Raw genomic sequence first — 44,666 nt, 5'->3', positions numbered from 1 at the left:
TGAGCCAGGATCAAACTCTCTTTAAAATAAATGGAATTTGAATACTTATCCAACACCGTGAATAAGTCTCCTTAGCGTCAAAATTGACTTTGCTAGCTTTCTTGCTTGTTTTTTTGGAAATCGCTCTCGATTTCCTGTCCTGCGAATTGATTGGTGAAACATACTGTCTCATCGCTTTTCCGTCTTCTTTTTGTTCAGTTTTCAAAGGTCATTTGCTGAAGTGACAGCTCTAATAGCATAACATTTTATCAAAGCCTGGTCAACAGTTTTTTTAAAACTATTTTAGCTCTCTTTAAGAAAGCTTTTTAATTATAGCTTATTTTTTAGTCAATTACAAGAAGTTTGTTTATGATTTTATTGCTTGTTCATTTTTTAATTCTTCAATGAACAAAAGCATAAAATCATGCCTCTTTTCTGCTAGCTTTCTGCCAGTCTCAGTTTGCATGAGCTTTTTCAAGTGAAGTAATTTATCATCAAAATGTTGCAGAGTAGTATCAGAATTTACTTTTAGATAGTCAAGCGGCTGTCTTTTTTGAGAAGCCCCATACGTAAATGCTCGGACAATTCCAATCGCTCCCATCGCATCAAGCCTATCAGCATCTTGGATAATTTTCTCTTCAATACTCCGAGCCAGTATCTTATTTTTTCCGTTTTTATAAGATACGACATCCACCGCCCGTAAAATTTTTTGAATGAAAGGCTCTTCAAGTTTTTCGTCTTCCATCCACTTTCTTAATTCACCCTTGGCTTGGTTCGTATCATGTGTCAATTTTTCATCTGGATAGTCATGAAAAAGAGCCGCTAGCTGAATAAAAAATAAGTCTCCACCTTCTGTAGCTTGAATTCTTGTTGCCGTTTCTACCACTCGCTTTAGATGTTCAAAATCATGACCCGTGTTTTCTGAGCTGAAAACTTCTTCCATCCACGCCTCTGCTTTTGCAATAATCGAATTCATATTTTCCTCCTATCGATCAAAACGCCCCTTCACTTTATCAGTCAAGGGGCACTCGTTATGATACTTTGTCATCAACCGCGTTGTTCGAAAAGCTGCACCATTTCGATGATTACTTTAGTAGCAAGTTCCATATTTTCAACGGATACGTATTCAAACTTCCCATGCATGTTTTCCCCACCAGCAAAGATATTTGGCGTTGGCAGTCCTTTAAAGGATAATTGAGAACCGTCTGTTCCACCTCGGATAGGTTCAACGAGTGGCTCAATATCCAATTTCTTCATTGCTTCATAAGCGATATCGACAATTTCTTTGACGGGTTCAATTTTTTCGCGCATATTGTAATACTGATCGTTTAGTTCTAAGACAATGTTTTCTTTGCCGTATTTTTCTTGCATTTTTGAAACGATATCTGCAACTTTAGCTTTACGCTCAGCAAATTTCAAGGAATCAAAATCGCGGATGATGTAATAGGATTTAGCTTGCTCAACGTCGCCATTTAACGAAATCAAGTGATAGAACCCTTCATAGCCTTCTGTATACTCTGGCGCTTCTCCTGCTGGTAGCGCATCATTAAATTCCATCGCAAGCTTAGTTGCATTAACCATTTTATTTTTAGCAGTTCCTGGATGGACGCTGTTTCCTTTAAAGGTAATCTTGGCTGCTGCTGCGTTAAAACTTTCATATTCCAACTGTCCGCGTGGTCCCCCGTCCATTGTATAAGCATAGTCTGCTCCAAATGCCGCAACATCAAAGCGTGCTGGACCGCGACCAATTTCTTCATCTGGTGTGAAAGCTACACGGATTTTGCCATGCTTAATTTCTGGATGGTCAATGAGATGGTGCATTGCAACCATGATTTCTGTGATGCCCGATTTATCATCCGCACCAAGAAGCGTTGTACCGTCTGTCGTAATTAAAGTTTGGCCTTTATACCCAGCTAATTCTGGAAATTGTTTAGGCGATAAAACTACATTAAGTGTTTCATTTAAAACAATGTCGCCACCATCATAATTTTCGCGGATTTGCGGACTCACGTTTTCCCCCGTAAAATCTGTTGCTGTATCAAGGTGAGCTAAAAATCCAATAACTGGGATTTTTTTGTCGGTATTTGCTGGAAGTGTCGCCATCACGTAACCATTCTCGTCTACTGTTACGTCACTCATACCAATTTCTTTCAATTCATTTACAAGAATTTTACCGAGTTCAAGCTGTCCTTCTGTTGTCGGGCAAGTGGTACTCTCTTCGTTTGATTGGGTATTCACTTTTACATATGTAGTAAAGCGTTTGATCAGTTCTTCTTTCATCACTTACACTTCCTTCAGTTTATTTTCCTCTTCTATTATATGCCGCTCATCTTAAAATTTCTAATATTATGTGCGATTCGTTGCGTATCCTCAAATTCTCAATTAAGGTATAATAGAAAAAGAACGAACTTACTGCAAAAAGGAGTGCTTCAAATGAAACTAATTTCTTGGAATGTAAACGGGCTTCGAGCCGCCGTTAAAAAGGGTTTTTTAGAGTATTTTCACGAGGTGGATGCAGATGTTTTTTGCTTACAAGAGACAAAGCTTCAAGAAGGTCAGATTGAGCTCGATACTCCTGGTTATTTCTCTTACTGGAACTATGCTCTCAAAAAAGGATATTCAGGAACGGCTATTTTCACAAAAAAAGAACCACTTCGGGTCCAGTATGGTTTGGGGATGGATGAGCATGACAATGAAGGCAGATTGATTACGCTTGAATACCCAGAATTTTACTTATTAACGGTCTATACGCCGAATTCTCAAAGCGAGCTGAAGCGGCTTCCTTATCGGATGACTTGGGAAGAAGCCTTTTTACGTTATATTAAAAGTCTGGATCATGAAAAACCTGTTATTTTCTGTGGTGATTTGAATGTTGCTCATGAAGAAATAGACCTGAAAAACCCAAAAACGAACCGGAAAAATGCTGGGTTTTCTGATGAAGAGCGCGCGAAGTTTTCAGATATTCTCGCCGCTGGATTTACGGACAGTTTCCGCTATTTTTACCCAGATAAAACAGACGCCTATTCTTGGTGGTCTTACCGAATGAATGCTAGGAGCAGGAACGTTGGGTGGCGGATTGATTACTTTGTTGTTTCTAATCGTTTAGAAGCTTCTCTTGTTGACGCCAAAATCCATTCAGATGTGCTTGGATCTGATCATTGCCCGGTCGAACTCGATATCAAACTCTAACAAAAAAGCTGACGCTTCAGGAAGCGTCAGCTTTTTGATTTCTTATTTCGCTAATTCTTTTTTAGCTGCATCTGCGACTTAAAGAGTTTCATAGAGTCTCATAGGGACGAAAAAAAGGCTTTATAAATATCAAGATTTCATTCGAATTCACTTGATCTCATAAAATTCCAAACGGATTGGAGTCAATTTTCGGTCAAAATAAGAAATGTGGGGTGCTGAAAAATGTTGATCTCTAAACACTAATAGTTAATTATACATAATTGATGGTCAACTAAATAAACCACAAATGAATTAGCGTTCGCTGATGACATCCATGACGAAGTACATCACATAAGCCTTGCCTGATTTTTGATCTACGTATACGTACACTTGTCCATTTACTCCTCTCATGATGTAGCGATTTTCTTGTTTATGAACATTTGCTACTTCCTCATTAAGACAAAAACAACTCAATCACCGATATAGATGATTGAGTTCTAAAATACTAATACAGTATGTTTATTCTTCAGTTAGTTCGTTGTTTAAACGATACTTTTTTGTTCTGTATGCTATTTTACTGAATTCTAAACTAGTTAACTTTGAAAACACTAGCTGTGAATCTATACTAATTTTAGATTTTTTATTGCTTTTGCATTGCTGGTAATTCATTTTTATTTAGCTTATTCAAGTAAGGAATTATCATAATAATACCAGCGACAAAGGCAATTCCCTCTGTAATAGTCATTGACCAGATCAAACCGTTTAATCTGTAGAAATGATGTAATAACAAAACGACAGGAATAAACAATGTTCCTTGGATAGTGGACATCACACCTGTTTGTGCACCTAAACCAGATGCTTGGAAGATTCCAGTGAATAAACCGGAAAAACCATTAAAGACAGAAGAAACCAATTGTGCAGCTAAAATGGTAAGACCGACTTGAATTACACGAGGATCATTGGTGAATAAGCTTAATACTGGCACACGGAATATATAAGCAACCAAAGCAAAGATAATTGAGATTCCTCCGATCCATAAAGAAACTTCCTTCAACGCTTCTTTTAATCGTTTTGTGTCATGAGCAGAGAAACTATAGGCGAATAATGGCATTGCCCCTAAAAATAGTCCCATTGTTAAAAATTCGGGCAATTGAGTGATTCGAACTGCGATACCAAAACTAGCAACCACATTGTCACCATATTCAGCAGAGAAATTATTCAATAATAAAGTTGTGACAATCATAAAAGCTGATTTGAACAGTTCTGAAACACCGATTTTATAAACTTCTAGTTGATCTTTAACTGAAATTTTAAAGTGTTTCAAAAACCCCTTCAAGGACTCACTCTTGTTTTCTAAGAACCAGACGTAATAAATAGTTGAAGCAATATTGGCAATCACAATCGAAATCCCTGCGCCGATCACATGCAAGTTAAACACCAAAATCAATAAAGCATCCAATACGATACTAACAGCAACACTGATAAACATGCCGTACATCGATTCTTTTGACGCACCTTCTGAACGAACTAATTGTTCCAAGGCAAAGTTTAAAATGAAGGCTGCGCCACCAGCAAACAGAATGGTTGAGTACTGTGTTGTATAAAGAATTGTTTGACTGTCTGCTGCTCCCAGTAAATGAACAAATGGATTCATAAAGATAATGGCAATGATTCCAATAATTATACCCAAAATGATACTTGCGTAGAAAGAATAACCAGCAACTTTTCGGCCTTTTTTTGTATCCCCACTACCTAATAGACGTGTAATAAATGTTCCGCCACCCACGCCAAACATATTTCCAACAGCCATTAAAATGAGCATGATTGGCATCGCTAAAGTGATCGCCGACATCATATTCGTATCATGGATTAGTCCAATAAAATAAGCATTGATCAAATTGTAGATTGTGGTTGCTGAGATACCAATCATCATCGGAATCGATAAATGAGCGATCGATTTTCGAATTGGACTTTCTTTTAAGTAGTAAATATTTGATTCATTAATTTCAAAATTTCCCATGACAATTCCTTCTTCTCTTAGATTTATAAATATTAGATATCTAACTATTTAGCTGCAAGCAGTTAGTTTCTGCTTGTTGATTAAAGACTACGATCGATTTTTCTTAACAACTTCGTTAATTGTTGAACTTCTGCTTCGCTTAATGCGTGTATTAGTTCTTTTTCTGCTGCATAAAAAGCTTCATTCGTTTCATCAACCAAAGCCTTACCCTTAGGTAGTACGTAAATATTCTTTTGCCGCTCATTGTTTTCCGGGATTCGGCGTTCAATATAACCTTTTTTCTCTAATCCCTGAAGCATACTAGTGATGCTCGCACCACGACGTTGAAATACTTCCGCTAAATCTTTTTGAATCAATCCTTTGTCTTCATTTTGTGCGATATAAGAAATCATTCGCCCCTGTTGAGGACTAATATCCATGTCTTTGGTACGGTGCTCCATTGATTCACGAGATTTGTTCATGATGGAACGCATCAAATTTGAAACAATCATTTTATCCAAAAAAATCCTCCCTTTGCTAAAAAATTAGATATCTAACTATTCGAAAAGAGTATACACACTCACAAAAGAAATGTCAAGAAAAAACATCGACTTATAATAATTAGAAATATAATAGTTAGATGTTAACTTTTTTATTGTAAAAGAATAAAATGGAGTAGGTTACATTACCAATATATGAACAACTAGGAGGCTTTAATAATGGAATTACTAACTATTTCAACACCAACTACTTGGATAAGTTCAGTTGATACGTTTCTTTGACAAAGGCTGCCAATCCTAAAGAGATACGGTCATATCACTTCTACCGAACAACTAGTTTTTAATCAAAATGAAGATAATTCCTTTTGCACTTAAAGACGTCACTCACTTGGCTTCAAGTTTTTTACCATCATCCCAACATGAAGAAAATTACGATTCATGGATTTCGACATACTCATGCCTTGTTACTTTTTGAGACAGGTGCGAATATGAAACAAGCGCAAGACTGCCCGCGACATACCAATATTAAGACAACAATGAATACCAATATCCATGTTACACAAAAAGGAAAAGATGAAACGGCCTCAATCTTTGAGAGATTTTATGGCAAAAGGTAAGCGTGTGGATCAAACAAAAGACCCGCTCGGATGAGCGGGTCTTAACGTTGTTAAATCAACGTTTACAGGCTTATTTCGCTAATTCTTTTTTAGCTGCATCTGCTAGAGATGTGAAAGCAGCTTCATCATTCACAGCTAATTCAGCAAGCATTTTACGGTTTACATCGATACCTGCTAATTTAAGTCCGTGCATCAATTTGCTGTAAGAAAGATCATTCAAACGAGCAGCTGCATTGATACGTGTAATCCAAAGTTTACGGAAATCACGTTTCTTTTGACGACGATCTCTGTAAGCATATTGGTAAGATTTCATTACCGCTTGGTTAGCGACTTTGAATAGTGTATGTTTCGAGCCATAATATCCCTTGGCTAATTTAATGACTTTTTTACGACGTTTGCGAGTTACTGTTCCGCCTTTTACGCGTGGCATAATTGTCTACCTCCTAGATTTTACAAAAATTAATTCGAAATTGCTTATTTCATTTTAGCGACCATTTGGCGAATACGTTTGAAATCGCCAGCTGATACCATTGCCGCTTTACGTAGTTTACGTTTTTGTTTTTTCGATTTGTTAGCAAACATATGGCTTACAAAAGCGTGTCTGCGTTTTAATTTTCCAGATCCTGTTCTCTTGAAACGTTTAGCGGAACCGCGGTGAGTTTTCATTTTTGGCATGAATATTTCCTCCTCAAAACTATTACTTTTCTTGAAGTGGTGCTAGGACTAAGAACATTGAACGTCCGTCCATTTTCGCTTTTTGCTCAACTGTGCTTAAGTCTTTGCACTCGTCAGCAAAACGGTCAAGCACCTTTTGACCGATTTCTTTGTGGGTGATTGCACGCCCTTTAAAGCGAATAGAACATTTCACTTTATCGCCTTTAGAAAGGAATTTGCGTGCATTACGTAGCTTCGTATTGAAATCATGTTCATCGATCGTCGGACTAAGACGAACTTCTTTCATCACGATGACTTTTTGGTTTTTACGGGCTTCTTTGTCTTTCTTTTGCTGTTCGAAACGATATTTCCCGTAGTCCATAATACGTGCCACTGGGGGTTTCGCGTTTGGAGCAACAAGCACAAGATCAAGGTTCGCTTTTTCAGCAATTCCAAGCGCCTCAACTTTCGTTTTAACGCCGAGCTGTTCGCCATTTTGATCAATCAATCTGAGTTCACGTGCACGAATCCCATCATTTACCATCATGTCTTTGCTAATTTTGAGCCACCTCCGTGTTTTATTGGTCGAACAAGTCAGAAAAGAGCAAGTCAGGTGTCCACCTTTACTGGCAGACAATAAAAAAACGGATTTGCTAAACGATCGCAAACCCGCACATTCAAAGTCACAACCAGTTCGGATGTGACGAATCATTGAACTTTTTGCCTGAAAACATTCGTTAACGAGGCGAGAAGCGGGTTGCTTCTTCTTTCTTGTTAATTAACCTTAATCACTATATCATGGTCTTCTTGCACTGTCAAGTTCGTAAAACAAGACTTCCCTTTTACTTCTCTATTTTCAGATACTCCTTTTCCTCTTTTATTTATCACACTTTTTTATTCTTCAGATTCAAAGTTCTTTTCAACTACCAGTAAATCTAAACTTACAAGCAATTGAACAAGAGGAAATTGTCTAGAAATTGCAACTTACACCAATTAGCAAATGGCTAATCCTACACAATTAGTCCGTTCTAGCAACCAATTTAGCTATATCCTTTGTAGCGATACACTTTAACGCTTCTACTTTCTGTTATGGGCAATACATCAAAATAAAAGATATGTTCTTCGCCATCTCGTGTTGTAAATTTTGGTATTTTAAATTGTGGACGTCCATTCACTTCCATCAAATGAAGTAATTTATTTTTGACTGCAAAAAGTGGAAGTGTTGTATCCACAAGCTCTACAAAGTCTTTTTCAAAATTATCTAAACCCTGACTTTGAAATTCAAACTGAGCCCCCTTTGGGTCCACCACCGTCATCACCTTCTTCATCCAATTCCTTCTCATCCATTATACGAACAAACGTTCTTTTTTGCAATAGTAACTATTCCACTCTAGGAATATGTGAACTTTTTTTGAACGGTTCTGTTTAGTCTTTCTCAAGTTTTGTAAAGAAATAGTACATCAGCTCTTCTTCCTACTCATTTATTTAAAAATAAACAAGGAAATATTTGCGCACTCCCTTTCTTGATTTTATATTTTTTAAGTGATTTATTTCTCACCTAATAACATTTCTTTCATTTTTTATAATCATTTACGTTTTATCTTTCTTGAGAATTTACCATTTTTATCTAAAATTTGATACGTTGTACCACGAAATATTCTTGTTAATTTACTAGTATAAAAATATAGTCATTCTTTGAACTTATTTCTACTATTGGGACAACAACATGAGAAAGGATGTAGCACCATGAACTTCAAGAAATGGCTGATTTTATTTATCAGCTTATTAGGAATTTGTTTTTTGTTTACAATTCCCACACTGTTTGCAGATGATAACACTGTAAAAGACCTCACTTTAACAACTAGTAAAGCCTCTTATTCTACAAGCGAAATAGTAAATCTTCGTATCCAAGATTTAAATCATCAAGATACTAAAATCATCATTCCCCTCCCAAAAGCCGTTACCTTTGAAGGAGGAGAAGATGGGGATGCTTCGATCACTAACGATAAAACTAATCAACAAATCGTTTTAGATTTTAAAAAAGGCTCTACCCATGACAACGTCGTTCGTCTTCGTTTCCGAGTTGCCGGGACCTATACACTTAAAGCTTATACCATTCGTGGTGACCAAACGGCAAATTCCAAACCGCTTATTATTCATGTAACAAACTCCTCTTCTGGTACTTCTGACCATCCAAGTGAGTCTGATCAAACAACTAACCAACAAGCTACACCTGATAGTCTTATGCCTCGAAGTGCAAGTGGACCAAACGAGGAAGAAGCGAATAAAATCAAACAGGCACTGGCAAATCCAGAGACATCTTTTGATTTTAAAATTGTCAGATCTTCAACAAATCACTCCATTTTCAAGCTTAATCAAATTGTACTGTCACAAAACTATAAAGGTTATAAAAGTATTAATATTACTTTACCATCAGGGCTATCGCTGTTAAGAAGCTCCGTTAAATTACCAAGTGGCGCTATATATACACAGGCTGGAAATTCGATTTCCATAACAAACACGACAGGTATGCAAGCAGATGTCATCACGACTTTTCTTGCTGGCCTTGAATTTCAATACAAAGCAAATGGCGTAACAGGAGGCAATCTAAAAATCGCCGTGGAACAAGAATCCATTTCAAACTGGATAGACGATCAAGGGATTCCGCATTATTATGTGTTTGTTCCAAACGCGATACCTTGGCAAGATGCCTACAACGAAGCTAAAAAATTGCATTATCGTGGACTTACTGGTTACCTTGCGACTATTAACTCGCTAAGTGAGCACGACTTTATTTTTAATTCTATTGCGAAAGAACCTGGACTACTCGGCGGAACAAGGCTTGTTCATATGAACGGAAGAAAGATATTAGATGAAGCAAGCATTCCGAGCACTCATTTCTCAAAAGATGTCACAATGTTAAATCCTGCTCAAAAGGATTGGAAAGATATAAATCAATGGTACTGGGCAACAGGACCTGAAGCTGGCACGATTTTTTATAACACCAAAACATATGATCCAGTTAAAGGGCCCGTCAAAGGAAGTTACAGCAACTTCACTACCGGAGAACCAAATAATGGGCATGGTGTAGAAAATATTCTTCAATTTGCTCAAAACGGGACAAAATTTTGGAATGATTTGCCCGATTCACTTGGATATTGGGCTTCTAATCATGGCTACTATGTAGAATTTAGCCAGTATGGGAATCAAAAAGAAGTCGACAACTCAAAGTCAGATCATGTAGAACCCCTTCCAGCTAATGTAAAAGTTCAGTATGTTGATGATAAAGGAAAATTACTAAACTTTACCAACGGAAGCGCAAATCCGAAACTTATCACTAGAGATGTGAATGTAGTTTATGATGCTACTACTCCTGCTTTTAAATTGATGAATATACAAGCAAAGACAGGACCATTTTATTTGAACACAGCAAGCTTACCTAAAAATGGGAAAGGAACCATCACAAATCAAGAACAAACTGTCACCTATAAATATTTGCCTGATTTATCAAATATTGTAGCAAAAGATTCTACAATTTATGTCGGCGAAACCTGGAATCCAAAAGATAATTTTATATCAGCCAAGGATCGAACAGGTAAAAATATGAGCTATAACCAATCGATGGTAAAAGGAACTGTCAACACAGCTAAAGCTGGAACCTATAAGGTCACCTACCAAAACGGACCGGCTTCAAAGTCGATTACAGTAACCGTATTAACAGGGACTCTAAAATTTGTTAATGTTCCAGAAATTATGGGATTCACGAATCAAAAAATTTCTAATAAGATGACAGAAAGTAATCGAACCGAAGTGGGATGGAAATTGCAAGTTGAAGATACCCGTCCCAATAAAACAAAATGGCGGGTAACCGCTCAGCTCGTTTCTCCTTTCACTAACACATCTGGTGATAAACTGCCAAATAGTTTAGTCTTTCGGAGACCTGGACAAGCTGATCAGTTGATAGGTGCCACCAAGCAAGTGGATGTTTATGATGGAACGAGTTCACAAAATCAGCGAAATTATGAAGTTGGCTGGGGGAAACAGTCTGGACCGTTACTTCAGATCTCTCCTGGCGCGGCTAAAACCGATTCTTATACGGGGAAGATTCAATGGGTACTTGTTAATGCCCCCCTCTAAATAGGGGGCATTATTAACAAGTTTTTGGAATAGCTTACACAGAAGGGGAAGATTTTTTAGAAGAGCGAACCACTTTGAGTAGAATAACAAATTCAATGATGCTAGCTATAAAAAGTACAATGAATGCATTTCGAGAACCCGTTGCGGTTGATATTTGAATCGCCCCACCTGCCTGACTTTGGGCAATGATTGCTGACACGACAGATGTGCCTGCTGCACCTGCAAATTGCTGCAGGGTATTTAGAATGGCATTTCCATCTGCTTGCTCGCTAAGTTTCAAGTTTTTTAAACCATTTGTCATGATATTGCCGAATGTGAGTCCAACTCCTGCCATGAATCCAAGGTAAATGCTACCAATTGCGAGGTTAGTTAATTCTAAGCTAAACAAGCTAAACAAAATGAGCGTAGATAGGGTAAGTACTGAACCGAGTAAAATAGGCTTCGCTGCGCCCAAGCTGTCCAAAATCCGACCGCCAAATGGAGCGAAAATAGCGCCCAAGATTGCTCCAGGCAAAACTACCATTCCTGCAATAATTGCACTGTTTCCATTTACTAACTGGATATAGTTAGGCAAAATAAAGGAAAGGCCAAGGGAAATCATCTGTAAAATAAAAAAAGCGATGACATGCCCACTGAAAGTTGTATTTTTTAAGACGCGTAAGTCAATAATGGGATTTTCTAATCGGTTAGATCGCAAGATCAAGCTAATGCAGCCGATGAGCCCGACAACGAATGCACCAAGTACGGTTAAACTAAAAAAGTTTTGACTGCCCATATTACTGAATCCTAAAATAAAGCCAGTAAACATTAGACCAATAAAAGCAAAACTAAGGATATCTAGCTTGAAACGTTGAAGTTCACTTTTTTGCTCAATCGTTAATATGCCAATTATAAGGGAAAGAAGTAAAACTGGTAATAAAAAAATAAAAATATAACGCCAGTTTAAACTTGTCACAATAATTCCTCCAAATGTTGGCCCTACTGCTGGAGCTACTGCTGTGATAAGAGTCCCTACACCCATCATTACGCCGATTTTTGAGCGAGGAACTTGTTCCAAAATAATATTGAACATGAGCGGCAACGCAATCCCTGTTCCAATGCCTTGTATGACTCTCCCAGCTAGTAACAAAGAAAAGCTCGGAGCAATAATATCTAAAACTACGCCAAGTAAAAATAAAAGATTGGCTAATAAAAATAAGTTTTTGGTTTTAAATGACTTTTTTAAAATAGCTGAAAGTGGTACAACGATTGCAACCACCAGTAAGTAAATGGTTGTCATCCACTGAACGGTCGCTATATCAATATTAAATTCTTTCATCAATGTTGGAAAAGTAATATTCATAGCTGTTTCTACTACGACCCCACAAAATGACATAATCCCTGTTGCTAAAATAGCTCCTAGGACTTTTTTAGAAATTTTCTCACTGCTCATGTTATCCCTCATATTCGTTTTCTTTTTTTATATAGAAATGCAATATTTCTTCAAATAAATCAATAGTTTCTTTTGAAAATCTTTTTTCCAATTGCTTTTGTTGAAGCTCCATGTACTTGGAAACTTTTGTACTTAGTTTGTGAGCATGCTCAGATAAATGAATGGATTTTTGCCTAGCATCTTTCTTAGAAGCTTTCCGATAAACAAGTTCTTTTTTTTCCATTCTTTGTAGCAATACGGTCGCAGTGGAGCGTTGAATGCTAAATTCTTTTTCTAAGTCTTTCTGTAAAATTTCCTTGTTCTCATTATTAACTAGATAATCAATAATTGCCATTTGAGTACTTGTTAAGTCGAATTGATCCGCAAATTTGTCCAAATCGCGAACCATTTGATTGCTGGCAATTTTAAGTAATCGTCCAGTATTTCTTGGATTCATCGTCTTCCTCCTTCTTTTCGTTAGCTAGCTAACGAAAATCAGTATACGACTTTTCAATAAAAAAGTCAAAAAAAAAACAGAACTTCGGTGAAATAGATTGTCAACTTGTGAATGACTCTATTCCCTAGTTCTGTTCTTTTCTTATATTTGCAATTACTTAATGTTAAGCGTCCATTCGCTCAGAAAGTCTTGGATGCGTTCTTCGATTTTTTCTGTCGTTAAGCCAAATGTTTCTTGTAGATAGTCTGGGGTTCCTACTTCGCCAAATCGTTCCTCAATGCCAACTCGTTTTAGCGGAATGGCCAAAGCATTTTCCGCACAGGCTTCTGACACGGCACTGCCTAGCCCACCAATGATGGAATGACTTTCGAGTGTTACGATGAATTTCTTATCTTGGCTTTCTTTCAAAAGCAACTCCTTGTCTAGCGGTTTGATCGTAAACATATCAATTACTGTGAGCGAAACTCCTTTTCTTGCCAAATGCTCTGCGACTTTGAGGGCTTCGTACACAAGTTGTCCGGACACAACAAGTAAACCGTCTGTCCCTGTGCGCAAGACGTTTCCTCGGCCAAGTTCAAATGTTGTCCCTGGCTGATAAATTTCATGTACGCTTTTGCGATTTCCGCGTACGTAATGAATTCCTTCGTGCTTAGAAAATTCATTAACGATCCAGTCCATTTGTACGGCACAGCAGGCATCGCAAACAATTGCATGGGGAATGCTACGCATTAAAGCAACATCTTCAAGTGTCGTATGAGTCCCTCCGTTTGGTCCAACTGCAAAACCTGGGTCGGAACCGTATATATTGATGGTCGTTTTGGCGTAACCACCTGAAAGATACAATTGGTCAAATACCCGCCTTGTCACGAATGGGCCAAAGGAATGGATAAAAGGAATGAAACCTGCGATACTCAGTCCGGATGCCATGCCGACCATATTGGCTTCTGAAACGCCTACGTTGATAAATTGATTGGGATGTGTTTCTTGAAGCTTGTTCCAATTGCTAGCTGCGCTTAAATCTGCATCAAGGGCGATAATTCGGTCATCTTGTTCCATCAATTTTTCTAATCGATCGGCGACAACATTTCGTAATTCTATTCCATATTCTTCTTTCTCGGATAATTCTATAGTCATTTTAATTGCCCTCCTCTTTTAATTTAATCCTTTACTTGTTCTTCTAATTCGCGGATAGCTGATTCGGTCGCTTCAATGATTTCTTGCGAATTGAATTTGACTGAATGCACGCCCGCATAATTTTCGAAAAATGGAACGCCTTGACCTTTGATGGTATCAAGTACAATACAGTTCGCTTGCGTTTTTTGGTTTTTAGCGATTTCAATGGCGGCATCTATCATTTCTATATTTTGGCCATCTACTTTTTGTGTGTAGAAACCGAAGGCTCGCATTTTTTCTGCAAGATCAAAATGGCGAATGATTGATTCGCTTTTCCCATCATTTTGGCCTTTATTTTCGTCAATGAAAACAATGCAATTACTAAGCGGAGCATGAGCTATATACTGAAAGGCTTCCCAGCACTGACCTTCATTTAACTCCCCGTCTCCTGTGATGAGATAAACATATTGATCGTTTGCTCCTTTTCGTACAAGCCCTGCTGCAATTCCCGTTGCAATGGAAGTTCCTTGTCCAAGTGAACCGGTCGTCGCGTCGACACCGGGCGTTTTATTCCGGTCTAGATGAGAAGGTAAGTTTGTTCCCCCTTCATTTAAAGTCTCAACCCAGCTTTTTGGAAAGAAGCCGCTATTAGCAAGCGCGCTGTATACGCCAGGGCCAGAATGCCCTTTGGAAAGCACTAAATAATCACGTTTTTCCCAGTGCGGCTCATCAGACCGATAGTTCATTTGTTTCCCGTAAAGGACGGCAAGTAGTTCAACAATTGATAAGGATCCCCCAACATGTCCGTAGCCTCTTTTTAGTAGCATTGCTAGCACATCTTTTCGGATTCTTGCCGCAAATTTATTTAAATCTTGTGTGGGTTTCAGGTTTGTACTGATCATTTTTATCCACTCCTTTATTTTTCACTCGCTACTTTTGATTTTTTACCTCTCCAAGTGAGTAGTAGCATGATGGCAAGGATAAGAATTAATGTGGCGATGAAGCCCCATGATCCTGCCACTTTCGAAACGTTTCCAAGCAAGATGCCGGTTACGCCGTAGTCTGTATCGGAGAAGGTTGAGCCTGAGAATCCGATACCGCTCATAATTGGCAATAAGAAAATTGGCATGAAGCTAATGATGATCCCTTGGGTGAAAGAACCTAATACGGCTCCTCTTACCCCGCCACTCGCATTTCCATAAACGCCGGCTGTTGCTCCGCAGAAAAAGTGTGGAACGACGCCTGGAATGACAACGGTTGTTCCCATGAGAACCATTAAGCCAAGGCTCACAATGCCTCCAACAAAACTAGAAAGGAAACCAATAAGCACGGCATTCGGTGCGTAAGGAAAGACAATGGGACAGTCAAGTGCAGGTTTCGAGTTTGGCACAAGACGTTCCGAAATTCCTTTAAAGGCAGGAACAATTTCAGCCAAAATCAAGCGAACACCAGCTAAGATGACAAAGACTCCTGCGGCAAAGCTACCAGCTTGTTGAAGCGCATAGACGATGTAGTTTGTACCGCCTCCAAGTTTCGTTACATAAGCTTGACCTGCAAAAAGTGCAACTAAAATATAGAAAACTCCCATTGTGATAGTGATACTTACTGTCGAATCACGTAAAAAAGCGAGTCCTTTTGGAAAGTTGATTTCTTCCGTCGATCTAATCTTTTTACTGCGACGACTGGTAAGTTGCCCAACGAGTCCACTCACAGCGTAGCCAAAATCGCCTGTATGTCCTAGGGCAATATTGTCATTTTGAGTGATTTTTCGGGTGAAAGGCTGGGCAATTGCAGGAAAGATGGTGTTTGCAAGTCCAAGTGCTAACCCTCCAAACAGGATGGCGAGTACATTGTTCATATCAATAGAAGTCACAATAACAGCAAGCATACAAGCCATATAAAGTGTAGCGTGACCGGTTAAGTAGATATATTTGTAACGTGTTATGCGAGCAATAAGTATATTGAAAGCCATTCCAAGAAGCATAATCAGTGCAGTTTTTGTTCCAAAGGTCGTTAGGGCAACTGCTACGATGGCTTCATTATTTGGTACAACTCCTGTTACATGAAAGGCATGTTGAAACATTTTCCCAAAGGGTTCAAGTGAAGTTTGGATGACTCCTGCTCCAGCTGTTACAACAAGAAAACCTACGAAGGTTTTAATCCCTCCGCGAATGATGTCCGAAAAATGCTTTTTTTGCAAAGCAAGTCCCAAAACAGCGATTAAGGCAACTAAAATGGCAGGTGTGCTAGCAACGTCGATGATTACTTTTAAAAATCCTGACATGATTTTCCCTCCCTATAGCAATTCTTTTTCCTGACAAACTTGTTTTACTTTTTCACGCAATTCATCGAGATCAATAATGCTGTCTAATACGACTACTTCTCCTAAGTGGGCGGCACTGTCTTCCAAATCCTTGGCGACAAAAAATACATCGGCAAGTTCTGGGGATGCACTTCCCATGTCATAATGCGCAACTTCAACTCCTGTAACACCTAAATCATTTAGAACGGAATTGATATTCATCTCTACCATAAAACTTGATCCCAATCCGGATCCGCACACAGCCGCAAATTTCATTCTTCTTCCTCTCCTTCTTTTTCTTTCATAATTTGGATAATTTCAGTATTTGTTTTTGCTTGAAGTAACTTATCTAAGCTTTCTTTATCAGACAAAATTTTAGTTAAACTTGCTAGCGCACGTAAATGAGCTTCATTATCGATGGCTGCTAGGCAAATAAAAATCGAAATCGGGTGATCTGTGTCATCCAAAAGCAAAACAGGTTCCTCTGTTTTAAGAAGTGACATCCCCATTTTTTTCACACCATCTTCAGGTCTTGCGTGTGGCAAAGCAATCCCCTTTCCAATATGAATAAATGCCCCGTAGTCTTCCACTTTTTGAATCATCGCTTGCATATAACGCTCTTCGATATATTCGGGATGAAGGGGCTGAGCGGCTTTTCTGATTGCCTCCTTCCAGTTCAATTTTTCATTTGTTACTTGGATATGGTCTTGCGTCAATAATTCAGTTAACATCGGCCTTTGATCCTCCTTACTGCTTGCAACTTTCATCATTTTACGACTTAGTATTTTCGCTACTTTCTCCTGTGTCACACCTTCCTTCAGTTCAAAATAGGGTAACAGTGTCTGAATGATTTCTTCGGGGGTCACAAGCGCAATTCCCGGAATGAGAAACGTTTCCTGAACTTCTTTTACCAACCGATTCTTCTCTGCCTGTTCCATGATTGGACGGATTATAAATACTGGTTTAGAAGCTACAACCTTTACGCTAGAAAAAATCAATTGATAGGAGTTTGTAGGAATTTGTTCAAGCTTCTCCGGCGTATACTGCGTATGAAATGTGATGGTCGGGAAGAGACGCTTTAGTTCAGCTTCCATGATCATGGATGTGCTCACACCGTTTGGGCAAATAATTAAAGCGTGTAAATGCTCGGATTGCTCCTTTTCTTCTTGGTTTTGAATCGCCGCCCCAAAAAGCAATGCGAAGTAAGCTTTTTCTCCTTTTGGAATAGGTCTTTTCACCAGCGTTTCGAGTGGGGCAAGTGCCAACCCTGTCAGTGCATAAATTTCTGGATAATCATTCTCCACTTTATACAAAAAAGGTTCTTCCATTTCTAAGCCATAGTAAATTCGGTAGTATGCCGGGACGAGATGGCTAAAAGTATCTAGCAAAAGTTTGCGATATTCTTCAAAGTGAACAGCGGCACGTCTTTCCAGTTCTTGGAGCATAGCGTTCGCACACTCGAGCAAAAAATCAAAAACGGATTCTTCAAGCCGACCTTGCGTAAGCGTAAGGAGGAGCACGGTTAGAAAGAGTGTTTCGTCTTCGTTTTTCGCCTCCTCTAACTGAGAAGCCATCTGATAGACAGCGGTTTGTTTGATTCGTTTGACATGATTTTCTGGCAACTCGATCTTTTCTTTACCGCTTCGTTCTTTTAAAAGGCAGATCAGCATGTAAAGTCCTTCTAGGCGGCTTGGTATCATACTAATTGTACGAAGCTCCGTCTCCTGTTCTAGCCTTTCTCGCACTTTTGAATAAGCTAAAAAGTCATGTTGGTGAATCCAATCAAATAATAGCCACTTCAATTCTGGGCGTTCGATTAGAGCATTCACCCAACGAAACGCCTGTTTTCGAATGGCCCATTCCTCTCCCGCCAAGAAAAAGCCTTGTTTGCGGTCATACAAAAGTTTGATTTCTGTCTTAGTGAGAAGTTCCCGCAATTTTTTGATATCAGATAAAATCGTGTTCTTACTAACTTTCAGAACGCTTTGATAATAAAACACCGACAACTCGTGATAGCGAGAAAAGGTCATCAAATAAATCAGCCTGATGCGTTCTTTTTCGTCAAAATAAAGCGGTCGTTCATTTAATTGCACCAAGAAGTCGGGAAAATAAGCTTTTGCTTCTTCCGAAATGCTGATCGTACCTTCACTTTGGCTGAACAAAGATTTGGGAAGATAGTGATTAAATTCCTTCAAAAAGAAAACTAATTTTTCTTCAGATAATCCGGTTAACGCGATAGCCTCCTCCATGTGCATATGATTCGCTGGAATAAGTTTGCTTAACTTGTAGCGCGACATCTTCGATTACCTCCTACTTTCATTATATTAAGAAAACGTTTTCACATCACGATGTCTTTGGTACAAATCCATAAGCAAAAGTTTTTATTGTTGTACCGAAACTTGTAGCATAATTCCTATCATAACAAGTAAAAATGAACTAGTCGCGAATTGAAACGGAAGTAGTAGCCCTATTTAAAGCCATTCAGTCATCACCCACCGTTTCATTTCTCCCTCTTTTTATATAAAAAAAGCCCTGACATTTGTCAGAGCTCTAGCCGATTCTTTTTTTGTTAACTGTTCGCAATAAATATGACAGAGAATCTCCTTGATTATTTCTATCTACTGCGCATCGTAAACAACTAGAGGTCAATAGATTTTATGTTTTTCGGATTTTAGCAAGAATATTAAATTTCTATCTGTGGTAATTTTAGACAGGAAAAAACCCTACCCGAAAGGATAAGGTTTTGGAACCATTCAAAATAACATACCTCTAAAACCGACGAGCGTACCCATCTTTTCCGAATTGTGTTTTGGAACCATTCAAAATAACATACCTCTAAAACCTCGGAGGGCTTCTCAAGGTTTCGTAATCGCGGCACTCGTTCCTAGCAGAACTTCCATTTTGATGGTTTTTTTTTTGATTAAATTCCGATTTTTTCTTATCTTTATCATAAAGCTTAGCTATATAAAAAACAAGTTTATTCTTTATTGATTCGACATAAAAATGGAAGCTAAAACCTTGTTTAAATATCCTGGTCTTTCCTCCACACTATTAGTTCCATTTCTTTTTTAGTTGTCTTCTATTTCGCAAAATATAATAGTACCACAAAAAAAGACCTGACAAAGAAAAGCAGGTCTTTATCTTGTTATGCTTATACTTTTTATTATTCAATCACAATAGGGACAGTTAAGGGATTTTGATATTTCTTAGTTTATCAAACTCCCACAGTAAGTTTTTTATTAGTTATTAGCAACTTGATTAGCGAGTTTAAACCTTACTAGTCAAGGTGCAGTCATTGATTATCAGTCTTGTGATTGAGTGCCTTATTCATTTAGTTTCTATGCTCAATTTAACTAAATTCAATTTAGCCTTTTATACTGTCATTAATTTCTGACCACTCTTCCTCTGAAAAGTCGGAAAATCCCATTCCAATAATTTTATTCTCTACATTCAAAAATAAAGATAAATGCTTGGACATTTTAATAATTGAATCCAGGTTTTCTTCATTTAATTTGAAATATAAATTTTTGTTCCCTCTAAATATGTTAAAATCTGCTTCTTTAGTTACAATCGTGTTTTCGGAAAAAATATCTGTTTCAATTACTGGATTTTTCTCTTCATATTCCTCAATAGAGAAATTAGAGTCTTCAATATCATTAATAGATGTGAATACAACTTCTACAATTTTCTGTGTAATAGAGTTAATTTTAACTTCAATAAATGACTCATGTTCATTAATAAACCTATAGTAATACAATTCTCCTAAATTATGTTTATCATCATTTTCTGGAAAAGAAACTGTAACCGGAACATAGTAGTCTACTTCCATGTCATCTTCAATTACTTTATTTTCATAACTTTTAACTTTCATAATTTGCTCCCTTCAAAGTTAAGGTAGATAAACAGCATGTTTTATAACTGGTAATTGTCCTACTTCTCTAGGTGGACTAAATATCAATTCCCAATTATCTATCACAATTTTAGTATCAAATTTAATCTCTGTAAAAGTTGCTTTTTCAACAGCACCTTGAAAACTTCTTAACAATTGTTGTTCGGTGAGTTTTCTACCATGTGATAAATTCCTAGTTGAATATTCTACCATGTGCTTAGTTCCATTAGGATTCACCCATAATTTTTCTCCATTAGCATTGATTTCAAAAGATTTAGGAATAGTTGTTCCTGCTCTTGGAGGCTGGGTACCTTTAATATCATCCCAAACAGTTCCAGTACCCCCACTAACTTTCTTACCAACTTTTCCTTCAACCATTTTATCAGGCGTTTTAAGCTGGCTTAGCTCGACATCTTTCAAGATTTTTTTCCCGTTTTTCATATTCTTCAAGATTTTCAAAGCTGTCGCTTCCGAAACAACCGTTAGAAGGAACATCAATGATGAAACGGCTTGTTCATTATGGGTGATCTTTTTGCCTGTTAAGGGGTCTATCCCGTCTACCATTCGGATATAATCATTGATCCCTACAACCTCTTTAAAGAAATCTTTCGCTTGGTCCATTTCTGCTTTTTTCTGCAATTGATTAAACTTATCAGTAGCTTCAGGATCATAAAGCCCATTTTTATACAGACGATACTCATAGGTATAGCCGTGATCCGTTTTGACGGCGATGCGTTGTACTTCATAATGATCCTTTTGACTCGCATTATAACTGCTTAGTTCTTTATAAAACTTTTCTTGACTAAAGTCAACCGATTGATATGTGTGAGAAGAAGCATCGTATGCCCCATCTTTTTTCAAGCGATCAAGGTAGGTATCAATATTGTCCCATGTTTCACTGACTGCTGAGAAGTCAGAAGCATGACTCGATTCAAAACGCCGATAATCTTCTAAAACTTGAATATCTTTATTAATATCTTCCATGGCATTGTCAAAACTCTGCCCAACGGAACCAGAATAACCACTTGCCACATACGATTGCGTAATTTTACTTTTCATCAACTCAAGCACTTGCGCTTTTGAAGCTTTAACGGTTTTTAACCGATCATTCAAATCCTCTAAATCGGCTGTATCTAATTTGTTTTTAGGTGATCCTACTTCGCTCTCAAAAGCAGCGAGGTACTGTTCAAAACGTTCTCCAAAATCGGCGAGGGCATTAAAGGTATTCACCGAAATGTTGTTTGGCTGAGTCCCAACTCTTTCCTTTTAACTTGTGGGTTCCTTCAAACTCTTTCACTTCCGTTTCAAATTTCCCAAATTTATGTAAAATCTCGAGTCTAGCATTTTGTGTCATCTCTTTTGTAGAGGACAGTTCACTTTTACTTATCCTTGGCATAATCATCACTCATTTCATTCTTTTGAGCTATTTGGTACTCGTTTTCAAGCATGGAAACTTCTTGTTTTAATTTTTGAATATATGCCTCGTAACTCTCTTTCATATCCTGAAAAAGATACCGATGCCCTAATTCTTCGTGGTATAACCGATCCATGCGTTGTTCTTCCATTTTTCTCGCTCGCGTTCCCTCACTAAAGAAAAGAACTTCCTCTCTTAACTGCCGTTCTTTTCTTGTCCAATCTGTAAGTTCTTCCGAGAGTTGATCGATTTCACGCGCTTCCTTTTCGATATCTGATAATTCCTCGTTTTTTTGCGTCAGCTCTTTCTTGAGTCGAAGTACGTGGTCCGTTATCCCGTTATCCCCCATATTTTTTTGCCTCACTTGCATCCGTCTTTTCGAGTGCATCACTGATGTTTTGGATGGTTTGACTATCTTTTTGAACGTGTGTCGAAAACTTTTTCACAATCGCTTCTGAATGCTTTAAAATTTTTTTGATATCTTTCACAGCCGGACTATTTGAATAATCAATTTGAACGACGGGTTTGAATTCCATATCCGTTTGTTCCTGAAAATGATCGGCAAAAGCCTTGGCGACATCTGAGTTATTTTTAATTTCTTGGCTCATCTTCCTAACTCCTCTTAAAAAAAGATGATATGCACCGCATACCACCTTCCTTTTCATTCTTAAAATCCAAAGTTTTGAGAAAGTTGTTGGTCTTGTTCTTCCACAGCGCTGGCCGTTTTTTGAAGTTGTTGTTCAATTTGGTCCATCAAGTTCGCAAATTCCGTTACTTTTGGTTTTAACTGATTGAACTGGTCGTCAAAGCGTGCGAAGGCTTGTCCTTCCCATTCGCTCCGAAGTTGTTCTTGCAATTGAGATAAGCGTTGTAGCATTTGCTCGATATCTCGTGCGCTTGTTCCGTAGGTTTTCGCACGGTCACGCAATTCTGCTGGGGTCATTCTGATTTGTCCAGACATAACATTCATCTCCTCTTTCTGTATTATTTTCTAATAAATATAATATAGCATATTTCCAAAAAGAAATTGTGTCGAATTTATGAACTTTTTAGCGAAACCTATACAAAAAAGCCTCACCCTTTAGGTGAGACCCATCTGACTCCTCTTTTAGAACCATTCAAATAACATACCTCTAAAACAGATTATTGACTATCGATTTGAACATCTAGTCCAATTTCGAAAATCTCTTCTAATTCTTCATTAGTTAGTAAACTTCCTTGTTTAATTATCTTACCGTTTAGCACTACAATTGGTAAAATGTTAAGACCATTACTGTCAATCTGATTTTTGACGATTTTTCTATGCTGAAAAACATAGCTATCTTTCTCGTAGAAATACAAGGTTACATCGGTTTCTATCCCTTTCATCGAAAGATACGCATCTCGAAATTGTTCATTCATTAAGCTCCTGAAAACTTCCATCTCAACTTCATACTTTTTATCATTTTTATAGCAAAAGTATTCTAATTTTATCATTTTCCTAGAGTTACTCCTCCTGCTTTTGAACTGGCTGTTCCCGGTTCCATTCGTGTCCAATATTGTGTACTAGCACTACATGTAAGATATCTTTTCTTACCATAATAATTAAAATAAATACCCCGCCATAACTTTTAGGAGACTTATAAGGAAGCACAGATGACTTTTTAGATTTTGAATCATAAGTCAACTTCGTATTTAACCCATAAAAACCTGATTTTGTCGCAGCAATTATATAAGCAGTGTATCCTGTTGTATTATTAATTTTTTTGTTGATGCTGTATACCAAATCACATTAACAGATCTTGTGGCAGCAACTCCGTTTTGTGGCATATCAATTACAGTGGTAGTGTAATATTCTTGATTATCATCAAAATCTACTTTTTTGAAAAAAGCTTTAATTTCTCAAGGCTTTTTGACTCAAAGAATTAGCCGTTTAACCACACAAATACTCCTAGACATATCAGGTGTTTCAATCATTTATCAAAATACTGTCATATCAAATTTTTATACCTAAGATAATTCACCCATAAGCAACTGTTCTTTTATTTTTTGCTCTTCGAAAAAACAATATTGGGAGAGTCAGTCCACTTTATCAATACTTTGTCTCCCTCTTCTTTTTTTGACACTTGGAATGATTGCAATAGAATATATGAATGTAGAAATAATCAGATTGCTAACTTCAAAGTTTTTAAGTAGCTTTGTTCCTAATGTAAAAATGACTATAAAGAAAAGTATATATCCCATCCACTTTTTATAATTCAATGTCAACAACTCCTAATCAGTCATTACTTCCTAACTTTTTGATAACTAATTTTAACGGGACCCTTCCAAGACTTCTTATTGTTTGTAAATTCATCAATGACTTTATAATAATGATAGTTTTTATCTGATCTCTTATAAATTGATTGTCTCATATACTTATAAGTCTTAACCAATCCACTAAAAAATGTCGTTCCTATTGCTCTAGCAACAGCATTTTCCATCGGAACAGATGCTAGACCACCAGCTACAAGTGCTCTATATCCTAAGTTCGTTCCACTATGATTTAAATTAACAACGTTCCTAGACACAAGACTGTACTTAGACCCTCCAGCCTTGTCTGATTTGAAAACAGTACAATTTCTCCTGCTGGTTGTATAACCTTCAAATCGCTGCCTATTGATTGACTTTCATCTGCTGATGTTATAACAGCTTCCCCACTTGATGCAAATGATGTAGCTGGGACTATACTTCCAAAAATCAAAAAAACAGTTAATACTACAACAAAATATTTTTTCATGTTCATTCCTCTTTTCGTTGTTTGATATTTGTTGCAAAAAAAGTATAGCATAAAAATATTCTGAAAAGGGAGAAAAGTAATGAAATGTCTGATTATCATCGCGAATGACTAAAAATCATTAGATTTTATATTTTTTAGGATGTTAATTTGAATATTAGATTTTTATTGTTTCTAATTTTCATCTTTTAAACATAAAAATAACCTTATCCGAAAGGACAAGGTTTTGGAACCATTCAAAATAACATACCTCTAAAACAATCGTACCGGAAGCTTATGACTTGCTTGTGTTTTGGAACCATTCAAAATAACATACCTCTAAAACCTCGGAAGTTTTTCCATTGTTTCGTAATCGCAGTACTCGTTCCTAGCAGAACTTCCATTCTGATGGTTCCTTTTTGATTTAATTCCGACTCTCTCTTGCCTCTATCATAAAGCTTAGCTGTGTAAAAAACAAGTTTATTCCTTAGTGTTCCATTAAAAAACGGCGTCGTACAAACTCGAGTTGAATACAAAAGCAGTGAAACGGCTGAATAAATTTACTTACACGTTACTAAAAGGGGAAAACATTGAACGTTTATAAAAATTTTCCCTTTTATAGAAATCTAATCAAATTTTAGAGTAAGCAAAAACCCTTGATTTCTCAAGGGTTTTAAGCTTAACGAATTTCTTTAATACGAGCCGCTTTACCGCGTAGGTTACGCAAGTAGTAAAGTTTCGCACGGCGAACTTTACCGCGACGAGTCACTTCAAGTTTAGCAATACGCGGAGTATGTACAGGATATGTACGTTCCACGCCTACACCGTAAGAAATTTTGCGAACTGTAAATGTTTCGCTGATTCCAGATCCGCGGCGTTTGATAACAACACCTTCGAAAATTTGGATACGTTCGCGCGTACCTTCGACAACTTTCGCATGAACACGAACTGTGTCACCGGGACGGAAAGCTGGGATATCAGTTTTTAACTGATCTTTAGTAATTTCTTCGATAAGTTTATTCATCTTATTCTCTCCTCCAACCAAATATTCTTACGTTTATAATGAACGAAGCGGAATATCGTTTTCATTCTGGATTACTCCAGACACTCATATAGGTTACCACAATCTCGTTTGTCTGTAAAGGGCTTTTTCTTGCAAGAAACTAGGATTCTGTCTTTTCTATTTCTTTTTTTAACTCTTCAAGCCATGTTGCTTCTTCTTTACCAAGCGGGTAGTCCTCAAGCAAATCCGGACGTCGTATCAAAGTACGCTTTAAAGATTCTTTTTGGCGCCACTTTTCAATTTCTGCATGATTGCCGCTAAGAAGCACATCCGGCACTTTCATCCCGCGAAATTCAGCTGGTCTTGTATAATGCGGATGTTCTAGCAAACCACTTGAAAAGGAATCATGAACTGCAGAGCTCGCATTACCAAGCGCTCCTGGAAGCAAACGAACAATGCTATCAGTCATCGCCATTGCTCCAATTTCACCGCCTGTTAAAATGTAATCTCCAAGGGAAACTTCATCCGTCACAAGATGTTCACGAATGCGTTCGTCATATCCTTCATAATGTCCACAAATAAAAATTAGCTGCTCTTCTTTTGCCAGTTCTTCCGCCAATTTTTGATTGAATGGTTTTCCTGCTGGATCCATCAAAATTACGCGCGGTGCCTTCTCTTGTAATTTGACAGCTTCTACCGCATCAAAAAGTGGTTGCGCTTTTAAGAGCATCCCAGCTCCGCCGCCATAAGGATAATCATCAACAACTTGATGCTTTCCTTCTGCAAATTGTCTGAAATCCGTTACCTGAATATCAACAATTTGCTTTTCGATAGCTTTCTTTACAATCGATTCCGATAAAATTCCTCTAAACATCTCAGGGAAGATCGATAGAATATCAATTTTCATCAGTCAAGTAGCCCCTCCATCGGTTCAATTACAATTTCCTTTTTCTGAACGTCTATATTCTTCACAACATCTGCAATATATGGAATAAGGAGTTCCTTTCCTTTTTCTTGCTTCACGACCCATACATCATTCGCTCCAGGTGTGAGAATTTCTGTGATCTTCCCTAATTCTGTGCCGTCCGTTTTATAAACTGTACAACCGATAATCTCATGAAAATAAAAGGCGTTCTCCTCAAGCTCATCCAAATCTTTCTCCGAAACTTTTAGTAAACCTTCCTTCATGTTTTCCACTTGATTAATTCCGTTGTAACCTTCAAAAGTCAACAAATCAAAGTTTTTATGCGTTCGATGCGATTTGACAATCAATGTAACCGGTTCTTTTTCATTTTTTCGGAATAAAAATAACTGGCTTCCCGGCTCGTAGCGTGCCTCTTTAAAGTCTGTTCGTGAGATAACACGGACTTCTCCCATCAAACCATGTGTATTAACAATTTTTCCTACATTATACATTTTTTCCATAGTCCACCTCTATCGTATCTCTGTCACGATGCCGTCTGTTACAACAATCGTCTTATCAAAAAAAGATTCATCCCATCTGTCCCCAACTGAAATTTCAAGGATCGCTTCCATTTCACGTTCGCGAATTTCACTTCCAAGCGGAAGAATTTCAAGTTGTTCCATCTGGAAATCAACCAGTTTTATTTTTTCTTTGCGCACCTGCATTTCCTGCTCAAAGTAATCGCTCACTTGCTCTTTTTGATACCTATTTTTATGCTCTACTTTCTTTTGCTCAAACAAAAGCTGTTCGCGTTCCTTTTCAAGCAATTTACGCTGTTCGCTATAATAAGTGAGTAACTCAGCACGACTTTTTTCAGTTAACACTTGCTTCACCGTGATTTTCTGAACGATTTGCATAGTTTCCCTCCCACGAACATGAGTTTATATCTATATTCTATCAGTTCCATACGGGATTACAAAGCTTTTTTATTAGTCACATAAAAAAGCATGACTGATGGCTAGCAATTCTTTCAAATAGTTTTTATAGCGTTTGCGTGACTTCGATTTTGCCGCACTACCAGAAGCACGAATATGCAATCGTTTTGCAAGAAACAACGCTCGAAACATATGATGATCACAAGATCGTTAAACCCAAATCTTTTTTGTGAAAACAACAGGTTTTCTTTTGTTCGACTTGATTTTACTTCCGTGCGGATGCACGTACTTGGAATGCCTTGTGCTATGAGGTATCGCTTCATGACGACTGCTTCTGGCTCGCTTTCATCTGGTCCTTGTCCACCACTCACGATAATCTGGCTTTCCGGATAGCATTTATGCACGTGGACTGCATGATCTAGACGTTCTTTTAGCATTTGACTTGGATAAGCAGGCTTGCCTTTTACTTTTGCGCCAAGAACAAGCAGTGTATCTGGATGACTGCTTGGCTTTTTTCGTGAGCCGCGATACATCAACCCGGCAAGGACGAACAAATAGACAGTAGGCATTAGGAGAAAGGCTAGTAAAAATTTTTTCATTTTTAAGTCTACCTCCTCGTTTTCATGGAAAAAGACAAGCTATTTTTACGCTCATCTTTTTACTTGGTTCTTCTTCGTTTCTTCGACAAAAAGGAAAAACAAGGCTTCACTTTCTGGATCTTTGCTATACATCAATTCCGGGTGCCACTGCACACCAAGAAGCCAGTTCCCTGTATTTTTTCCTTCAACGGATTCAATCATACCATCTTTGCTTCGACTTGTGACTTCAAGTTTTTCGGCTACTCGCTTGATATATTGGTGATGTAAGCTATTCACACGTTTTTCAACCGAATGCACACTGGCAAGCATACTTTCAGGATGAATATCAATCGTGTGTGAACCAAGCTGTTCATCCACATTTTGCAAATGTTGCAACAGATCGGGCGCTTTAACATGTGACCCGTCTTGATAAAGGGAGCCACCAAGGGCAACATTAACAAGTTGCATACCGCGACAAATGGCTAAAATAGGCTTCCCAAGATGCATCGCTTCATCTACTAAAGCAATTTCTGACTGATCTCGCGGTGGGAAATAATTACCGATTTCTGGGAGAGGCTCTTCTCCGTAAAGCTGTGGCGTAATGTCTTGTCCACCTGTCATCAAAAGTCCGTCAACCATTCCCATTGCTTGCTTTGCACTTTCAGGATCGCTGATTGGGATAACAAGTGGTAAGCCTCCTACTTTTTGAATGGCTTCCACATATCTTTGCTGTGTATAGGTTACGCGATGGCCATAAAAAATATCGGCTCCTTTAAAAAGTGCATTTCCAGTGATTCCTATAACAGGTTTCATTTTATTACCCCCTATTCAATTCATTCATTATTGTAACTTATTTCCACCAAAAAGGCTCCCGACTTGCCTAAGCTCATGAAGCGTTAAGTGGCAAGTATCATTTTCATCTTTTATTTTTCGTCAACAATTCATCCATTTTGTGTAACTTAGTTGCATTTCTATTCGTTTTGAAATGATTATACTAAACTTGTAAATTAACAAAAATGGAGGAGATAATTTTGACAGCAAAGACTTGGCTAAAACTACTTCCAATCTTGTTGATCTTCAGCATAGGTTTATTTTTTATTCCTCACCTATTCGCGGAAAATGGACAGGTTGATGACTTAAAACTAGTATTGCCAGAATCCAGTGTTACTCAAGGGGAGGCCTTTCCTCTTCAAATTACTGATACAAATCCTAATGAACAAAAAATTTATCTACCTTTGCCTGAATCATTTGAATACATAACAGTTGATAATAATCAAGCTGCGGTTACCTATGATAAATCAAATCATCAATTAGTTATTGACTGGAAGCAACAGAATGCTAAAAAAACAGCTACTCTCTATCTGAAATCAAAAAAAGCAGGTCAAATTCCAGTAAAAATCTTTGCTACACGGGTAGATAAAAAGGTAGAATCTAGTCCTGTAACAATTAAAGTTCAACCCGAACAAACTAATGACGACACTAAAGAAGTAGACTCCACATTTAATGCTATGAGTACGAAGCCACTTGATTTATCTCTACCAGATATTTATTCTATTAGCAATGGCTATCTTCAAGCTTTTGACAATGAAGCACTCATTCAAAATAGAATTGTGCTAAACGGTGAGGTTCCTATCAAAGGATTGAACAATCAATTAGGTTGGTACAATAATAAACTCTATGCATTAGGGCATGCTGGGTCTAAATTCACTTTATATGAAATTAAAGGAGACGGCTCCTATGTACAAACAAGTGTTGGTAATACTCCTTGTAAATTATTTGTTGGTGGAGGAACGTCTAAAAATGGTATTTATGTAGCAATTATTACTAACTCGGACAACATTCCCCAACTAGTTTCAGTCGATGTCAAAACAAAAAAATTAATTCAAGTAAAAAATATTTCTTTTCTTGCACCTGAAGATAAAAATAAACTCACAATGACTGGAGATATGGCATTTGATGGGGATGGCACTCTCTGGAAAGTTTCTTACAAAAAAGTAAATGGCGTTTTAACAGATCAGTATCTGCAAAAAATAGATATTCAAAATGCGAAGGTTTTAAAAACACTTCAGTTAAAAATTCCTTTCGTTGTGGATGCAAATTATGGCTATAGTGGTATTGCTTTCTTATCAAATGGAGATATGTTGCTAGGCAGTGGAGTTTACGGGAGAGGAACCTTTTCAAAGGTTAATATGGCTACTGGTGAAGTGAGCCTCGTAGGTGCTAAACTCGGTAACTATGGGACTTATGATCTTGCCTCTCCATTTTATCCTTACTTTAATACCCGTCTTACTCTTTCAATGCAATCTATTCCTACATCAGGAACAGACGTTTATCAAAGAAAAGAAATTGAATATGTCATGACTATTAATAATTTAGGGAACCTTGCTTCGAGTCATTCCAGTTTAACTGCATCACTCCCGGCTGGTACAGAATATGTGCCCAATAGTACTCTTTTAAACGGAAAGAGCATAAAAGATAGTGAGGGGATGAGCCCATTGTTTTCTGGCATGGAAGTTGCTTCTAAAGATTCTCTTCCTGGAATTATTAGCAAAAACCATCAAGGGATTATTAGTTTTAAAGTGAAAGTGAAAGGCAATACTCCTCCAAGCTCTATTGTAACCAATCAAGCAACACTTTCAGCCGAAAATACGGATAGCGTTCAATCTAATGTGGTAAAAAACACAGTTTTACTCAATCAAACTGATTTAGTAGTTAAGGATTCTAACATAAAAATTGGACAATCTTGGACTCCCGCAGATAACTTCATTTCCGCAAAAAATCCAGATGGCTCTAGAATTCCATTTGATTCTCAAAAAATTCAGAGTACTGGAAAGGTTAATACACACCAATTGGGAAAATATACTATTACTTATCAAAATCAAGATGTATCCAAAAAAGCTACTGTTACAGTTTCTGCCCTTCCAGCCCCAACCGCAAAATTTTCGCTTACAGTAAATAATCAGTCTGCTACACCGGAAGATCAAAGAATTTTACTTGGAGACACATTGACGCTTCAATATCAATTGCAGAACCCGACTAGTAATTCTGGGTTCCGACCGGGAGAAGCTAAATGGCTCATTCCGCTTCCTACTGGAGTTGAACCCATGAAATTAAGCGATTCCGTTACTTTGACGGGACCAAAAGGAGCGAGTAAGCAAGTAGCTTGGCCTTCACTTTATGATGCTAAATCGCGAACAATAACCATTGATAGTCGAAATTTTGATCAAAATTGGTTGAAGCTCATGCCAGATAATCCTCTTACTTTAAAATTCAACGTAAAAGTAGACCCGACGGATGCCGCGCATATTGTGGGCACGAAATTAAGTAGCACACCTAGTATGACAGGAATAGATTATAATGGAGATCAACTTACTCTAAAAAGTTCAACTCCACTTGCTTTTGGACCTATTTATTCGGGTTCTTTGCAGTTCCATCAGGTGCCTAGTACACTCGCTTTTAAAAATGGTTGGATCAAAAATTTCACGACTGAACTGCCTCGCGAAGATCCAGACTGGAAAATTGTAGTAGAAGACACTAGGCGACGAAGCAACGGTTGGAATAACAATTGGCAAGTTACAGCGAAACAACTTTCTCCTTTTGTAACTAAACAAAATGATCTTTTATCCAATATCTTAGTCTTCAAAGGTGCTACTGCGACCGCAAAGGAACAGATCATTGGTGAGAAGGCTTCTACGCTTGTCTTTAAAGGGAAGAGCAGTTCTGCAGATTTCTATGACGTCTTTTGGGATAAAAATCAAGGCCTCTTTCTCAAGATTCCACCTGGCAAAGCAAAGGCCAATCAAGTTTATCAAAATGTAATTGAATGGAATTTGAGCGATGCCCCGCTATAAAATAAAAAGCTACTTTTCTTCTAAATGTTTAGAAAAAAAGTAGCTTTTTTGTGAATTTAGTCGATGATTTCAAGACGAACTTTTTTGTCAGCTTTCTGACCAGCTGCATAAACTAGTGTTCGAATAGCTTTGGCAATACGCCCTTGCTTCCCGATCACTCGTCCCATATCTTCTTTATTCACGGACAATTGATAAAAGTAAGTGGAGTCTGTTTCCTCAGCGTGGAGCGAAACGTCATCCGGATGGTCAACAAGCGGCTTAACGATGGCGAGAATTAAATCTTCCATTCGCAACTAGCCTCCCTTATTTCCCAAGTTTTTGATTATGGAATTTTTCCATGATTCCTTTGTCAGACAACAAGTGACGAACTGTGTCTGAAGGTTTTGCACCATTATGCATCCATTTCAAAACGGATTCTTCATCAATTTTAACTTCTGCTGGATCTACAAGCGGATTGTAAGTTCCAAGTGTTTCGATCGAACGGCCGTCACGTGGGAAACGTGAATCAGCAACTACGATACGGTAAAAAGGTTTCTTATTTGAACCCATGCGTTTTAAACGAATTTTAACTGCCATTTTTAATTACACCTCCATAAAGTCTTACACAAGTATATATATTACCAGTAAAGGATTTGTTTGTAAAGTGTTTTTTCTTTACAGACTGAATTTTTTCTTCAAAAGAAAAACGAAGCTTGGGTAGCTTCGCCTTTCTAATTGTTAAAATGGCAGTTTGAAATTGCCGAATGGATTTTTCTTCTTTCCTTTTCCGCCCGTACCACCTGACATTTGTTTCATCATTTTCTTCATTTCATTGAATTGCTTGAGCAAACGATTGACTTCTTGAATAGGTCGACCACTTCCTCGTGCAATACGCTTCCGACGATTAGCATTGATGATATCCGGATTATCCTTTTCCATTTTTGTCATAGATTTAATAATCGCCTCAATATGTCCAAGCTGCTTATCGTCCATTTGAAGGTTATCCATGCCCTTCATTTTATTTGCACCAGGAATCATCTTGAGAAGCTCATCAAGCGGCCCCATTTGCTTCACTTGCTGCAACTGATCGAGAAAATCATCGAACGTCATCGAATTTTCACGAATTTTTTGCTCCATTTCGCGCATCTTTTCTTGGTCAACGTCTGTTTGCGCCTTTTCAATGAGAGACAAGACATCGCCCATTCCAAGAATTCGCGAAGCCATCCGGTCTGGATGGAAACTTTCGAGGGCTTCCATTTTTTCGCCTGTACCAACAAACTTGATGGGTTTTCCAGTCACAGAACGAATAGATAGAGCGGCCCCACCACGTGTATCGCCATCAAGTTTTGTTAAGACAACGCCAGTTAAGCCCAACTGTTCATTGAAGCTTTCTGCCACATTAACCGCATCTTGCCCTGTCATGGAATCCACGACTAGCAAAATTTCGGAAGGGGAAGCCACTTCCTTTACCTTCTTGAGCTCATCCATCAGTTCTTCATCCACATGGAGTCGCCCAGCCGTATCGATTAGTACGTAGTCAAGGTGCTCTTCTTTTGCTTTTTCAATAGCTTGTTTAGCAATCTCAACTGGACTTACTTGATCGCCAAGAGAGAAAACGGGCATATTTAACTGCTTACCTAGTGTTTCTAACTGCTTGATCGCTGCTGGACGATAGACGTCGGCTGCAACAAGTAAGGGTTTACGATTATATTTTTTCCGTAACAAATTCGCAAGTTTCCCAGTTGTTGTGGTTTTACCTGCCCCTTGCAAACCAACCATCATCACGACAGTTGGTGGCTTATCGGCTACTTCAATTTTACTTTCTTCACCGCCCATCAAATTCGTAAGTTCTTCCTGTACGATTTTAATGACTTGCTGTCCAGGTGTTAAACTCTTCATTACATCAGAACCCACTGCTCGCTCACTAACCGTTTTGATAAAGCTTTTTACTACTTTAAAGTTTACATCGGCTTCAAGAAGAGCAAGTCGGACTTCGCGCATCATTTCTTTTACGTCAGCTTCCGTTACTTTTCCTTTGCCGCGAATTTTATTCATTGTTTCCTGAAGTCTTCCAGCTAATCCTTCAAATGCCATAAAATCGGCCTCCTAATCAATCAATTTCAACTCGTTGAACAAGGCTTCTACTTCTGCATCTTGTAAACCTGCTTTCAAGTATGCTTCTTCGAGTTTATGAAGCACTTGTTCACGTTCGATATATTTTTTTAACATTCCTAGCTTTTCTTCATAGTTTTCAAGGCTTTCTTCTGTCCGTTTGATGTTATCATACACGGCTTGCCTGCTAACTTCAAATTCTTCAGCGATTTCTCCAAGTGAAAAATCATCCAAATAATAAAGAGAAAGATAAGCTTTTTGCTTTTCCGTTAACAAACCTTCGTAAAAATCAAATAACATGTTCATTCGGGTAGTCTTATCAAACAAACGAAACACCTCTTCCTTGTTCTAGATTACGTGTTTAGTCAAAGAATGTCAACCAGAAAAGGACTAGAACATCTTGAGAAACGCTACTTCCCTTTTGTTCTAGTCCTTTTATTATTTTTCTGCTTTTTGATCAATTAAATCAGCGAACAATCCATAAACATAATCAGTTGCATCAAATGGTTCGAGGTCATCTATTTTTTCACCGAGACCGACAAATTTCACTGGAATTTCTAATTCATTCCGAATCGCGATCACGATCCCACCTTTAGCAGTTCCATCAAGTTTTGTAAGTACAATCCCTGAAACGTCTGTCGCTTCTTTAAATTGTTTGGCTTGGACAAAAGCATTTTGCCCCGTTGTCGCATCTAAAACAAGCAGCACTTCATGTGGGGCATCTGGAATCTCGCGTGCGATTACACGTTTCACTTTTTCAAGCTCATTCATCAAATTCACTTTGTTTTGCAAGCGTCCAGCTGTATCACAAAGCAGAATATCGGCGCCTTTTGCTTTGGCTGATTGAACGGCATCAAAAACAACCGCAGCCGGATCGCCACCTTCTGCATGTTTGATGATGTCCACGCCAGCTCTTTCACTCCACACCTCTAGTTGATCAATTGCCCCCGCTCGGAAAGTATCGCCAGCCGCTAAAACGACTTTTTTTCCTTCAGATTTAAACTGGTGCGCAAGTTTGCCAATTGTTGTTGTCTTCCCAACACCGTTTACACCAACAAATAAGATAACCGTAAGCCCATTTTCTTGAATATTTAATACAGGTTCAGCATCACCTGCACCTTCGTAAATGGCCACAAGCTTCTCTACAATGACGCCTTCTACTTCTCTTGGATCGCTAATATTTCGCAATTTGACTTCTTGTTTGAGTTCGTCAATTAAGTCCATCACCGTTTCGAAGCCGACATCGGCACCAATAAGAGCTTCTTCAACATCTTCGAAGAAGTCTTCATCCACTTTACGATAACGAGCCATAATTTCATTTAGCTTCCCGGAAAAACTACTTCTTGTTTTCGTTAAACCTTCTTTATATTTCTCAGATTTTTCTTCGTTTTGTTGCCCTGTCATTTTATCTTTTAGTTTCTTGAAAAAAGTCATAGCGTTTGTTCTCCTTTATTTGATCAGTTCGGCTGTTTCTTCTAGTCTTACAGAAACTAATTTTGAAACACCGGATTCTTGCATCGTTACGCCATACAGTACATCTGCTTCTTCCATCGTACCTTTTCTATGTGTGATGACGATAAATTGTGTTGACTGTTCAAATTGCTTCAAATAACGGCTAAAGCGGACCACATTGGCTTCATCAAGCGCGGCTTCTACTTCATCCAGAATACAAAACGGTACTGGACGCACGCGAATAATCGCAAATAAGAGAGCAATCGCCGTTAGAGCACGCTCCCCGCCTGAACGAAGCGAGAGATTTTGTAATTTTTTCCCTGGCGGTTGGGCCACAATGTCAATTCCTGTTGTTAACAAGTCTTCTGGATTAAGAAGAACGAGTTCAGCTTTTCCGCCTCCGAATAATTCAGGGAATACTGCAGAAAATTCGTGTTTGATTGCTTCGAAGCTTTCACCGAAACGTTTTTTCACTTCTTCGTCCATTTCACCCATTACTTGGAATAGCGTTTCTTTAGCATTTAACAAGTCCTCTTGTTGTCCTTTTAAGAAATCAAACCGTTCTGAAATTCGGTCAAATTCCTCAATGGCTCCTAAATTGACAGTGCCAAGTTCATCAATCGAACGCTTCAAAAGACGTACTTTGCCTCGAAGTTCTTCTTCTGGCATTTCAGGAACTTTACGCGCTTTCGCCTCTTCTTTTGAAACCGCGTATGTTTCAAGCAAGCGATCCTCGCGATTTTTAGCGTCAACTTCTGCACGACCAATTTCAATTTCCGCTTGGTTTTTCTGTTCAAGGTAAAAACTTGCTTTATTGTTTTCTTCTGTGAGTTTTTCTTCTAGTTGCTTCACTTCGCTTTGCAAAGCGGAGCGTTCTTCATTTAACGTTTGAATTTTAAGCGCTGTTTCTTCTTTTTGAACGCGTAATTTTTCAATTTCACGAGAAGTTTCTTCAACCGAAGTAGACACATTCGTTAAATTATCTTGTAAAGCCTTAATTTTTGATTCTGCAGCTTCCTTTTCTTGATACTGCTCGAAAAGTGTAGCTTCTAAGCGTTCCACATCGTTTGTTGCCGTCTGTAACTGTTCTTTTTGAGCTGCCATCTTCACATTGAGGGCGGAAAGAACTTCTTCATCCGCTTTCTTCCTGCTACTTGCGGCTTTGCTTTCATCCGTCATTTGCTGGATCTTGCGGTCAAGGCTTTCAATTTTTTCTCCAAGTTGCAATTGATTTTCTGCGAGCTCTTCCTTGCGTTTCCAGAGTGTGTTCATTTCTTCTTCGCCAGATTTTTTTTCAGCATCATACAGTGATAATTGTTTATTGATCCGCTCAAAAGCTTCTAACTCACGCTCGTGTTTGCTTTTCACTTCGTGTTCGCGCATTCGCAAGTTCTCACCGATTTGGCGGGTTTCTTCAAGTTCACTTCGTTTATTGGCAAGCACTTCTTTGGCTTTTTTCACAGTTTCCTCGTATTGAGTCGTTTCTGTTTCAAGCGAAGCAAGTACTTTAGCCAGTTCATCCAGTTCGTTTTTTCGACTGATGATGGAAGATTTCCCCTGCTTCGTTGCGCCACCAGTCATTGAGCCTCCCGCGTTCACAACATCACCATCTAGCGTCACTACACGGAAGCGATAGTTCACAAGTTTTGCAAGCCTTGAAGCCCCGCGCAAATCCTTCGCTAGAATCGTTGTTCCGAGGGCATTTAAAATGACCGGTGCAAATTTTTCATCATACGAAACGACTTCGCTTGCAAGACTCACAAAAGCTGGTTCATTTCGAAGCGCATTACGTGTCGCTTCTGGTATATGACGTGGCTGAATCGTTGAAAGCGGCAAAAACGTCGCTCGACCAGCATGTGTTTTCTTCAAATATTGAATGGCTTCCCGTGCAGCTTGGTCGCTTTCAACAACCACATGTTGCGCACTTGCCGATAGAGCAATTTCCATCGCTTTCTGGTAATCAGCTGGAATTTGAATCAGTTCAACAAGAGCTCCGTGAATACCACCAAGTGTTTCTTTTGCCTTTAATACTTCACGAACGCCTTGGAAAAATCCTGCATAGTCATCTGCCAACTCACTAAGCGTCTCTTTACGCGACTTTGTTTGCTGTACTTTTTCATAATGACGATAAAGTTCTCGCTCCGCTCGTTCAAATTCACTTGTTTTCTGTTCAACAACTTGCTTAACATCCTGATAGATCCCAAGCTGTTCCTCAATTTCCGCATGAATCTCGTCAAGTTCCGCGCGCATCTTTTCAGTTCGCTTAGCTTGTTCCTCACGTGTTTTCAAATGTTCCCGGTTTTCATGATCAAGGCGAGCCGTTTTCGCTTCCTGTTGCGCGATTTCTCGTTCAACATAGCCAATATCGTTTCGAATGGTCGTTTCTTGGTATTTCAACTCAAACAAATCACTTTTCTGATTTTCAATGGCTTCCTCAGACAGCGCATCATAATGCTTAAGCTTTTCAAGAAGCTCATTTTTTTCACGCACCGAAACTTCATAAGCCGCTTCTTTTTCACGTTTTTCGTTAAGCAATTTCTCTTTTTCCGTTTCAAGCGTTGTAATTTTCTCAAGCGCTTGCGTGAGGGTTGCCTGCTGTATGCTCGCATTTTCACTCCCGTGCTTTTTCCGTTCAAGAACGAGGTTTCGTTCCCCTTCCAGTTGCTCGAGTCGCTCCGTTTCATGCAACAAATCATTCCGCATTTTTTCAAGCGTTTCATCTGTTTCAGCAATTTTTTCTTTTTTCGAGAAAGCGTCCCCTTCAAGGCTAGCGACATCTTTTCTAATTTCAACGAGAGCCGTTTGATTCTCCATAAATTTAGTTCGGCTTACTTCCAGTTTTTCAGCAATCGTCTCAAGTTCAAACGCAATCAAACCCACTTCATACTTTTCAAGCTCTTCTTGCTGGTAAAGATAATCTCTCGCAATCGAAGCTTGAATCTCAAGCGGTTCAAGCTGACCTTCTAGTTCGTGTAAAATGTCTTCTACACGATTCAAGTTTTCTTCCGTCTCAAGCAGCTTGTTTTCAGCTTGCTTCTTACGATTTTTGTATTTTAAAACGCCGGCTGCTTCTTCAAAAATAGAGCGCCGTTCCTCGGGTTTACTATTCAAAATTTCATCAATTTTCCCTTGTGAAATAATGGACATCGACTCTCTTCCAAGTCCAGAATCCATGAATAAATCCACAATATCTTTTAAACGGCAGGTTTGTTTATTGATCAAAAATTCGCTATCGCCATTTCGGTAAATTCGTCTTGTCACCACTACTTCACTATAATCAAGCGGCAAGTAGCGATCATCATTCGCAAGCACGAGCGATACTTCTGCAAAATTAATTGGTTTTCTTGAATCGCTTCCAGCAAAAATGACATCGCCCATTCGCCCACCACGAAGGCTCTTTGCAGATTGCTCGCCCAAAACCCAGCGGATCGCTTCAGTGATATTGCTTTTTCCGCTTCCGTTCGGTCCGACAACCGCTGTCATGCCAGGAACAAAATCAATTGCTACTTTATCTGCAAATGATTTAAATCCATTCATTTCCAGTCGTTTTAATAGCAAACTGCTTCTCTCCTTCCGTTCCTACTTATGCATCATCTGCCGAACTGCAAACTCCGCTGCATTTTGTTCGGCTTGTTTTTTCGTTCGCCCTGTTCCTTTTCCAAGAACTTGTCCATTCACTACTACTTGTGCTTCAAATGCACGACTATGTGCTGGACCACTTTCACCCAAAATGTCATATTGGATTAATACATCGCGATCGCGTTGAACAATTTCTTGAAGTTGTGTTTTGTAGTCTACTGTTTCCATAAAAATCCCTGTATCGATTTTTGGAAAAACGATACGTTCTAAAAATTGGATGACTTTTGCAAGCCCATTATCGAGATAAAGCGCTCCGATAAAAGCTTCAAAAACATCGGCAAGCAGAGCTGGCCGATTTCTACCACCCGCTTTTTCTTCTCCTTTTCCAAGTCGAACATATTTGGAAAAATGAACGCTGTCTGCAAATTCAACAAGGGATGGTTCACAGACGATAGCAGCACGCATTTTCGTCATTTGACCTTCCGCCATGTCCGGATACTTTTTAAATAAATAATCAGATACAGTTAACTCTAATACCGCATCTCCTAGAAATTCTAATCTTTCATTGTCTTTTAAATGTTCTTTACGATGTTCATTGACATAGGAAGAATGGGTAAACGCTGTTTGAAGCAACGTAATATCTTTAAAGGTAAAACCCACACTTTCTTGCAATTCATCCCAGTTATTCATGAACTTGTCCTCTCCCATTCCTATCAAGTTCATTTTCTAAACAGCTCCTTTTTAAAAGCTGCTTAGAAAATAAACCCTTTTCTTTGTAGAAAAAGAGGCTGCCAAATTGCTTCTCCTTCGCTTAAATGCTGGGGGGAGCAATCTAACACCCTCATTTATCTTTTCACTGAAATTATTGGTGTGCCTCTATGTACTTCACTGCGTCACCAACTGTAGAAAGTTTTTCAGCGTCGTCATCAGAGATTTCCATATCAAATTGGTCCTCAAGTTCCATTACAAGTTCAACAACGTCTAGAGAATCAGCTCCTAGATCGTCTTTGAAGGAAGCTTCCAAAGTTACTTTAGACGCTTCAACTCCTAAACGGTCGACAACGATATCAGTAACTTTTTCCAATACTTCTTGTTCTGTCATGGTTAACTTCACCTCCCTTCAAGTATTATATAAGAAAACATTCCGCGCGTAAACAATTAATTTACATGTTCATGCCGCCATCAACAGAAAGTACTTGTCCTGTAATATAACTAGCTTCATCACTAACAAGGAATAATACTGCATTTGCAATGTCTTCTGTCTTTCCGTAAGCATGAAGCGGAATTTGATCTAACATCATTTCTTTTGTTTTTTCATCCAGCTCATCTGTCATATCGGTTTGAATAAATCCTGGTGCAACGGCATTCACATTAATGCCACGCGGGGCCATTTCCCGAGCTGTTGTTTTCGTTAGCCCGATAACACCCGACTTGCTCGCCACATAGTTAGCTTGTCCGGCATTCCCAACAATCCCAACCACTGAAGCCATGTTCAAGATTTTTCCAGCGCGTTGTTTCATCATTGTGCGGCTCACTGCTTTTGTACAAAGGAAAGTACCTTTTAAATTGATGTTAATCACATCATCCCACTCGTCTTCTTTCATGCGCATCAAAAGATTATCACGAGTAATTCCAGCGTTATTGACCAAGATGTCAATTTGTCCAAAACGACTTACCACTTCTTTAAAAAAGGCATCAACATCTTCTGGACTTGAAACATCTGCTTTCATAGCTTCAGCTTCTACGCCAAATTCACTTACAAGATCAAGTGTTTCTTTTGCAGCGTCGGCACGCCCACCGTAGTTAAAAAAGATGTTTGCCCCTTCTTCAGCCAGTTTTAACACTATCTCGCGGCCAATGCCGCGCGATCCACCCGTTACGACCGCAACTTTTCCACTAAGTTTGCCCATTTAGTTTCCTCCTTTAAGTTCCGTAATAACTTCTTCTAAGCTTGAAACGTCTGATGCATTTAAAACTTTCACATCGCGATCAATTTTTTTGATTAAACCCGCTGTTACTTTACCAGCTCCAATTTCAACGAAAGTATCCACACCTTGCTGAATTAGTTCGCGAATCGACTGCTCAAAACGAACTGGAGAATAAATTTGACGCACTAGCTTGCTTTCAAGTTCATTCTTATCAGTTAAAAGAGCCGCATCGACGTTATTAATAACAGGAATCGAGCCATCAAGAATCGTCACGGTTTTTAGCACATCAGCAAACTTTTCAGCTGCTGGCTTCATTAACTCGGAGTGAAACGGTCCACTAACAGCGAGTGGCATCACACGTTTTGCTCCTTTTTCTTTGAGTGCTTCTGTTGCCTTTTCAATGCCTTCTTTTGATCCCGAAATAACAATTTGCCCTGGGCAGTTATAATTTGCAATTTGAACAGGTAGATCAATCGATGCCGTCACATTTTCAATCGTTTCTGCGTCCAATCCAAGTACAGCAGCCATTGCACCAGCCCCGTCAGGAACCGCCGCTTCCATCAATTTCCCGCGCTCATGTACAAGATAAACTGCATCTGCTGCTGTTAAAAAGTTCGCAGCAACTAATGCGCTGTATTCGCCAAGACTATGTCCAATCGCAAAATCAGCTTTAATCCCAGCTCCTTCAAGCACGTTCAAAATTGCAGTGCTAGTTGCGACAAGCGCAGGTTGTGCATTTTCAGATTTTGTTAGCAATTCTTGTGGACCATCTGTGATTAATTCTGTAAGCGAAAACCCGAGTTTCTCGTCTGCTTGGTCAAAAACAGCTTTTGCTTCAGGATATTTCTCGCTCACATCCTGTCCCATTCCCACTTTTTGAGAACCTTGGCCAGGAAATACGAAAGCTAGCTTGTTCATACTGTTTCTCCTCCTAATTTCCCTTGGTCAATTTCTGATTTTATCGTTTCGACCATTTGTTTTTGAATCATATCGCGTGCTTGACGGATAGTTGTAAAAATCCCGTGAGCGTTTGATGAGCCGTGTGCTTTGATCACAGGAGCTTGCACGCCGAAAAGACAAGCGCCGCCATATTCGCTGTAATCCATTTTAGCTCGGAGTGCAAGTAAATCTTTTTTCAGCACACCCGCCGCGAGTTTATTCTTAAAGCTATTCATCAAGCTCATTTTAAGCATCGAGAAAAAGGCAGCTCCCGTTCCTTCTAAGCTTTTTAAAACCATGTTTCCAGTGAAGCCGTCAGTAACAACCACGTCCGCTACATCCATCAGTAAATCTCTTGATTCAATATTTCCAACAAAATGGTAAGCCGTTTGTTCTTTCATCAGTTCAAACGCTTTTTTTGTCAAATCATTTCCCTTGGTTTCTTCTGTGCCAATATTCAAGAGTCCAATGCGTGGACGATCAATTTTCCGCACTTTTTCCGCATAGATCGAACCCATCAAGCCAAATTGCAATAAATGTTCAGCTTTAGCATCTGAATTTGCCCCGAGATCGAGCATCACAAAACCTTTTCCGCTAATCGTTGGAAGCGTCGGTGCAAGCGCTGGACGTTCAATTCCTTTGATTCTCCCAATAACAAATAAACCGGTCGACATGAGCGCTCCTGTATTTCCAGCAGAAATACAAGCATCTGCTTCCCCGTCTTTAACTGCCGTTGCCGCAAGAACCATAGATGCATTTTTCTTGCGTTTTACAGCACGAACCGGTTCATCATCACTTTCTATTTTTTCATCTGTATGTACAATTGTGACACGCGTTTTATCCGTTAAATGCTCTAAAATCGCTTCTTCTTTCCCAAATAGAATAAACTCGACATCTTTAAATTGCTTAGCGGCTTCCATAACTCCCAGAACGATTTCTTTTGGTGCATTGTCACCGCCCATGGCATCAATTGCTATTTTCATTTTCGTCAGTCCTTTTTACTTTTTCTGTGGCATGATACATTTCAAACTTGCCTTTTAAAACGACTTCATCGCCAACGTAACTTCGCACATCTACAATCGTAATTGCCCGTTCGCCAGTTTGCTTCCGAACAAGTGCTTTTGAAACCACTCGTTCATTAAGTTTGACTTGACGAACAAAACGGACCGTCGCTTGGGTAGTCAGTGCAAGCTCGTTTGGAATAACCGCTGTTGCAAGCGAATTCGCTTGTGCAAACAAATGGTGACCCCGCGCGATATGATTTCGTTTGAAAACATGTTCTTCTTTTACATCAAAAATCGAAATGGCACTTTCATTCAGCTTGATGTCAATAATTTCACCAATCACTTCTTCAAGCGGTAGACTTTTAACCGAATCAGTGAAATTTTCGCTTGCAACGTGTTTGATTCGTTCTCGCAGCTCGGGAATCGAAAGAGCAACGCGATCAAGCCGCACAGTTTGTACGCTGACGTTAAATGCCTTCGCTAGTTCGTCATCTGTAATAAATGGATTGGCATCGATGACTTCCTGTAATTTGGCTTGTCGCTCCTTCTTCGGATACTTTTTCATTCGAATTCCTCATCTCTTTTGATTGATGCTCCTAATACCTACTACTAAATTTAAGCTAAAAAAACGGGATTGGAAAAACCAATCGATTTCCTCACCCAATCTGGTTGCTTTTTAAGTTTACGCTAATATGTTATATAAAAAGTGAGCAGCTTGCAAGTTTTTTCCGTTTTTAGTCCAATTTTTCCTCGCTAAAAACGCCTAATGATTCAAGTAGATTTCGCAGTTGCTTGTACCTTGGTTCATTCATAAAATCTTCTTCAAAAATCAGTTTAGCCGCATCTTGACGTGCTAGTTCAAGCACCCGGTAATCGTGCACCATATCCGCCACTTTAAATTCAGGAATGCCGCTTTGCTTTTTCCCGAAAAAGTCGCCAGGTCCGCGAAGCTCCAAATCGCGCTCACTTAACGCAAAGCCATCGTTTGTCTCCGTCATAATTGTCATGCGTTCTTTGCCGACTTCTGTTTTGGGATCTGCAATCAAAATACAGTAAGATTGATGACTGCCACGACCCACACGTCCACGAAGCTGATGAAGTTGTGACAAACCAAACCGGTCCGCATCATAAATTACCATCATCGTTGCATTCGGCACATTGACCCCAACCTCAACAACTGTTGTCGAAACCAAACAGTCAATCTTGCCGTCATTAAACTCGCGCATGAGTTCCTCTTTTTCTGTTGGAAGTAATCTGCCATGCATGAGTCCAGGTGTGTATTTTCCTTTCCATTTACCAAGCAAAATATTGTAAAAATCAACCGCATTTTGCACATCTAGCTTCTCCGATTCTTCAATGAGTGGACAAATCACGTAAACTTGACGACCTTGTTCAATTTCTTTTTCCATAAACGAAATCACTCGGTCGAGCATTTCGTGCTTCACCCAGAAAGTCTCAATTTCCTTTCGTCCTGCTGGAAGTTCATCGATAATGGACACATCCATTTCTCCAAAAGCCGTAATGGCAAGTGTTCTTGGAATTGGAGTTGCCGTCATGAAAAGCACATCGGGATATTCACCTTTTTCACGCAAAAAGCGGCGCTGGTTGACGCCAAACCGGTGTTGTTCATCGGTTATCACAAGGCCAAGACGTTTGAAAACAACATCGTCTTGAATAAGCGCATGGGTTCCAATCAACACATCAAGCTCCCCTGCCTCAAGCATAGCTAGGAGTTCTCGTCTTTTCTTACCTTTTACACTGCTTGTTAAAAGTCCAACTGTAATACCAAAAGGTTCAAGTAGTTCAAAAAGCGAGTCCGCATGTTGCTCCGCCAAAATTTCAGTTGGCACCATTAAAGCACTTTGAAACCCACTTGTTGCCGCCGCAAACATGGCAATGCTTGCCACAACCGTTTTTCCAGAACCCACATCTCCTTGAAGCAAACGATTCATGTGGAAATGCGATTTCATATCTCCACTGATTTCATTCACCACTCGTTTTTGCGCATTTGTAAGCGGGAAAGGGAGC

Annotated in this window: 46 protein-coding genes and 1 other annotated feature (1 of these 47 cut by a window edge); of the genes, 4 read left to right on the top strand and 42 right to left on the bottom strand. The window is 38.8% G+C overall.

Annotated features, from left to right (window positions below; translation table 11 throughout):
- Nucleotides 1-346: 346 nt before the first annotated feature.
- A complete protein-coding gene (locus HB912_RS10825; RefSeq protein WP_185374488.1) occupies nucleotides 347-955 on the bottom strand; it encodes an HD domain-containing protein in 609 nt (202 codons plus the stop codon).
- A gap of 71 nt (nucleotides 956-1,026) precedes the next feature.
- Entirely contained in the window at nucleotides 1,027-2,259 is a 1,233-nt protein-coding gene (gene pepT, locus HB912_RS10820; RefSeq protein ID WP_185374486.1) for a peptidase T, read from the bottom strand.
- A gap of 153 nt (nucleotides 2,260-2,412) precedes the next feature.
- On the opposite strand from pepT, the gene HB912_RS10815 reads away from it, so the two are divergent.
- Nucleotides 2,413-3,168 carry an exodeoxyribonuclease III gene (locus tag HB912_RS10815; RefSeq protein ID WP_185374484.1) on the top strand — a complete coding sequence of 252 codons (756 nt, stop codon included), beginning with the start codon at nucleotides 2,413-2,415 and terminating at the stop codon, nucleotides 3,166-3,168.
- Nucleotides 3,169-3,787: 619 nt separating this feature from the next.
- Here the strand turns inward: HB912_RS10815 and HB912_RS10810 are convergent.
- Both HB912_RS10810 and HB912_RS10805 read right to left on the bottom strand, forming a co-directional pair.
- Nucleotides 3,788-5,167, bottom strand: a complete 1,380-nt coding sequence (locus HB912_RS10810) for an MATE family efflux transporter (RefSeq protein WP_185374482.1) — start codon at nucleotides 5,165-5,167, stop codon at nucleotides 3,788-3,790.
- An 80-nt stretch (nucleotides 5,168-5,247) separates the two neighbouring features.
- Complete coding sequence (locus HB912_RS10805) at nucleotides 5,248-5,658, bottom strand: MarR family winged helix-turn-helix transcriptional regulator (protein ID WP_036070954.1); 411 nt, start codon at nucleotides 5,656-5,658, stop codon at nucleotides 5,248-5,250.
- A gap of 407 nt (nucleotides 5,659-6,065) precedes the next feature.
- Here HB912_RS10805 and HB912_RS13405 point away from each other — a divergent pair, with 407 nt between their 5' ends.
- Nucleotides 6,066-6,263, top strand: a complete 198-nt coding sequence (locus tag HB912_RS13405; RefSeq protein ID WP_425324775.1) for a site-specific integrase — start codon at nucleotides 6,066-6,068, stop codon at nucleotides 6,261-6,263.
- A 70-nt stretch (nucleotides 6,264-6,333) separates the two neighbouring features.
- Here the strand turns inward: HB912_RS13405 and rplT are convergent, their stop codons facing one another.
- The 4 genes from rplT to HB912_RS10780 form a co-directional block, all read right to left on the bottom strand.
- Nucleotides 6,334-6,693 carry a 50S ribosomal protein L20 gene (gene rplT / locus HB912_RS10795; RefSeq protein ID WP_036070406.1) on the bottom strand — a complete coding sequence of 120 codons (360 nt, stop codon included), beginning with the start codon at nucleotides 6,691-6,693 and terminating at the stop codon, nucleotides 6,334-6,336.
- A 44-nt stretch (nucleotides 6,694-6,737) separates the two neighbouring features.
- A complete protein-coding gene (rpmI, locus tag HB912_RS10790; RefSeq protein ID WP_115752739.1) occupies nucleotides 6,738-6,938 on the bottom strand; it encodes a 50S ribosomal protein L35 in 201 nt (66 codons plus the stop codon).
- 22 nt (nucleotides 6,939-6,960) lie between these two features.
- Nucleotides 6,961-7,476, bottom strand: a complete 516-nt coding sequence (infC, locus tag HB912_RS10785) for a translation initiation factor IF-3 (protein WP_077913533.1) — start codon at nucleotides 7,474-7,476, stop codon at nucleotides 6,961-6,963.
- 71 nt (nucleotides 7,477-7,547) lie between these two features.
- Nucleotides 7,548-7,692, bottom strand: a sequence feature (ribosomal protein L20 leader region).
- Between the two features lie 265 nt (nucleotides 7,693-7,957).
- Nucleotides 7,958-8,245 carry a DUF5960 family protein gene (locus HB912_RS10780; protein ID WP_052008381.1) on the bottom strand — a complete coding sequence of 96 codons (288 nt, stop codon included), beginning with the start codon at nucleotides 8,243-8,245 and terminating at the stop codon, nucleotides 7,958-7,960.
- 418 nt (nucleotides 8,246-8,663) lie between these two features.
- Here HB912_RS10780 and HB912_RS10775 point away from each other — a divergent pair, with 418 nt between their 5' ends.
- Nucleotides 8,664-11,054: a bacterial Ig-like domain-containing protein gene (locus HB912_RS10775; RefSeq protein WP_185374480.1), complete on the top strand. Its 2,391-nt coding sequence runs from the start codon at nucleotides 8,664-8,666 to the stop codon at nucleotides 11,052-11,054.
- A gap of 34 nt (nucleotides 11,055-11,088) precedes the next feature.
- Here the strand turns inward: HB912_RS10775 and HB912_RS10770 are convergent, their stop codons facing one another.
- The 21 genes from HB912_RS10770 to HB912_RS10670 form a co-directional block, all read right to left on the bottom strand.
- On the bottom strand, nucleotides 11,089-12,486 hold the full coding sequence (locus HB912_RS10770; RefSeq protein ID WP_185374478.1) for a DHA2 family efflux MFS transporter permease subunit: 1,398 nt from the start codon (nucleotides 12,484-12,486) through the stop codon (nucleotides 11,089-11,091).
- Nucleotide 12,487: 1 nt separating this feature from the next.
- Nucleotides 12,488-12,922, bottom strand: a complete 435-nt coding sequence (locus HB912_RS10765; RefSeq protein ID WP_185374476.1) for a MarR family winged helix-turn-helix transcriptional regulator — start codon at nucleotides 12,920-12,922, stop codon at nucleotides 12,488-12,490.
- Nucleotides 12,923-13,075: 153 nt separating this feature from the next.
- The gene (locus HB912_RS10760) at nucleotides 13,076-14,056 is read right to left on the bottom strand and encodes a transketolase family protein (RefSeq protein WP_185374474.1); all 981 of its coding nucleotides are present in this window, start codon (nucleotides 14,054-14,056) and stop codon (nucleotides 13,076-13,078) included.
- A gap of 23 nt (nucleotides 14,057-14,079) precedes the next feature.
- Nucleotides 14,080-14,937, bottom strand: a complete 858-nt coding sequence (locus HB912_RS10755; RefSeq protein ID WP_185374473.1) for a transketolase — start codon at nucleotides 14,935-14,937, stop codon at nucleotides 14,080-14,082.
- A gap of 14 nt (nucleotides 14,938-14,951) precedes the next feature.
- Nucleotides 14,952-16,319, bottom strand: coding sequence for a PTS ascorbate transporter subunit IIC (locus HB912_RS10750; RefSeq protein ID WP_185374471.1), 1,368 nt, complete (start codon nucleotides 16,317-16,319; stop codon nucleotides 14,952-14,954).
- 12 nt (nucleotides 16,320-16,331) lie between these two features.
- Entirely contained in the window at nucleotides 16,332-16,613 is a 282-nt protein-coding gene (locus HB912_RS10745) for a PTS sugar transporter subunit IIB (protein ID WP_036070418.1), read from the bottom strand.
- On the bottom strand, nucleotides 16,610-18,634 hold the full coding sequence (locus HB912_RS10740; RefSeq protein ID WP_185374469.1) for a BglG family transcription antiterminator: 2,025 nt from the start codon (nucleotides 18,632-18,634) through the stop codon (nucleotides 16,610-16,612). The genes HB912_RS10745 and HB912_RS10740 overlap by 4 nt, the downstream gene beginning before the upstream one ends.
- 1,067 nt (nucleotides 18,635-19,701) lie before the next feature.
- Nucleotides 19,702-20,208 (bottom strand): hypothetical protein, encoded by a 507-nt coding sequence (locus tag HB912_RS10735; RefSeq protein ID WP_185374468.1) that lies wholly within the window; start codon nucleotides 20,206-20,208, stop codon nucleotides 19,702-19,704.
- Between the two features lie 18 nt (nucleotides 20,209-20,226).
- Nucleotides 20,227-21,456 carry a pre-toxin TG domain-containing protein gene (locus tag HB912_RS13380; protein ID WP_185374466.1) on the bottom strand — a complete coding sequence of 410 codons (1,230 nt, stop codon included), beginning with the start codon at nucleotides 21,454-21,456 and terminating at the stop codon, nucleotides 20,227-20,229.
- A 149-nt stretch (nucleotides 21,457-21,605) separates the two neighbouring features.
- Nucleotides 21,606-22,004 (bottom strand): hypothetical protein, encoded by a 399-nt coding sequence (locus HB912_RS10725; RefSeq protein ID WP_185374464.1) that lies wholly within the window; start codon nucleotides 22,002-22,004, stop codon nucleotides 21,606-21,608.
- Nucleotides 21,979-22,248 carry a DUF3130 family protein gene (locus tag HB912_RS10720; RefSeq protein WP_185374462.1) on the bottom strand — a complete coding sequence of 90 codons (270 nt, stop codon included), beginning with the start codon at nucleotides 22,246-22,248 and terminating at the stop codon, nucleotides 21,979-21,981. Before HB912_RS10720 ends, HB912_RS10725 begins: the two co-directional genes overlap by 26 nt.
- Nucleotides 22,249-22,307: 59 nt before the next feature.
- A complete protein-coding gene (locus HB912_RS10715) occupies nucleotides 22,308-22,601 on the bottom strand; it encodes a WXG100 family type VII secretion target (RefSeq protein WP_036070427.1) in 294 nt (97 codons plus the stop codon).
- A 182-nt stretch (nucleotides 22,602-22,783) separates the two neighbouring features.
- Nucleotides 22,784-23,116: an arsenic metallochaperone ArsD family protein gene (locus HB912_RS10710; RefSeq protein WP_185374460.1), complete on the bottom strand. Its 333-nt coding sequence runs from the start codon at nucleotides 23,114-23,116 to the stop codon at nucleotides 22,784-22,786.
- A 10-nt stretch (nucleotides 23,117-23,126) separates the two neighbouring features.
- Entirely contained in the window at nucleotides 23,127-23,405 is a 279-nt protein-coding gene (locus HB912_RS10705; protein ID WP_185374458.1) for a hypothetical protein, read from the bottom strand.
- 759 nt (nucleotides 23,406-24,164) lie between these two features.
- Entirely contained in the window at nucleotides 24,165-24,398 is a 234-nt protein-coding gene (locus HB912_RS10700; protein ID WP_185374457.1) for a hypothetical protein, read from the bottom strand.
- A gap of 655 nt (nucleotides 24,399-25,053) precedes the next feature.
- A complete protein-coding gene (gene rplS, locus HB912_RS10695) occupies nucleotides 25,054-25,398 on the bottom strand; it encodes a 50S ribosomal protein L19 (RefSeq protein ID WP_036070431.1) in 345 nt (114 codons plus the stop codon).
- A 139-nt stretch (nucleotides 25,399-25,537) separates the two neighbouring features.
- Nucleotides 25,538-26,284 carry a tRNA (guanosine(37)-N1)-methyltransferase TrmD gene (trmD, locus tag HB912_RS10690; RefSeq protein WP_185374455.1) on the bottom strand — a complete coding sequence of 249 codons (747 nt, stop codon included), beginning with the start codon at nucleotides 26,282-26,284 and terminating at the stop codon, nucleotides 25,538-25,540.
- On the bottom strand, nucleotides 26,284-26,802 hold the full coding sequence (gene rimM, locus HB912_RS10685; RefSeq protein WP_185374453.1) for a ribosome maturation factor RimM: 519 nt from the start codon (nucleotides 26,800-26,802) through the stop codon (nucleotides 26,284-26,286). Before rimM ends, trmD begins: the two co-directional genes overlap by 1 nt.
- A 9-nt stretch (nucleotides 26,803-26,811) precedes the next feature.
- Entirely contained in the window at nucleotides 26,812-27,198 is a 387-nt protein-coding gene (locus HB912_RS10680; protein WP_185374451.1) for a YlqD family protein, read from the bottom strand.
- 113 nt (nucleotides 27,199-27,311) lie between these two features.
- Nucleotides 27,312-27,815: a YdcF family protein gene (locus HB912_RS10675; protein ID WP_185374448.1), complete on the bottom strand. Its 504-nt coding sequence runs from the start codon at nucleotides 27,813-27,815 to the stop codon at nucleotides 27,312-27,314.
- 51 nt (nucleotides 27,816-27,866) lie between these two features.
- The gene (locus HB912_RS10670) at nucleotides 27,867-28,607 is read right to left on the bottom strand and encodes a gamma-glutamyl-gamma-aminobutyrate hydrolase family protein (protein WP_185374447.1); all 741 of its coding nucleotides are present in this window, start codon (nucleotides 28,605-28,607) and stop codon (nucleotides 27,867-27,869) included.
- 218 nt (nucleotides 28,608-28,825) lie between these two features.
- On the opposite strand from HB912_RS10670, the gene HB912_RS10665 reads away from it, so the two are divergent.
- On the top strand, nucleotides 28,826-31,645 hold the full coding sequence (locus HB912_RS10665) for a bacterial Ig-like domain-containing protein (protein WP_185374445.1): 2,820 nt from the start codon (nucleotides 28,826-28,828) through the stop codon (nucleotides 31,643-31,645).
- Between the two features lie 56 nt (nucleotides 31,646-31,701).
- On the opposite strand, the gene HB912_RS10660 is transcribed toward HB912_RS10665, so the two are convergent.
- The 13 genes from HB912_RS10660 to recG all read right to left on the bottom strand — a co-directional run.
- Entirely contained in the window at nucleotides 31,702-31,932 is a 231-nt protein-coding gene (locus tag HB912_RS10660; protein ID WP_185374443.1) for a KH domain-containing protein, read from the bottom strand.
- A 16-nt stretch (nucleotides 31,933-31,948) separates the two neighbouring features.
- On the bottom strand, nucleotides 31,949-32,221 hold the full coding sequence (gene rpsP / locus HB912_RS10655; protein WP_036070445.1) for a 30S ribosomal protein S16: 273 nt from the start codon (nucleotides 32,219-32,221) through the stop codon (nucleotides 31,949-31,951).
- Between the two features lie 141 nt (nucleotides 32,222-32,362).
- Entirely contained in the window at nucleotides 32,363-33,718 is a 1,356-nt protein-coding gene (ffh, locus tag HB912_RS10650; protein WP_036070448.1) for a signal recognition particle protein, read from the bottom strand.
- Nucleotides 33,719-33,730: 12 nt separating this feature from the next.
- Nucleotides 33,731-34,042 (bottom strand): putative DNA-binding protein, encoded by a 312-nt coding sequence (locus tag HB912_RS10645; RefSeq protein WP_420911917.1) that lies wholly within the window; start codon nucleotides 34,040-34,042, stop codon nucleotides 33,731-33,733.
- A gap of 132 nt (nucleotides 34,043-34,174) precedes the next feature.
- Nucleotides 34,175-35,170: a signal recognition particle-docking protein FtsY gene (gene ftsY / locus HB912_RS10640; RefSeq protein WP_185374441.1), complete on the bottom strand. Its 996-nt coding sequence runs from the start codon at nucleotides 35,168-35,170 to the stop codon at nucleotides 34,175-34,177.
- Between the two features lie 15 nt (nucleotides 35,171-35,185).
- A complete protein-coding gene (gene smc, locus HB912_RS10635) occupies nucleotides 35,186-38,746 on the bottom strand; it encodes a chromosome segregation protein SMC (RefSeq protein WP_185374439.1) in 3,561 nt (1,186 codons plus the stop codon).
- 21 nt (nucleotides 38,747-38,767) lie between these two features.
- Nucleotides 38,768-39,457, bottom strand: a complete 690-nt coding sequence (rnc, locus tag HB912_RS10630) for a ribonuclease III (RefSeq protein WP_185374509.1) — start codon at nucleotides 39,455-39,457, stop codon at nucleotides 38,768-38,770.
- 172 nt (nucleotides 39,458-39,629) lie between these two features.
- Complete coding sequence (locus tag HB912_RS10625) at nucleotides 39,630-39,869, bottom strand: acyl carrier protein (RefSeq protein WP_036070454.1); 240 nt, start codon at nucleotides 39,867-39,869, stop codon at nucleotides 39,630-39,632.
- Nucleotides 39,870-39,930: 61 nt separating this feature from the next.
- Nucleotides 39,931-40,677, bottom strand: a complete 747-nt coding sequence (gene fabG, locus HB912_RS10620; RefSeq protein ID WP_036070455.1) for a 3-oxoacyl-[acyl-carrier-protein] reductase — start codon at nucleotides 40,675-40,677, stop codon at nucleotides 39,931-39,933.
- Nucleotides 40,678-41,613 carry an ACP S-malonyltransferase gene (fabD, locus tag HB912_RS10615; RefSeq protein ID WP_185374437.1) on the bottom strand — a complete coding sequence of 312 codons (936 nt, stop codon included), beginning with the start codon at nucleotides 41,611-41,613 and terminating at the stop codon, nucleotides 40,678-40,680.
- Nucleotides 41,610-42,617, bottom strand: coding sequence for a phosphate acyltransferase PlsX (plsX, locus tag HB912_RS10610; protein ID WP_185374436.1), 1,008 nt, complete (start codon nucleotides 42,615-42,617; stop codon nucleotides 41,610-41,612). The genes fabD and plsX overlap by 4 nt, the downstream gene beginning before the upstream one ends.
- Complete coding sequence (fapR, locus tag HB912_RS10605; RefSeq protein ID WP_185374434.1) at nucleotides 42,601-43,203, bottom strand: transcription factor FapR; 603 nt, start codon at nucleotides 43,201-43,203, stop codon at nucleotides 42,601-42,603. The genes plsX and fapR overlap by 17 nt, the downstream gene beginning before the upstream one ends.
- 169 nt (nucleotides 43,204-43,372) lie before the next feature.
- On the bottom strand, nucleotides 43,373-44,666 hold the 3' portion of the coding sequence (recG, locus tag HB912_RS10600; protein ID WP_185374433.1) for an ATP-dependent DNA helicase RecG. The gene runs 755 nt beyond the window's last position; the window shows 1,294 of its 2,049 coding nt (coding positions 756-2,049); the start codon falls outside the window, past its right edge; the stop codon is at nucleotides 43,373-43,375.

The sequence above is a fragment of the Listeria aquatica genome (genome assembly GCF_014223975.1).
Lineage (GTDB): Bacteria > Bacillota > Bacilli > Lactobacillales > Listeriaceae > Listeria > Listeria aquatica.
The sequence above is the reverse complement of the archived record's forward strand: the minus strand, read 5'-3'. Positions and strand labels throughout refer to the sequence as shown.

Excerpts from the sequence above, each read along its gene's own strand:
- HB912_RS10825 (WP_185374488.1), bottom strand. The coding sequence starts at position 955 with ATGAATTCGATTATTGCAAAAGCAGAGGCGTGGATGGAAGAAGTTTTC.
- pepT (WP_185374486.1), bottom strand. The coding sequence starts at position 2,259 with ATGAAAGAAGAACTGATCAAACGCTTTACTACATATGTAAAAGTGAAT.
- HB912_RS10815 (WP_185374484.1), top strand. The coding sequence starts at position 2,413 with ATGAAACTAATTTCTTGGAATGTAAACGGGCTTCGAGCCGCCGTTAAA.
- HB912_RS10810 (WP_185374482.1), bottom strand. The coding sequence starts at position 5,167 with ATGGGAAATTTTGAAATTAATGAATCAAATATTTACTACTTAAAAGAA.
- HB912_RS10805 (WP_036070954.1), bottom strand. The coding sequence starts at position 5,658 with ATGATTGTTTCAAATTTGATGCGTTCCATCATGAACAAATCTCGTGAA.
- HB912_RS13405 (WP_425324775.1), top strand. The coding sequence starts at position 6,066 with ATGAAGAAAATTACGATTCATGGATTTCGACATACTCATGCCTTGTTA.
- rplT (WP_036070406.1), bottom strand. The coding sequence starts at position 6,693 with ATGCCACGCGTAAAAGGCGGAACAGTAACTCGCAAACGTCGTAAAAAA.
- rpmI (WP_115752739.1), bottom strand. The coding sequence starts at position 6,938 with ATGCCAAAAATGAAAACTCACCGCGGTTCCGCTAAACGTTTCAAGAGA.
- HB912_RS10780 (WP_052008381.1), bottom strand. The coding sequence starts at position 8,245 with ATGAAGAAGGTGATGACGGTGGTGGACCCAAAGGGGGCTCAGTTTGAA.
- HB912_RS10775 (WP_185374480.1), top strand. The coding sequence starts at position 8,664 with ATGAACTTCAAGAAATGGCTGATTTTATTTATCAGCTTATTAGGAATT.
- HB912_RS10770 (WP_185374478.1), bottom strand. The coding sequence starts at position 12,486 with ATGAGCAGTGAGAAAATTTCTAAAAAAGTCCTAGGAGCTATTTTAGCA.
- HB912_RS10765 (WP_185374476.1), bottom strand. The coding sequence starts at position 12,922 with ATGAATCCAAGAAATACTGGACGATTACTTAAAATTGCCAGCAATCAA.
- HB912_RS10760 (WP_185374474.1), bottom strand. The coding sequence starts at position 14,056 with ATGACTATAGAATTATCCGAGAAAGAAGAATATGGAATAGAATTACGA.
- HB912_RS10755 (WP_185374473.1), bottom strand. The coding sequence starts at position 14,937 with ATGATCAGTACAAACCTGAAACCCACACAAGATTTAAATAAATTTGCG.
- HB912_RS10750 (WP_185374471.1), bottom strand. The coding sequence starts at position 16,319 with ATGTCAGGATTTTTAAAAGTAATCATCGACGTTGCTAGCACACCTGCC.
- HB912_RS10745 (WP_036070418.1), bottom strand. The coding sequence starts at position 16,613 with ATGAAATTTGCGGCTGTGTGCGGATCCGGATTGGGATCAAGTTTTATG.
- HB912_RS10740 (WP_185374469.1), bottom strand. The coding sequence starts at position 18,634 with ATGTCGCGCTACAAGTTAAGCAAACTTATTCCAGCGAATCATATGCAC.
- HB912_RS10735 (WP_185374468.1), bottom strand. The coding sequence starts at position 20,208 with ATGAAAGTTAAAAGTTATGAAAATAAAGTAATTGAAGATGACATGGAA.
- HB912_RS10720 (WP_185374462.1), bottom strand. The coding sequence starts at position 22,248 with ATGAGCCAAGAAATTAAAAATAACTCAGATGTCGCCAAGGCTTTTGCC.
- HB912_RS10715 (WP_036070427.1), bottom strand. The coding sequence starts at position 22,601 with ATGTCTGGACAAATCAGAATGACCCCAGCAGAATTGCGTGACCGTGCG.
- HB912_RS10710 (WP_185374460.1), bottom strand. The coding sequence starts at position 23,116 with ATGATAAAATTAGAATACTTTTGCTATAAAAATGATAAAAAGTATGAA.
- HB912_RS10700 (WP_185374457.1), bottom strand. The coding sequence starts at position 24,398 with ATGAAAAAATATTTTGTTGTAGTATTAACTGTTTTTTTGATTTTTGGA.
- rplS (WP_036070431.1), bottom strand. The coding sequence starts at position 25,398 with ATGAATAAACTTATCGAAGAAATTACTAAAGATCAGTTAAAAACTGAT.
- trmD (WP_185374455.1), bottom strand. The coding sequence starts at position 26,284 with ATGAAAATTGATATTCTATCGATCTTCCCTGAGATGTTTAGAGGAATT.
- rimM (WP_185374453.1), bottom strand. The coding sequence starts at position 26,802 with ATGGAAAAAATGTATAATGTAGGAAAAATTGTTAATACACATGGTTTG.
- HB912_RS10680 (WP_185374451.1), bottom strand. The coding sequence starts at position 27,198 with ATGCAAATCGTTCAGAAAATCACGGTGAAGCAAGTGTTAACTGAAAAA.
- HB912_RS10675 (WP_185374448.1), bottom strand. The coding sequence starts at position 27,815 with ATGAAAAAATTTTTACTAGCCTTTCTCCTAATGCCTACTGTCTATTTG.
- HB912_RS10670 (WP_185374447.1), bottom strand. The coding sequence starts at position 28,607 with ATGAAACCTGTTATAGGAATCACTGGAAATGCACTTTTTAAAGGAGCC.
- HB912_RS10660 (WP_185374443.1), bottom strand. The coding sequence starts at position 31,932 with ATGGAAGATTTAATTCTCGCCATCGTTAAGCCGCTTGTTGACCATCCG.
- rpsP (WP_036070445.1), bottom strand. The coding sequence starts at position 32,221 with ATGGCAGTTAAAATTCGTTTAAAACGCATGGGTTCAAATAAGAAACCT.
- ffh (WP_036070448.1), bottom strand. The coding sequence starts at position 33,718 with ATGGCATTTGAAGGATTAGCTGGAAGACTTCAGGAAACAATGAATAAA.
- HB912_RS10645 (WP_420911917.1), bottom strand. The coding sequence starts at position 34,042 with ATGAACATGTTATTTGATTTTTACGAAGGTTTGTTAACGGAAAAGCAA.
- ftsY (WP_185374441.1), bottom strand. The coding sequence starts at position 35,170 with ATGACTTTTTTCAAGAAACTAAAAGATAAAATGACAGGGCAACAAAAC.
- rnc (WP_185374509.1), bottom strand. The coding sequence starts at position 39,457 with ATGAATAACTGGGATGAATTGCAAGAAAGTGTGGGTTTTACCTTTAAA.
- HB912_RS10625 (WP_036070454.1), bottom strand. The coding sequence starts at position 39,869 with ATGACAGAACAAGAAGTATTGGAAAAAGTTACTGATATCGTTGTCGAC.
- fabG (WP_036070455.1), bottom strand. The coding sequence starts at position 40,677 with ATGGGCAAACTTAGTGGAAAAGTTGCGGTCGTAACGGGTGGATCGCGC.
- fabD (WP_185374437.1), bottom strand. The coding sequence starts at position 41,613 with ATGAACAAGCTAGCTTTCGTATTTCCTGGCCAAGGTTCTCAAAAAGTG.
- plsX (WP_185374436.1), bottom strand. The coding sequence starts at position 42,617 with ATGAAAATAGCAATTGATGCCATGGGCGGTGACAATGCACCAAAAGAA.
- fapR (WP_185374434.1), bottom strand. The coding sequence starts at position 43,203 with ATGAAAAAGTATCCGAAGAAGGAGCGACAAGCCAAATTACAGGAAGTC.